The sequence below is a fragment of the Corynebacterium glaucum genome, from assembly GCF_002287505.1.
In the GTDB taxonomy this organism is placed as follows: Bacteria; Actinomycetota; Actinomycetes; order Mycobacteriales; family Mycobacteriaceae; genus Corynebacterium; species Corynebacterium glaucum.
Genome location: NZ_CP019688.1, coordinates 622289 through 679479 on the forward strand (window position 1 = coordinate 622289; position 57191 = coordinate 679479).

Annotated in this window: 48 protein-coding genes, 3 rRNA genes and 1 other RNA gene (2 of these 52 running past the window's edge); 31 read left to right on the forward strand and 21 right to left on the reverse strand. The window is 61.9% G+C overall.

The window, feature by feature from the left end; all coding sequences use genetic code 11:
* Window positions 1-513: the 5' portion of an ABC transporter permease gene (locus tag CGLAU_RS03045; protein WP_095659426.1), read on the reverse strand. Its footprint begins 252 nt before the window's first position; 513 of the gene's 765 nt are visible here — the first part of the coding sequence; it begins with the start codon at window positions 511-513; the stop codon falls past the left edge of the window.
* The gene (locus tag CGLAU_RS03050) at window positions 500-1324 is read right to left on the reverse strand and encodes an ABC transporter ATP-binding protein (RefSeq protein WP_095659427.1); all 825 of its coding nucleotides are present in this window, start codon (window positions 1322-1324) and stop codon (window positions 500-502) included. Before CGLAU_RS03050 ends, CGLAU_RS03045 begins: the two co-directional genes overlap by 14 nt.
* 155 nt (window positions 1325-1479) lie before the next feature.
* Between CGLAU_RS03050 and CGLAU_RS03055 the strand changes: the two genes are divergently transcribed.
* Entirely contained in the window at window positions 1480-1854 is a 375-nt protein-coding gene (locus CGLAU_RS03055; protein ID WP_095659428.1) for an ectoine synthase, read from the forward strand.
* Here the strand turns inward: CGLAU_RS03055 and CGLAU_RS03060 are convergent.
* The 5 genes from CGLAU_RS03060 to CGLAU_RS03080 are packed head-to-tail and all read right to left on the reverse strand — an operon-like array spanning window position 1851 to window position 6171.
* Complete coding sequence (locus tag CGLAU_RS03060; protein WP_095659429.1) at window positions 1851-2516, reverse strand: thiamine phosphate synthase; 666 nt, start codon at window positions 2514-2516, stop codon at window positions 1851-1853. The two genes, CGLAU_RS03055 and CGLAU_RS03060, sit on opposite strands and share 4 nt — an antisense overlap.
* Complete coding sequence (locus tag CGLAU_RS03065) at window positions 2506-2793, reverse strand: DUF7218 family protein (protein ID WP_095659430.1); 288 nt, start codon at window positions 2791-2793, stop codon at window positions 2506-2508. Before CGLAU_RS03065 ends, CGLAU_RS03060 begins: the two co-directional genes overlap by 11 nt.
* Window positions 2794-2825: 32 nt before the next feature.
* A complete protein-coding gene (locus tag CGLAU_RS03070; protein ID WP_232507173.1) occupies window positions 2826-4064 on the reverse strand; it encodes a DUF418 domain-containing protein in 1239 nt (412 codons plus the stop codon).
* Between the two features lie 13 nt (window positions 4065-4077).
* On the reverse strand, window positions 4078-5280 hold the full coding sequence (locus tag CGLAU_RS03075; RefSeq protein WP_095659431.1) for an amidohydrolase: 1203 nt from the start codon (window positions 5278-5280) through the stop codon (window positions 4078-4080).
* Window positions 5281-5301: 21 nt separating this feature from the next.
* Window positions 5302-6171: a cation diffusion facilitator family transporter gene (locus CGLAU_RS03080; protein ID WP_095661004.1), complete on the reverse strand. Its 870-nt coding sequence runs from the start codon at window positions 6169-6171 to the stop codon at window positions 5302-5304.
* Window positions 6172-6379: 208 nt separating this feature from the next.
* Here CGLAU_RS03080 and CGLAU_RS03085 point away from each other — a divergent pair, with 208 nt between their 5' ends.
* Entirely contained in the window at window positions 6380-6544 is a 165-nt protein-coding gene (locus CGLAU_RS03085; protein WP_095659432.1) for a glycerol dehydrogenase, read from the forward strand.
* Between the two features lie 10 nt (window positions 6545-6554).
* On the opposite strand, the gene CGLAU_RS03090 is transcribed toward CGLAU_RS03085, so the two are convergent.
* On the reverse strand, window positions 6555-7016 hold the full coding sequence (locus tag CGLAU_RS03090; RefSeq protein WP_232507174.1) for a GNAT family N-acetyltransferase: 462 nt from the start codon (window positions 7014-7016) through the stop codon (window positions 6555-6557).
* 95 nt (window positions 7017-7111) lie between these two features.
* Here CGLAU_RS03090 and CGLAU_RS03095 point away from each other — a divergent pair, with 95 nt between their 5' ends.
* A complete protein-coding gene (locus tag CGLAU_RS03095; RefSeq protein ID WP_095659433.1) occupies window positions 7112-7930 on the forward strand; it encodes a S1 family peptidase in 819 nt (272 codons plus the stop codon).
* A gap of 13 nt (window positions 7931-7943) precedes the next feature.
* Here the strand turns inward: CGLAU_RS03095 and hisN are convergent, their stop codons facing one another.
* Genes hisN through thiC form a run of 3 tightly spaced genes read right to left on the reverse strand, consistent with a single transcriptional unit; the run spans window position 7944 to window position 11417 of the window.
* A complete protein-coding gene (gene hisN, locus CGLAU_RS03100) occupies window positions 7944-8744 on the reverse strand; it encodes a histidinol-phosphatase (RefSeq protein WP_095659434.1) in 801 nt (266 codons plus the stop codon).
* Window positions 8737-9546: an inositol monophosphatase family protein gene (locus tag CGLAU_RS03105; protein ID WP_095659435.1), complete on the reverse strand. Its 810-nt coding sequence runs from the start codon at window positions 9544-9546 to the stop codon at window positions 8737-8739. The genes hisN and CGLAU_RS03105 overlap by 8 nt, the downstream gene beginning before the upstream one ends.
* 47 nt (window positions 9547-9593) lie before the next feature.
* Window positions 9594-11417 carry a phosphomethylpyrimidine synthase ThiC gene (gene thiC, locus CGLAU_RS03110; RefSeq protein WP_095659436.1) on the reverse strand — a complete coding sequence of 608 codons (1824 nt, stop codon included), beginning with the start codon at window positions 11415-11417 and terminating at the stop codon, window positions 9594-9596.
* 186 nt (window positions 11418-11603) lie between these two features.
* Here thiC and prfB point away from each other — a divergent pair, with 186 nt between their 5' ends.
* Entirely contained in the window at window positions 11604-12710 is a 1107-nt protein-coding gene (gene prfB / locus CGLAU_RS03115) for a peptide chain release factor 2 (RefSeq protein ID WP_095659437.1), read from the forward strand.
* On the opposite strand, the gene CGLAU_RS03120 is transcribed toward prfB, so the two are convergent.
* Both CGLAU_RS03120 and CGLAU_RS03125 read right to left on the reverse strand, forming a co-directional pair.
* Window positions 12707-13918: an acetyl-CoA C-acetyltransferase gene (locus CGLAU_RS03120; protein ID WP_095659438.1), complete on the reverse strand. Its 1212-nt coding sequence runs from the start codon at window positions 13916-13918 to the stop codon at window positions 12707-12709. The two genes, prfB and CGLAU_RS03120, sit on opposite strands and share 4 nt — an antisense overlap.
* A gap of 8 nt (window positions 13919-13926) precedes the next feature.
* A complete protein-coding gene (locus tag CGLAU_RS03125) occupies window positions 13927-14751 on the reverse strand; it encodes an IclR family transcriptional regulator (RefSeq protein ID WP_095661006.1) in 825 nt (274 codons plus the stop codon).
* A gap of 24 nt (window positions 14752-14775) precedes the next feature.
* Here CGLAU_RS03125 and CGLAU_RS03130 point away from each other — a divergent pair, with 24 nt between their 5' ends.
* Together CGLAU_RS03130 and CGLAU_RS03135 are read left to right on the forward strand one after the other, a co-directional pair.
* A complete protein-coding gene (locus tag CGLAU_RS03130; protein ID WP_095659439.1) occupies window positions 14776-15519 on the forward strand; it encodes a CoA transferase subunit A in 744 nt (247 codons plus the stop codon).
* Entirely contained in the window at window positions 15519-16157 is a 639-nt protein-coding gene (locus CGLAU_RS03135) for a 3-oxoacid CoA-transferase subunit B (RefSeq protein ID WP_095659440.1), read from the forward strand. The genes CGLAU_RS03130 and CGLAU_RS03135 overlap by 1 nt, the downstream gene beginning before the upstream one ends.
* Window positions 16158-16260: 103 nt before the next feature.
* Here the strand turns inward: CGLAU_RS03135 and CGLAU_RS03140 are convergent, their stop codons facing one another.
* Window positions 16261-17565, reverse strand: coding sequence for an MFS transporter (locus CGLAU_RS03140; protein ID WP_095659441.1), 1305 nt, complete (start codon window positions 17563-17565; stop codon window positions 16261-16263).
* A gap of 359 nt (window positions 17566-17924) precedes the next feature.
* Here CGLAU_RS03140 and CGLAU_RS03145 point away from each other — a divergent pair, with 359 nt between their 5' ends.
* Genes CGLAU_RS03145 through CGLAU_RS03160 form a run of 4 tightly spaced genes read left to right on the forward strand, consistent with a single transcriptional unit; the run spans window position 17925 to window position 22351 of the window.
* Window positions 17925-19478 (forward strand): pyruvate carboxylase, encoded by a 1554-nt coding sequence (locus CGLAU_RS03145; protein ID WP_095659442.1) that lies wholly within the window; start codon window positions 17925-17927, stop codon window positions 19476-19478.
* Window positions 19478-20020: an acetyl-CoA carboxylase biotin carboxyl carrier protein gene (accB, locus tag CGLAU_RS03150; protein WP_095659443.1), complete on the forward strand. Its 543-nt coding sequence runs from the start codon at window positions 19478-19480 to the stop codon at window positions 20018-20020. Before CGLAU_RS03145 ends, accB begins: the two co-directional genes overlap by 1 nt.
* Before the next feature lie 7 nt (window positions 20021-20027).
* Window positions 20028-21416, forward strand: coding sequence for an acetyl-CoA carboxylase biotin carboxylase subunit (gene accC / locus CGLAU_RS03155; RefSeq protein WP_095659444.1), 1389 nt, complete (start codon window positions 20028-20030; stop codon window positions 21414-21416).
* 11 nt (window positions 21417-21427) lie between these two features.
* Window positions 21428-22351, forward strand: a complete 924-nt coding sequence (locus tag CGLAU_RS03160) for a DMT family transporter (protein ID WP_095659445.1) — start codon at window positions 21428-21430, stop codon at window positions 22349-22351.
* On the opposite strand, the gene CGLAU_RS03165 is transcribed toward CGLAU_RS03160, so the two are convergent.
* Window positions 22348-23544 carry a PDR/VanB family oxidoreductase gene (locus CGLAU_RS03165; RefSeq protein WP_095659446.1) on the reverse strand — a complete coding sequence of 399 codons (1197 nt, stop codon included), beginning with the start codon at window positions 23542-23544 and terminating at the stop codon, window positions 22348-22350. The two genes, CGLAU_RS03160 and CGLAU_RS03165, sit on opposite strands and share 4 nt — an antisense overlap.
* A 201-nt stretch (window positions 23545-23745) precedes the next feature.
* Between CGLAU_RS03165 and CGLAU_RS03170 the strand changes: the two genes are divergently transcribed.
* From CGLAU_RS03170 to CGLAU_RS03180, 3 genes are read left to right on the forward strand one after another with little or no spacing between them, the layout of a single operon-like run.
* A complete protein-coding gene (locus CGLAU_RS03170; protein WP_232507176.1) occupies window positions 23746-25125 on the forward strand; it encodes an oxygenase MpaB family protein in 1380 nt (459 codons plus the stop codon).
* Between the two features lie 51 nt (window positions 25126-25176).
* Window positions 25177-26403 carry an oxygenase MpaB family protein gene (locus CGLAU_RS03175; protein ID WP_095659448.1) on the forward strand — a complete coding sequence of 409 codons (1227 nt, stop codon included), beginning with the start codon at window positions 25177-25179 and terminating at the stop codon, window positions 26401-26403.
* A 57-nt stretch (window positions 26404-26460) separates the two neighbouring features.
* Window positions 26461-27834, forward strand: a complete 1374-nt coding sequence (locus tag CGLAU_RS03180) for an NAD-dependent succinate-semialdehyde dehydrogenase (RefSeq protein ID WP_095659449.1) — start codon at window positions 26461-26463, stop codon at window positions 27832-27834.
* Window positions 27835-27913: 79 nt separating this feature from the next.
* On the opposite strand, the gene CGLAU_RS03185 is transcribed toward CGLAU_RS03180, so the two are convergent.
* Window positions 27914-28186, reverse strand: a complete 273-nt coding sequence (locus tag CGLAU_RS03185) for a hypothetical protein (protein ID WP_157731247.1) — start codon at window positions 28184-28186, stop codon at window positions 27914-27916.
* 94 nt (window positions 28187-28280) lie between these two features.
* Here CGLAU_RS03185 and ftsE point away from each other — a divergent pair, with 94 nt between their 5' ends.
* The 6 genes from ftsE (at window position 28281) to CGLAU_RS03215 (ending at window position 34518) form a co-directional block, all read left to right on the forward strand.
* Complete coding sequence (gene ftsE, locus CGLAU_RS03190; RefSeq protein WP_095659451.1) at window positions 28281-28967, forward strand: cell division ATP-binding protein FtsE; 687 nt, start codon at window positions 28281-28283, stop codon at window positions 28965-28967.
* Window positions 28968-29870, forward strand: coding sequence for a permease-like cell division protein FtsX (gene ftsX, locus CGLAU_RS03195; RefSeq protein ID WP_095659452.1), 903 nt, complete (start codon window positions 28968-28970; stop codon window positions 29868-29870). It abuts the gene before it with no gap.
* A 37-nt stretch (window positions 29871-29907) separates the two neighbouring features.
* Window positions 29908-30399, forward strand: coding sequence for an SsrA-binding protein SmpB (smpB, locus tag CGLAU_RS03200; protein ID WP_095659453.1), 492 nt, complete (start codon window positions 29908-29910; stop codon window positions 30397-30399).
* Between the two features lie 15 nt (window positions 30400-30414).
* Entirely contained in the window at window positions 30415-31071 is a 657-nt protein-coding gene (locus tag CGLAU_RS03205) for an SDR family oxidoreductase (RefSeq protein WP_095659454.1), read from the forward strand.
* 163 nt (window positions 31072-31234) lie between these two features.
* Window positions 31235-31963 carry an ABC transporter ATP-binding protein gene (locus tag CGLAU_RS03210; RefSeq protein ID WP_095659455.1) on the forward strand — a complete coding sequence of 243 codons (729 nt, stop codon included), beginning with the start codon at window positions 31235-31237 and terminating at the stop codon, window positions 31961-31963.
* Window positions 31960-34518 (forward strand): ABC transporter permease, encoded by a 2559-nt coding sequence (locus tag CGLAU_RS03215; protein WP_095659456.1) that lies wholly within the window; start codon window positions 31960-31962, stop codon window positions 34516-34518. Before CGLAU_RS03210 ends, CGLAU_RS03215 begins: the two co-directional genes overlap by 4 nt.
* Window positions 34519-34575: 57 nt before the next feature.
* Here CGLAU_RS03215 and CGLAU_RS03220 read toward each other — a convergent pair whose 3' ends face one another.
* Complete coding sequence (locus CGLAU_RS03220; protein ID WP_095659457.1) at window positions 34576-35643, reverse strand: LLM class flavin-dependent oxidoreductase; 1068 nt, start codon at window positions 35641-35643, stop codon at window positions 34576-34578.
* A gap of 315 nt (window positions 35644-35958) precedes the next feature.
* Between CGLAU_RS03220 and ssrA the strand changes: the two genes are divergently transcribed.
* Window positions 35959-36349, forward strand: a transfer-messenger RNA (tmRNA) gene (gene ssrA / locus CGLAU_RS03225).
* Between the two features lie 62 nt (window positions 36350-36411).
* Here the strand turns inward: ssrA and CGLAU_RS12465 are convergent.
* Window positions 36412-38958: a mannosyltransferase family protein gene (locus CGLAU_RS12465; protein ID WP_232507177.1), complete on the reverse strand. Its 2547-nt coding sequence runs from the start codon at window positions 38956-38958 to the stop codon at window positions 36412-36414.
* Window positions 38959-39074: 116 nt separating this feature from the next.
* Between CGLAU_RS12465 and CGLAU_RS03235 the strand changes: the two genes are divergently transcribed.
* The 8 genes from CGLAU_RS03235 (at window position 39075) to CGLAU_RS03270 (ending at window position 50167) form a co-directional block, all read left to right on the forward strand.
* Window positions 39075-40121: a siderophore ABC transporter substrate-binding protein gene (locus CGLAU_RS03235; RefSeq protein WP_095659458.1), complete on the forward strand. Its 1047-nt coding sequence runs from the start codon at window positions 39075-39077 to the stop codon at window positions 40119-40121.
* A 27-nt stretch (window positions 40122-40148) separates the two neighbouring features.
* Window positions 40149-41138 (forward strand): ABC transporter permease, encoded by a 990-nt coding sequence (locus CGLAU_RS03240; protein ID WP_095659459.1) that lies wholly within the window; start codon window positions 40149-40151, stop codon window positions 41136-41138.
* A complete protein-coding gene (locus tag CGLAU_RS03245) occupies window positions 41131-42162 on the forward strand; it encodes an iron chelate uptake ABC transporter family permease subunit (RefSeq protein ID WP_095659460.1) in 1032 nt (343 codons plus the stop codon). The genes CGLAU_RS03240 and CGLAU_RS03245 overlap by 8 nt, the downstream gene beginning before the upstream one ends.
* Window positions 42159-42914 carry an iron ABC transporter ATP-binding protein gene (locus CGLAU_RS03250; protein WP_095659461.1) on the forward strand — a complete coding sequence of 252 codons (756 nt, stop codon included), beginning with the start codon at window positions 42159-42161 and terminating at the stop codon, window positions 42912-42914. The genes CGLAU_RS03245 and CGLAU_RS03250 overlap by 4 nt, the downstream gene beginning before the upstream one ends.
* Window positions 42915-43583: 669 nt before the next feature.
* Window positions 43584-45095 (forward strand): 16S ribosomal RNA (locus tag CGLAU_RS03255).
* Between the two features lie 503 nt (window positions 45096-45598).
* A 23S ribosomal RNA gene (locus CGLAU_RS03260) occupies window positions 45599-48674 on the forward strand.
* 122 nt (window positions 48675-48796) lie between these two features.
* A 5S ribosomal RNA gene (gene rrf, locus CGLAU_RS03265) occupies window positions 48797-48914 on the forward strand.
* The 16S, 23S and 5S rRNA genes sit together here, the layout of an rRNA operon.
* 128 nt (window positions 48915-49042) lie before the next feature.
* On the forward strand, window positions 49043-50167 hold the full coding sequence (locus CGLAU_RS03270) for an MFS transporter (RefSeq protein ID WP_095659462.1): 1125 nt from the start codon (window positions 49043-49045) through the stop codon (window positions 50165-50167).
* 13 nt (window positions 50168-50180) lie between these two features.
* Here the strand turns inward: CGLAU_RS03270 and CGLAU_RS03275 are convergent, their stop codons facing one another.
* Together CGLAU_RS03275 and CGLAU_RS03280 are read right to left on the reverse strand one after the other, a co-directional pair.
* Entirely contained in the window at window positions 50181-50834 is a 654-nt protein-coding gene (locus CGLAU_RS03275) for a DUF3239 domain-containing protein (RefSeq protein WP_332461822.1), read from the reverse strand.
* Between the two features lie 24 nt (window positions 50835-50858).
* Window positions 50859-52502 carry a DNA repair helicase XPB gene (locus CGLAU_RS03280; protein ID WP_095659463.1) on the reverse strand — a complete coding sequence of 548 codons (1644 nt, stop codon included), beginning with the start codon at window positions 52500-52502 and terminating at the stop codon, window positions 50859-50861.
* A 172-nt stretch (window positions 52503-52674) separates the two neighbouring features.
* On the opposite strand from CGLAU_RS03280, the gene CGLAU_RS03285 reads away from it, so the two are divergent.
* From CGLAU_RS03285 to CGLAU_RS03295, 3 genes are all read left to right on the forward strand, one after another.
* Window positions 52675-54354, forward strand: coding sequence for a purple acid phosphatase family protein (locus CGLAU_RS03285; protein WP_198304994.1), 1680 nt, complete (start codon window positions 52675-52677; stop codon window positions 54352-54354).
* 119 nt (window positions 54355-54473) lie between these two features.
* Entirely contained in the window at window positions 54474-55352 is an 879-nt protein-coding gene (locus CGLAU_RS03290) for an ABC transporter ATP-binding protein (protein ID WP_095659465.1), read from the forward strand.
* Window positions 55352-56569: an ABC transporter permease gene (locus tag CGLAU_RS03295; protein WP_095659466.1), complete on the forward strand. Its 1218-nt coding sequence runs from the start codon at window positions 55352-55354 to the stop codon at window positions 56567-56569. Before CGLAU_RS03290 ends, CGLAU_RS03295 begins: the two co-directional genes overlap by 1 nt.
* On the opposite strand, the gene CGLAU_RS03300 is transcribed toward CGLAU_RS03295, so the two are convergent.
* A protein-coding gene (locus CGLAU_RS03300; protein ID WP_095659467.1) for a helicase-associated domain-containing protein crosses the window boundary here: on the reverse strand, window positions 56556-57191 show its final stretch. It continues 1428 nt past the right edge of the window; the window shows 636 of its 2064 coding nt (coding positions 1429-2064); the start codon falls outside the window, past its right edge; the stop codon is at window positions 56556-56558. The two genes, CGLAU_RS03295 and CGLAU_RS03300, sit on opposite strands and share 14 nt — an antisense overlap.

Genomic DNA, 57191 nt, shown 5'->3' on the forward strand with positions numbered 1-57191 from the left:
CACTACCGATGTCGCGGCGATGGACACAGCGGTATAGGACCTCATCGCCTGCGCCCAGATCCTGCCGTAAAACCCGAACGGCAGCGCCACCGCGACCGTGATCAGGTACGTCCACAGCCAGGTCCAAGGCTCCATCTGGGCCTTGGTCACCGCGCCGGCGAGAAACACTGCGGCCACGGGCAGCGCGACGTGAATGAGCACCACCAGAAATCGAGCGGCAGTCAGCTGGGTGTCGCTCAGCGGTGTGAGTGCGAGTTGGCGGCCCCACCCGGTCGATTGCTCAACGACTACGGTGGACGCTTGCGACACCGCTCCGGATACTCCGGCGTAGAGCGCCATGGCTAGCATCACGTAGGCGGCCATGTTGCCGTTCGCGATTTCCGCCTCACCGTCGGGCTGGCTGGCTCCGAAGATGAGGTAGAGCACCACTGGCAGGGCGATGTTGAAGAACAGGGACGCGAAGTCCGACTTGAGCCGCTTCAGATTGTGTAGGGCGAAATTAAGCGTGGTCACGATCGGTCTCCTCGGTCAGTCGCACGAATACGTCTTCAAGTGATGTGGGCGTAATGGTCAGGTCGTGCGCGTCGGTTTCGGTGAGCAATTCGCGCGCCACGCCATCAGCGTCAGCGGTAGTGACATCGATCGGCCCCTTTGACGATGCCGCCTGTACCCGCTTCTCGTTGGCTTGCAGCTTGTCCATCGGCGCGTCCGCAATCACCTCGCCTCGATCGAGCACGATGATTCGTTGCGCAAATTGTTCGGCCTCTTCGAGGTAGTGGGTGGAGAATACAATGGTTCGCCCCTGCTGCGTCTGGGTACGCAGCGAATCCCAGAATTCGTGGCGGGTGGCGGCGTCCATGCCGGTGGTCGGTTCATCGAGGATGAGGATGTCAGGCCGGCCGAGCAGCGCGATGGCGAATCGCAACCGCTGTTGCTCGCCGCCGGAGCATTTGCCCACCTTGCGGTTCTTGATGTCGGTCAGGCGCGCAGCATCTAGTGCGGCTTCCACACCAATGGAATCGGAATGCGTTGCGTTGATCATCGCTAAGGTGTCGCGCACGCTCACATCCGGAAGCAGCCCGCCTGTCTGCATCACCGCGCCGATGCGCGCGTTGCGCACTGCCTGTTTCGGCGTGCCCCCACCAACTGTGACGGTCCCGCTTGAGGGGGTGGTCAGGCCCAAGATGAGGTCGATCAGCGTGGTCTTGCCAGCGCCATTGCGTCCAAGTAGGCCAACAATCTCGCCGGGCCCGATGCGGATGTCCACGCCGTCGAGTGCGGTGACCTGCCCAAATCTCTTGGTCAAGCTGTGTGTTTCAATCATGCCTTCCATTGGACCAGCCGAGACCAGCGGCGGCCTAGCCGCGCAGTCACGTTTCACCCGTGACTCCAGTCATGGGTTCCAACCCTCAGGTCACAGCCGGCCGTTTTTCCGTACCGTGGTTACCGGACACGATTCCTACAGATACAAGGAGCGACATGTTTATTCGATCCCGCGAAGATGTAGAAACCGTTGAGTGGGGCGGCGGCACCAGCGAACGCCTGCTCACTGCAAAAGACAACATGGGCTTTGCCGTGGCGCACACCGTCGTTCGCGCCGGCACCGAGTCGAAGCTGCAGTACCGAAACCACCTCGAGGCCTGCTACTGCATCGCCGGCTCCGGCGAGGTGGAGGACACCGAGGGAAACATCTACCCGATCACCCCGGGCACCATCTACGTGCTGGACAACCACGACGCTCACTACCTGCGCGGCGGCAAGGACGAAGACCTCATCCTGGTCAGTGTCTTCAACCCCGCAATTACCGGCGACGAGGTCCACGAACTCACCGAGGACGGCTTCAGCTCGTACTAGAGCTTTTCGCTTATCGACGCCTCGTTGCCAGCGTCGAACTCAGCCACCACGCGCTGCACATACGTCCGCGGGTCGTCGGCGTGCATGATGCCGCGCACGATGGCAACCCCGTCGACTCCGGTGCGGGCGAGGTCGCGCGCATCGTCTGCGGTGACGTCGCCGATCGCGACCATCGGCACCTGCGATGCAGCGACGAGCTCTGGGTAACCCTCTAACCCGATCAGCGCGCGCCCGGAATCCTTCGTCGGCGTTGCCCGGAACGGGCCGCACCCGATGTAATCCAGCACATCGGCGTTCTCGTTCGCAGCCTCCACAAGCTCGAGAGTGCCGGTGGTCAACCCGATGATCGCGTCGGGCCCGAGGAGGCGCCGAGCTACGCGGACATCAATATCGTCTTGTCCGAGGTGCACGCCGGCGATGCCTTCCGTTTGAAGGGCCAGGGCCACGTCCAACCGATCGTCGATAAGCACGCGTGTTGATGGCGGCACTGCCCGCACGATTGCTGCCGAGAGTGCGTACAAATCGCGGGCTGAAATCGGCTTCGAGCGAACCTGGATGACCCCGGCGCCGCCGTGCGCGGCCTCGACGCAGCGCTCGACTAGGTCGGGGCTCTGCCCGGTGACAAAGTAACACCGCAGGTCAAGGCTTGGTTTAGTGCTCACGCAGCGCCTCGATTAGCTCGTCTTTGGACATGCTGGAGCGGCCCTCGATCTCAAGTTCCTGGGCGCGCTCGTAGAGCTCGTCTTTCGTCCAATCCTCGTAGGAGCCGGACTTGCCGCCGCGCTTACCGACGGTTTCGCGGCCTTCCTTTGCCGCAGCATTGGCGATCGCCGCCGCTTTCGACTTGGAGTTTCCCTCCTCGCGCAGGCGCTCGTAGAGTTCGCCGTCTTTGACGCTCGGCCCGCCAGGGGTTTTCTCGGGGTGGGTGTCTTCGGCCATGCGCCCCAGCGTAGCCCAGGGCCGGTGCGGCGTTACTGGGACTTGGGAAGCTCGTAGGGCTCGAGGCGGCCGGTTTTGCCGTAGGAGAGGCGGCGGTGCACCTGCTCGAACGGGCCGGGGATGCCGGCTTTCTCCATCACGGTCGCTAGGAGCAGGGTGATCAGCCAGATGCCGAGGCCGGTCAGGAGCTTGCCGCTTATCGACGCCTCTAAGCCGACGCCGAGCCCAAACGGCATGGCGATGGCGATGAACAGGAATGACTGGGCCAGGTATCCGGACATCGAGCGCTTGCCGAGTGCGACGAAGGGGTACGTCCACGCTGGCGCGATGCCGCCGTTGGCGTGCATCTGCTCTTGGATGCGGTTGGTGGCCAGTGCTATCGCGGCGAGAATCGCCGGGCCGGTGAACAGACCCCAGCTCTGGCTCAGCACAGCCCACGCAGGCTCAGTGAACGGGTTGATGACACCGATGGCAGAAAGCCCCCACGGCAGGCCGGTACCTACAGCAACCACCGATCCGAAGATGACCCAACGCCACAGCATCCCACGGTGCGCGTCGACGTTGACAAGGTAACCCTCGCGCGCCCAGATGTAACCGATGATGGCGAGGCTGCCCAGTTGAATCACCGAGACAGGTGCAGCTATCAAAGTAAAGAGGCCGGCAAACGCGTTGGCGGAGAAGTAGTCAATGATATTGGTCAGCTCGGGATTGCTGGGGCGGAGCGCCTCGTCAATCGGGAGTTCGAAGAAGTAGACCGCCACGGCGAGCACGGTGCCCAGGAGCGTGAACAGGCTCAGCACGCCGTAGGCGATCATCCGCAACGACGTATTGCTGAGTGTGAACATCGTGGCGAGCAACATGCCGATCAGCCCATAGAAGAACATGATGTCGCCGAAGAACAGCCCGAACATGTGGATCAAGCCGAACAGTGCGAGGAAACCGTAGCGGCGCACGATGACGCGCCGGGCGTCGCGAAGCGGGTACTGCTTGCGAAACAGGCTTGCCGCGATCAACCCGATGCCGAACCCCAGCAAGGTGCTGAACATGGGCAGACCGCGCACGTGGACGAACAGCGCGGAAAAGACCGCAGCGAACTGGTCAGTGGCGCTGCCCTCGCGTAGGCCACCGAGCGAACTGCCGGGCACGTCAGGATCGTCGAAGCCGTTGTACATCCAGGCCTGCGTAGCGTTGGCCATCGCGATGCCCGCAAGGGCGAGACCTCTGGCGAGGTCGGGGACGATCAAACGAGGTTGGCTACCTGGGCGCTGCACGCCCCCGAAAATATCACTTCATTAACCAGGGCGCGGCGGCCACCAAGATCGATTGGGTGCCGCGCTCGAGTGCGTTGGGAAGCTCTGGCGCGAACTTGTCAGTATGGTTGCCTGGCGCATCGGAACCTGCGGCGAAGCCGGACCACCCCCACATCACGCTGGGCACGCCCCAGGCGTTCGGAATGAATGGGTAGTCCTCGCTGCCGGATAGGGGCGGGATCGCCACGGCTTGATCCTCGCCGAAGAAGTCTTTGAACTGTGTCATGAGCTTATCCGTGAGGTCTTCGTCGTTAATCACGGCTGGAACGGAGTCCAGGTACTCAAACTCCGGCTCCTGCTCAATGCCCGCCGCCTGGCATTCCGCGATGACGATGCGCTTGACTGCGTTCTGAACGTATTCGGAGAGCTCGTCGTTGGAAGCTCGGGTGTTCACGCCGAGGGTGACGGTGTACGGGATCGAGTTGGTGGACTTGCCGCCCTCGATAGAACCGACGGTGACCACCGCTACCTCGTTCGGGTCGACTTCGCGGGAGACAATTGTCTGCAGCTTGGTAATGATCGAGGCTGCCACGACAATCGGATCTTTGGTCAAATGAGGCTGCGAACCGTGTCCGCCTTCACCGTGAATGTGGATCTTCCAGTTCGAAGCAGCGGTCAAGAACCGGCCGGGAGTGAACACGAAGCCGAAGGCGGGGTCTTCGTTGAATACATGCTGGGCAAAGCACACGTCTGGCGCAGCGATCTTCTCCGCAAGCCCATCATCCACCATGTGGCGGGCTCCGCCGCCGCCTTCCTCACCGGGTTGGTGGATAGCAATGAACGTGCCGGACCACAGGTCCTTGTTCTCCACCAGCGCGCGCACCGCACCGAGTAGGGCAGTGGTGTGCAAGTCGTGGCCGCAGGCATGCATCATGCCCAGCTCGGGATCAGCGGAGTAGTCCAGCCCGGTGTTCTCGGTGATGGGCAGGGCATCGAAGTCGGCCCGAAACGCCACGCGCGGTCCTTCACCGTTCTCGATCACGGCGACCTGCCCGGTCACGCCGATGTTCTGCGGCTCGAGATCGAGCTTCTCCAACTCCTCGACGATGCGCTTGGAGGTTTCGTGCTCCTGCATCGACATTTCCGGGTGCTGATGGAACCACTTGTAGAGTGCTTCGCGTTCCACGCGGGAGGATTCGAGACTATCTACGATCTTCTGCAATTTTTCCTGTGGCATGACCCGATTCTACGGCGGCCGCTACACCGCCCTTGGACCTGTTTTGGTGTGATGTCCAAGCGGTTCGATGTGCACGATGGTTTCTGCGTGACCCAGCGCGGCGGCGATGCCCACCTCGACTTCGTCCGCGTAGTCGTGGGAGGCGTCCACGGTCCATTCGCCTGGCACCTGCATGACCACGTTGACCAAGCGGTCACGACCAAACGCCGAGGTGCGCAGCGAGGTGAACGCCACGCCGTGCTCCGCCGCGAAGCCGTCCAAAAACGCCTGTACAGTCTCGACCTCGTCTTTCGGCAGTGCCTCGGAGAGCAGCCCCATCATCGCTTGACGCAGCAGCTGGTATCCCGTGAACAAAATGTTGGCTCCGACTATGAGCGCCACGATCGGGTCGAGGACTTCCCACCCCGTCAACCACACCAACGCCATGCCTACGATGACTCCCACGGTGGTCCAGACGTCGGTAAGCAAATGCTTTCCATCGGCCTCGAGCGTGCTGGAGCGGTGGGTGCGACCCGCCCGCACCAGCGCCACACCGACACCGAGGTTGATCACGGTGGCAACAACGGAGAAAACCAGGCCGATCCCGAGCTGGTTAAGCGGAGCCGGGTCGATGATGCGCTGCACGGCGGTGACGATGATGACCACGGAGGCCACCAGAATCATCGTGCCTTCCACCTGCGCCGCGAAGTATTCCGCCTTGGCGTGGCCGAAATTGTGGTTCGCGTCGGCGGGCTTAGCAGAGAGTTTCAGCGCCCAAAGCCCCACTACCGCAGCGGCCAGGTTGGCGGAGGACTCGATCGCGTCGGAGAAGAAGCCGACCGAACCCGTCACCCACGCCGCGTACAGCTTCAGCGCAATGGCAAAGATGGAGGCGATGATTGAAAGCCACATGAAGCGCTCGAGCAGGCGCTGTTCTTCGCGGAGAGCTTCGCTCACGGGGGTTCCTTTCGGTGCGGTAATCGGCCGAAGGTCTCGCTCGCTCACGCCACGTGAGCCGGCTGCCCGGGCCCCATGTAAAGGCCAGTATGTCGAGCATGCTGTTGGTGAGCTACTCCCCTTCAACAGCCAGGCAGTTTAACACACTGCTACGGTTGGCCCCATGGAACGCTGGATTGTTGCGATCGCAGGCGCCGTGGTTGGCGCCCTTTTCTTCGGCTGGCTGCTGCAGATGCTGGGTATCAGCGGCATCACTTATACCGTGCTGGTCCTCATAGGCTCGGCAGTCACTTCATCGGCCGCCGGCGCGCTGTTCCGCCCCCGCTAGAGCTTTTCGCTTATCGACGGATACGCATCACCCGATGCGGTATCCCCGTGTCCAAGAACTCGTCTCCCTCTTCAACGAATCCGAACTGGTTGTAGTAGGGGACGAGCCCTGCCTGCGCCTCAATTACGAGATCGCCGGGCCAACGCTCGGTGAACTTAATCCCAGCCTCGACGATGCGCGGACCGAGTCCGGTGCCGCGGGCGAACGGGGCGACAATGAACCGGCCGAAGCGCGAGCCCGGAGTCTCGGTCATTTCGGTATCGGCGGTGGGGAATACCCGGGCGCACCCAGCGAGCCTGCCGTCAGCGTCGTACGCGAGAATGTGGGAGGTGTCGGGCGCCGCATCCGTCTCATCGATCTCTGCGAACGGGCATTGCTGCTCGGCCACGAAAACGTCTACCCGGAGTTTGAACAGGTCATAGGCCTCGCGGGAGGTCATCTCATCCAGGCGCTTGAACTCGAGGTGTGTCACGCAGTGCAGTGTAGCCCCCACATCGCGTATGGTTTCGTTGTTATTACTGTGACAAGTGTTGTCGAAGTGCAGAGCCACAACTGAAAGAGGTCAGCATGATCCGCCGTTTCGTCGCCGCCGCCGCGACTGCCTTGCTCGCCGTTACCGCGATGCCTATCGCGCACGCGCAGCAGGACCCGAACTACGTGTGGCGCAACGATCCGGTTTCTAAGACGCTGGCCGGTAAACCGCTAGCTCAGAGCGTTCTTCACCGCGTTCCTGGTTCTTTACATGACGCGCCGCGAATCCCGCAGGAAGCGTTGGATGCGCAAGCGCGGGGCAACGCGCTCTACGGCCCGGGTACCCCAGTCTTCGTGGGTACGGGGGAGAACGAAGTGATCTGCACCGTCGCCGTCGCGGGATACGACAATGCGGGCCGCAAAGTCGCCGTCACTGCTGGGCACTGTGCTGAAGTCGGTGCTCCCGTCGTCTCCGCCGACGCGCGCGGCCTCGGGCAGACCGGCCGTGTGGTCCACGTGGACTCGCGTTTGGACTACGCCCTCATCCACCTCGCCCCGAACACCGAGGTCACCCGCTCCTACGACGGGCTGACCATCAACCACCTCGGTTCCGCGCCGATCCAGCCGGGCGGGCAGGTGTGCAAGAAGGGAGTCGCTTCCGGAGTCACCTGTGGCGTGACCTGGCGCGACTGGGACTTGATGAACATCAACCAGGTCTGCGCGATGCAGGGCGATTCAGGCGCGCCGCTCTACGTTGGTGACCGCCTTGTCGGCCTGATCAACGGCGGTATGTTCCCGCAGCCGTTTGCGGTCGCGTGCCACAGCCCGCTGCAGGGGCCGATTCATGCCCCAACCGGTTCCGCTCGCGCAGATGCGATCTTCCCGCACATTCCGGGCGGGTTCCGCCTGCCATAGGCTACGCGCGCAGCTAAGCGCCCGGCGCCGCGATCTGCGCCAGCGCAGCCTCGTGCAGCAACCCGTTCGTCGCGAGTGCATCGCCGCCGTGCGGGCCGTCCTCGCCGGTCAATGAGGTGAACTTGCCGCCGGCTTCCTCAACCAACAGCACGAGCGGCGCGAGATCCCACAGGGAAACCTCCGGCTCCGCTGCGATGTCCACCGCACCCTCAGCGACAAGGCAGTAGCTGAAGAAGTCGCCGTAACCGCGCAGCCGCCAGGTCTGCTCAGCCAGCCCGAGGAAGTTGTCCCGCAGGCCGCGATCGGTCCACCCGGACAGCGAGGACATGGACAACGACGCATCCTCGACTTCGGCCACCCCGGAAACGCTCAGCCGCTTGAGCCCTTGGCCGCCGAACGTGCGCCACGCCCCGGCGCCGCTGGAGGCGTACCAGCGCCTCGCGAGAGCCGGGGCGCTGACGACGCCGACGACGGGGGAGCCGTCGATAAGCAATGCGACGAGCGTGGCCCAGACCGGCACCCCGCGCACGAAGTTCTTGGTGCCGTCGATGGGATCGATGACCCACTGGCGGCCCTCGAACGCAGCTTCGCCGCCGAACTCTTCGCCCAACACCGCGTCCGCCGGACGAGCCTCAGTCAGGCGTGCGCGCAGCGCTTCTTCGACGGCCAAATCCGCGTCGGAGACGGGGGTCAAATCCGGCTTCGACTCGATCTTCAGATCGGCGGCTTCGAACCGGTCGAGGGTGATGGAATCCGCCAGGTCCGTGAGCTCCAGCGCAAGCGCGAGGTCGTCTGAGTAATTCGGGCTAGTCATGGTCGCCAAGTCTAGCCACCACGTCTTCGACCAGCTTCGCGTTTCCAGCAACGCACCAGGTCACCCCACCCGCGTCGACTTTCACCGCGCGCCCGCCAACGGCTTCGACCAGCGCCTTGCCCGGCAGCCAATCCCAGTCCGCCACCGAGTGCTGCAGCCAGCCGCCCATTTGTCCTGCGGCGATGTTCGCTAGATCGACCGACCCCGCGCCCCACATCCGCACGGTCGCCGCGTCCACGCTCGCCCGCATCCAAGCCGCCACAATCTCCGGGTTGCGCATGCAGGTCGGGTGCAGGTAGGTCACCAGGGCTTGATTGCTTATCGACGACTCTGCCAAACGCCCCAGCTCAACCCCATCTCGAGTTGCCACACCATCCGCGGCAAGCCACGTGGTGGAAGTCGCCGGGCGGTGCACTGCGCCAATGAGCGCGTTGCCGTCTGCAGGGTCGCCCTCCGCCAGCGCGATCGCCGAGCAGAAATAGTCCGAACCCTGCGAGAAGTTGTAGGTACCGTCAACCGGGTCGATGACCCAAGTACGCCCGGTCGACGAGGGGCGCGAGGCGCCCTCTTCGCCGAGCAGCCCGTCGCTCCCGCGCAGCGCCTCGAGCGCCTCGGCGACGAACGCCTCCGCGGTGCGATCCGCTTCCGTCACCACATCGGACACGGACGTCTTCTGATCGGCGGCGATGCCTTCGCCGCGCATCCGCAGGGCGAGCTGGCCTGCGTGCTCAACGAGGGCTGCGGCGAGCTCGGCGTCGGAAGAATCTCGGTGGGCGTGGATGAAGTCAGCGGTACTAGCCATGCGGCTCAGTATCGCAGCTTCCACGCCAGCCGGCTTAACGAGGGGAGTTAGCGCTCCGGCAGGTACACGTTGGAGCCGAGCTCGCGGAACTCGCGAGCCATCTCCTGTTCGCCTTCAACGGCGACAGCGGGGGAGACCTCGCCCTCGATGGTCTCCTCGCGGTCGGTGTTGAACGTCGGGATGCCCAGGTCAGCGATTAACGCGCGGTTCTCGTCGTTGAGTGCCTCGTCAATCTTGTCGCCAAACTCGTCGCGAATGTCCTGGCTAATGCGCATGGAGCAGAACTTCGGGCCGCACATGGAGCAGAAGTGGGCGGTCTTCGCAGGCTCGGCCGGCAGCGTCTCGTCGTGGAAGGACTGCGCTGTCTCCGGATCGAGCGAGAGCGCGAACTGGTCGTGCCAGCGGAACTCGAAACGCGCCTTGCTCATCGCGTCGTCCCACTCGCGTGCACCCGGGTGGCCCTTGGCCACGTCAGCGGCGTGCGCAGCGACCTTGTAGGTGATCACACCGGTCTTCACATCGTCCTTGTTCGGCAAGCCGAGGTGCTCCTTCGGGGTGACGTAGCAGAGCATCGCGGTGCCACCCATGGCGATGTGGGCGGCGCCGATAGCGGAGGTGATGTGGTCGTAGCCCGGCGCAATGTCGGTGACCAGCGGGCCAAGGGTGTAGAACGGTGCGCCGCCGCACCATTCCTCTTCCTTCTCGTTGTTGATCTGGATCATGTTCAGCGGTACGTGGCCCGGACCCTCGATCATCACCTGCACGTCGTAGTCCCAAGCGCGCTTGCACAGCTCGCCGATGGTCTTCAGTTCGGCGAACTGGGCGGCGTCGTTGGCATCGGCGACCGAGCCGGGGCGCAGGCCGTCGCCAAGTGAGAAGGCGACGTCGTAGGCGGCGAAGATCTCGCAGAGCTCGTCGAAGTTCTCGTAAAGGAAGGACTCCTTGTGGTGCGCGAGGCACCAGCCAGCCATGATCGAGCCGCCGCGGGAGACGATGCCGGTGACGCGCTTGGAGGTCAGCGGCACGTACGGCAGGCGCACGCCTGCATGCACGGTCATGTAGTCGACGCCCTGCTCAGCCTGCTCGATGACGGTGTCGCGGAAGATCTCCCAAGTCAGGTCTTCGGCGATGCCATTGACCTTCTCCAGTGCCTGGTAGATGGGCACGGTGCCGATCGGCACCGGCGAGTTGCGCAGGATCCACTCGCGGGTGGTGTGAATGTCGTTACCGGTGGACAGATCCATCACGGTGTCCGCACCCCAGCGGGTTGCCCAGCGCAGCTTGTCCACCTCTTCGCGGATCGAGCTGGTGACCGCAGAGTTGCCGATGTTGGCGTTGATCTTGGTCAAAAAGGCGTTGCCGATGATCATCGGCTCGCTCTCCGGGTGGTTGATGTTGTTCGGGATGATGGCGCGGCCGGATGCGACTGCCTCGCGGACCTTCTCCGGCTCGCAGTGCTCGCGCAGTGCCACGAATCGCATTTCTTCAGTGATCTCACCGCGGCGGGCATAGTGCATCTGGGTGACGCGCTTGCCATCCTTGGCACGGAGCACAGGGCGCGTGGTGCCACGCCACTCCTCACTCGCTGCGCCGCGCTTGGCTGCCCGCGAGCCGTCGTCAAGCAAATTGCGCCTGCGGCCCTCGATCTCCTCAACGTCTGCGCGACCTGCGATCCACTGTCCTCGCAGATCCGGCAAACCGACCTCCGGCTCGGCGTACGGGCCGCGTGTGCGGTAGATGCGGAACGGCTCGTTCGGGCCGGTGGGGGAATCGTCGAGCGCGATGGCGGTTTCGGGAACCTCGAGACCATCCTGGCGAATCGGTGCGTAGCTGTGCTTCGGGTGAATTTCTTGGGCGTAGAGGTCAGCCATGACCGCTCCTTAGCTTCCTTCGCTGGTGCTAACCAGACAGGTTCGGACGGTGCTCGCGCGGCTGTTAGCGCGATCTCAGCCCGCTGCCGCGGGCGCCCGTGTGGGGGTGTGCCACCACTGTAGCGTAACGACCCACGTAGGTACGGAGAATTGGGTGGCCAGGCATCTCAACTAAGATGCCTACGTATGCAATCGGAGACCCAAGCGAGAATCAAGGACCTCGACGCCACCTTGACCACCATCGAGCAGGTGATGGATCTGGATCAAATGGCCGAAAAGGTCCGCGAGCTGGAGCAACAAGCTGGTGACCCCAGCTTGTGGGACGACCCCGCCCACGCGCAGCAGGTCACTTCCGAACTTTCCGGTGTGCAAGGGCGCCTGAAGAAGGTCACCAGCCTGCGTGAGCGGCTCACTGACCTGCCGGTGATGTACGAGTTGGCCGAAGAAGAGGGCGAGCCTTCAATGGCCGACGAGGAACTGGAGGATATCGGCTCCGCCATTGAGTCGTTGGAAGTGCAGACCATGCTCTCCGGCGAGTACGACGAGCGCGAGGCCGTGGTGAGCATCCGTTCCGGTGCAGGTGGCGTGGACGCCGCAGACTGGGCCGAGATGCTCATGCGCATGTACACCCGCTGGGCGGAAAAGAACGACCACAAGGTCGATGTGTACGACATCTCCTACGCGGAGGAAGCGGGCATTAAGTCCGCGACGTTCGTCGTGCACGGCGAGTACATGTACGGCCAGCTTTCGGTGGAGCAGGGTGCGCACCGCCTGGTGCGCATCTCGCCGTTTGACAATCAGGGACGCCGCCAGACCTCGTTCGCTGAGGTGGAGGTGCTGCCAGTGGTGGAGCAGACCGACCACATCGACATCCCGGATTCAGACATCCGCGTCGACGTCTACCGCTCCTCGGGCCCGGGCGGGCAGTCGGTGAACACCACTGACTCCGCGGTGCGCATCACGCACCTCCCGACCGGCATTGTGGTGACCTGCCAGAACGAGAAGTCGCAGATCCAAAATAAGGCGTCCGCGCTGAACGTGCTGCAGTCGCGCCTGCTGGAGAAGAAGCGCCAAGAGGAAAAGGCCGAGATGGATGCGCTTGGCGCAGGCGGCAACGCCAGCTGGGGCAACCAGATGCGCTCCTACGTGCTGCACCCATACCAGATGGTGAAAGACCTGCGCACCGAGTACGAAGTGGGTGACCCCCAGAAAGTCCTCGACGGAGACATCGACGGCTTCCTGGAGGCCGGCATCCGCTGGCGCATGGCCGAGCAGCAGCAGGGCGAAGCCTAAGGGCGCTCGATCACTGCGGCGAGGCCCTGGCCGCCACCGATGCACATAGTCACCAACGCGCGGTTGGCGCCGGTGCGCTGCATGCGGTGCGCGGCGGTGACCAGCATGCGCGCGCCCGTGGCGCCGACTGGGTGGCCGAGCGAGATGCCGGAGCCCATCGGGTTGAGGCGCTCGTCGTCTTCAGAGATGCACCATGCATCCAGCACGGCCAACGCCTGCGCGGCGAACGCCTCGTTGAGCTCGATCAGGTCGATGTCGTCGAAGTTCAGATCCAAGCGCTTGAACAGCTTGTCCGTCGCTGCGACAGGGCCGATGCCCATGGTCTCCGGAGCGACACCTGCAACCGACCAGCCGCGCAGCGTCGCCATCGGGGTGAGTCCGAGTACCTCAGCCTTTTCGCGGGTAGTCACGATCATGGCTGCGGCGCCGTCATTTTGACCGGAAGCGTTGCCGGCCGTGACCGTGGCGTCGTCAAGCTGGCGACCCATGACCGGCTTGAGCTTGGCCAGCGACTCTGCCGTGGTGCCTGGGCGGACATGCTCGTCTTTGTCCACGATGATCGGGTCGCCCTTGCGCTGCGGGACCTCGACCGGCACGATCTCGTCGGAGAAATCGCCGTTTTCCTGCGCGGCTGCGGCGCGGGCGTGGGACATCTCCGCCATTTTGTCCTGGCGCTCGCGGGAAATGTTGTACTCCTCGCGCAGATTCTCGGCAGTCTCGATCATCCCGCCGGGGATCGGGTGGTTCTTGCCGCCGGCCTTCTCGCGGCCTTCCTGCAGGCGGTCCTGGAGTTCCATCGTGCCGCCCTTGACGCCCCAGCGGATGCCGCCGTCGACGGTGTACTCCGTATTCGACATCGACTCCGCACCACCAGCGATGATCAGCTCGGCGGCGCCGGAAGCGATGTGGGACGCAGCGGTCACCACTGCCTGCAGACCCGAACCACAGCGGCGGTCGAGCTGCATGCCGGGCACGTCAATGCCTAGCTCAGCGTCGAGCGCAACAACGCGTCCAAGGGCAGGGGCTGCACCGTTGGGGGAGGCTTGGCCGAGGATGATGTCGTCAATATCGGAGCCGGTGATACCGGCCTCCTCGATCACGGCCTTGACCACCGTCGCCGCGAGAGTCTGCACTGGCACGCCGACGAAGGCGCCGCCGTAGCGGCCGACGGGGGTGCGCTTGGGGTTACAAATAACGATGTCAGACATGGTGCTCCTTAGAGATTTGTGGTTGTGACGTCACGGGTGATCGCGAGCGCGGTGTCGTTGAGCTGAGGCAGAAGCTTCCGCACCAGCTCTTCTGCTGTGTACGCCGCGGCTCGGGTGGAGACGTTGATCGCGGCGATCGTCTGGTCCTCGGCGTTGCGAATTGGGCAAGCCACAGAACGCAACCCCGCCTCGAGTTCCTGGTCAACGATGCAGTACCCCTGCTTTGCGACGTGGGCGAGCTCCTGCCGCAGCGCCGCAGGGTCCGTGATCGTTTGATCGGTGATCGGTTCCAGCGGCACTGCGGCCAGATATGTGTCGAGTTCATTCGCAGGAAGGCCCGCGAGAAGGACCCGGCCCATTGATGTGGCGTAGGCAGGGAAGCGGGTACCGATGGTGATGTTGACGCTCATGATGCGGTTTGCGGCCGCGCGGGCGACGTAAATGACATCTGGACCGTCTAACACCGATACTGAGCACGACTCGTTGAGCGCGTGCGACAGCGCTTCAAGGTGCGGTTGCGCGATGTCCGGCAGGCCGAGGCTGGAAAGGTACGAGAAACCGAGGTTGAGGGTGTGGGGTGTGAGCCAGAAAAGGGACCCGTCCGATTGGGCATAGCCCTCTGCAATCAGCGTGTGCAAGAACCGGCGGGTGGTCGCACGTGGAAGCCCTGTAGCCTCCGCAACCTGGGCGAGGGTTTGGCGGGGGTGTTGCGCATCGAAGGCGCGGATCACCGCCAACCCCCGGCTGAGGCTCTGCACGAGCTGCACGTTACTTTCGCTCACGGTTGTGATCTTAGACGAACCATGTTCGCTTTGTGAACCCTTGTGCAGCATGCGAACAGCGGTTACCATGGCCACATGATTAATAAAGTGCTTGATTCAGTTGAGGAGGCGGTCGCCGACATTCACGACGGCGCCTCTATCGCTGTTGGCGGATTCGGACTTGTGGGCATTCCCGCTCGGCTTATCGACGCCCTGCGTGAGCAGGGTGCCGGCGACCTCACCATCATTTCCAACAACCTGGGAACTGACGGCTTCGGTCTGGGTTTGCTGCTGGCGGACAAGCGCATCGCGCGCTCCATCGGTTCCTACCTGGGTACGAACAAGGAATACGCGCGCCAGTACCTCGAGGGTGAACTCACCGTCGAGTTCACCCCGCAGGGCACCCTTGCTGAGCGCATGCGCGCCGGCGGTGCCGGCATTCCGGCCTTCTACACCAAGGCTGGCGTTGGCACTCCACTGGCAAGTGGTGAGATCCCGACCCGCTACAACCCGGACGGGACGATTGCGGAGTACTCGAAGCCGAAGGAGCTGCGCGAGTTCGGGGGAGAGCAGTACGTCATGGAAGAAGCACTGACCCCGGACTTCTCCTTCGTGCACGCGAAGAAGGCGGACCGCTACGGCAACCTGGTGTTTTCCAAGACCGCGCAGAACTTCAATCCGGACGCTGCGGTGTGCGGAAAGATCACCATCGTCCAAGCCGAAGAGGTTGTGGATGAAATCCCCGCAGCTGAGGTCAACCTGCCGGGTATCTACGTCGACCGTGTCGTCGAGGTTGGACCGCAAGAAACCGGAATCGAATTTAGGACGGTGAGCAACTAATGGCTTGGACTAGGGAGCAAATGGCGGCCCGCGCTGCCAAGGAGCTGGAAAACGGTCAGTACGTCAACCTGGGCATCGGCATGCCCACCCTGATTCCGGGGTTCCTCCCGGAGGGGATTGAGGTGGTGCTGCACTCCGAGAACGGCATTCTCGGTGTCGGTCCTTACCCGAAGGACCACGCAGTCGATCCGGAACTGATCAACGCAGGCAAGGAAACCATTACCGTTGCCCCGGGTGGCTCTTTCTTCAGCTCGTCCGCGTCGTTCGGCATGATCCGCTCCCGCGCGATCGACGTTGCTGTCCTCGGTGCAATGGAGGTCTCTCAGCACGGTGACCTCGCCAACTGGATGATCCCGGGCAAAATGGTCAAGGGCATGGGCGGCGCAATGGACCTCGTCCACGGCGCGAAGAAGGTCATCTTGCTGATGGAGCACACCACCAAAAACGGTGACTCGAAGGTGCTGCCGGAATGCCGCCTGCCGCTGACGGGCGCGAAGTGTGTCGACCTCATCATCACCAACCTCGCCGTCTTCGAGGTGGATGAGAAAGAAGGCCTCACCCTCGTTGAGGTTGCCGAAGGTGAGACCGTGGACTCAGTTGAAGAGCACACCGAAGCGCCATTTCGCTCCAACGTGTGACGCCTAGGCCTTGTGTCTAGGCGGGGCGGTCAACGGATCGTCGCAAAGCAAAAGCTCCCCGAGGGGAGCTCTTTTCATGCTGGGGACTTTGATACCTGGGGCCTTAGACCTCGCGGAGGTCGATGCCTTTGGTCTCAGGCAAGATCCGCATGCTCACGAGTGTCAGGACGCAGAGCACGACGACGTAGATACCGGAGATGTGGGTGAGGTCCTTGGAGGTGAACCACTGGAAGATGTACGGAGCGGTGCCGCCGAAGACTGCCACTGACAGGGAGTAGGCGAAGCCGATACTGCTGGTGCGCTGCGAGGTGGGGAAGACCTCCGCCATGATCGGTGCGAGAAGGGCACCGCCGGCGGCAACCACGACGACTGAGAGGGTGGCCGCGACGAGCATCGTCCACGGGCGGGCGTCGATGAAGTTCATGAGCGGGATCTGCAACAGCGCCATCGCGATGGCGAACGTGTACATGACCGGCTTGCGGCCGATGCGGTCGGAAAGTGCGCCCCACAGTGGCAGTGCGATCAGGCCGCAGGTCTGGGCGAACACGGAGACCCAGTATGCACCCTGGGTGGACATGCCCTCGTGGCTGATGGCGTAGGTGGAGATGTAGGAGGTCCAGGTGTAGTGCGCGGAGGTCACGCCGGAGACCATGCCGATGACCAGTAGAACGTTGACCCAGTTCGGGCGCTGCGGGGTCTGGGAACGGGTATCGGAAAGGTTGTCGTAGGTTGGTGCGCCGCCGTCCCCGAGCTCCTCGAAGTGGTCAGACTCCTTCATGTGGCGGCGCAAGTAGAGTGCGATGAGCGCGGCAACCGCACCGAGCCAGAACGGGATGCGCCAGCCCCAGGCGGCGATCTGCTCATCGGTCAGGGCGAGGGAAATGACGCCGCCGAGGGTGTACGCGATCACGGAACCGCCGAAGATGGACATGTAGACCAGAGACCCCCACTTGCCGCGACGGGCGGCCGGCGCGATTTCAGGGATGTAGCTGTTCGCCGTCGCAGACTCGCCGCCGTGCGCGAAGCCCTGGAGCACGCGGACCACGAGCAGGATGACGGATGCCCAGATGCCGATCTGCTCGTAAGTTGGCATGAGACCGATCAGCACGGCGGTCAGCGCCATGATGATGATCGTGGTCATTAGGACGTTCTTGCGGCCGATTCGGTCTGCGATGCGGCCGAAGACAATGCCGCCGAGCGGGCGGACGAGGAACCCGACAGCGAACACGCCGAACGTGGACAACAGTGCCGAGGTGGGATCCGACTTATCGAAGAATGCCGCAGCGATAAACGGTGCGAAGACGGCATAGGAGCTCCACTCGAACCATTCGAGTAGCTGGCCGATCAGGCTGGCGCCGAGCGACTTACGGTCGGCTGGGCGCTCTGCCTCAATGTGGGTAGAACCCATGCGTTGGCGTGTGGTCACGTTTCCTCCTCCGGAAGCTTGGACGTATGAGCGAAAACTATAACCGCCGTCACATCTACGCGGATCGAGACTTGGATCGCATTTGTGGCGTTAGGTGTCTGCGCCTACTTTTCCGAGATCGCACCAGCTCAAAAGGTATTTTCAATCGACCGACACTCCGAAAAGTGTTCGCTATACGAACGGCGGTACGCAGAGCGCACCCTATTTCGGGGGAGGGGCAGAGTGGGGTTTACCGCGTGAAACGTTGAAATCGGAAAAATGGGCGCAATTTTCCCCGCCGAATTTCAGTGCCGGATGCGTACAGTGAGCGCAGCATCTACTGCGCAAACTAGGAGGTACACATGGCTCTGAACCCTGAGGAACTGAGCACAGAAACCCTCGCTGAAGTACTGGCTGCCGGCGGTCGACCGGCGGATAGCGAGCGTGAAATTAAAATCGTCGACACCACGTTTCGTGACGCGCACCAGTCCATCTGGGCGACTCGTATGCGCACGGAGCACATTCTTTCGCTTATCGACGATGTGACCAACGCCGGATTCGAACACGTCGACCTCGTCGCGCCGATCGAGTTCGATGTCCCGGTGCGCTACATCCGAGAAGATCCGTGGGAGCGCGTGCGTCTCGTCCACGAGGCGGCACCGGACACGAAGTTCCGCGCCATGGTTCGTTCGCGCAACCTCGCGTCGTTCGACTTCCTGCCGGACGATGTCATCCACACCTGGGTCGAGCGCCTGCGTGCGAACGGCTTCGCCGTCATCGGTGCTTTTGATGGGCTCAACGACATCGACAACATTGCCGATACCCTGGTTTTGGCCAAGGAGCTCGGCGCTGAGACCTATGGCTGCTTGTCCTATTGCCTCTCACCGGTGCACACCGACCAGCTCTACATCGACAAGGCCAAGGAGCTGCTGGACCGCACGGACTGCGACCGCATCATGCTCAAGGACGCCCCAGGGTTGCTCACCCCGGACCGCATGAAGACCATCATTCCTGCGATCCGTTCCGTGATTGGAGACAGGACGCTTGAGGTGCACACGCACTCGCTGACCGGCCTTTCTCCGCTGACGTACCTGTTTGCTGCGGAGCTGGGTGTGGATGCGATCCACACCTCTATCGCTCCGTTGGCAAATGGCCAGGGTCAGCCCGCCACCCAGGCGCTTGCCCGCGATCTGCGTGCGTTGGGCTACACCGTCAACATCGACGACGAGCGCGTGGACAACGCTTCCAAGCGCATCCAGGAGATTGCGGACAACGAAGGCAAACCGGTTGGCGTGCCGCGCGCCTACGATGGCGTGCACTACATGCACCAGCTGCCGGGCGGCATGCTCACCAACTTCGAGTCCCAGCTCGCGACCGCCGGCCTCTCGGACCGCTTCGAGGACCTGCTCTACGAAACTGCCCGCGTTCGCGAAGAGTTGGCATACCCGATCATGATCACCCCGTTTGCCCAGTTCGTGGGTACCCAGGCTGTCATGAACGTGATCTCCGGCGAGCGCTACTCCGTTGTGCCTAACGAGATTAAGAAGTACGCGCTCGGATACTACGGTGAACCGCTTGCACCGATCGACCCGGACGTGCTGGAGAAGATCATCGCCAACGGTTCCTCCGAGATCAAGGAAGAGCGCCCCGAGCTGCAGCCGGCACTGCCGGCGCTGCAGGAGCAGTACCCAGACGATGACATCGACACGATCCTGCTGCGCGCAACCATCTCGGGCAACAACGTCGACGAAATGAAGCGCTACGTCGCCGAGGGGCGCTCCGGCCAGGGTGAGGGCATTGCTGGCGGCACCCTCACCGCGCTGGTCAAGCAGATCGCGGACATCGCCGAGACCGGACAGTTCCGTCTCAAAGCCGAAGACCTCGAAATCAACCTCACCAAAGGAGAAAACAAGTAATGTCCAACACCCCTAACATCAACGAGATCAAGTCCCTCCTTGAGTGGGTCAACCAGTCTGGTGACATCCAGGAGCTCAACATCAAGTACGGCGACGTCGAGCTGGCGATGTCGCGCACCCCGGGTGGTCTGAACGTTGCTGCTCCGGTCGCCGCGCCAGCGGCTCCGGTTGCTCCCGCCCCAGCTCAGGCTGAGGCTCCGGCGGCGCCGAAGGCCGAGGAAGCGCCAGCACCGGCAGAGGCTGAGGCTCCGGCACCGGCTGCAGCCGACGAGAAGCCAGCTGCTCCGGCATCCTCCGGCAACGGCGCCGAGGTCAAGTCCCCGATGGTGGGCACCTTCTACGCTGCGCCGAAGCCGGGTGCAGACCCGTTCGTCAAGGTTGGCGACACCGTTGAGGTTGGCCAGGTGCTTTGCATCGTCGAGGTGATGAAGCTGATGAACAACATTGAGGCCAAGGTTGCCGGTACCGTCACCGAGATCCTTGTGGAGAACGAGGACGCAGTTGAGCACGGTCAGGTCCTTATGGTCATCGAAGAAAAGTAGGCACCCAATGGCAGACAACGAACAGTTGCTCGGCAGCGTCCTCATCGCCAACCGCGGCGAGATTGCGCTGCGCGTCATCCGCGCCTGCAAGGAGCTCGGCATCAAGTCGATCCTGGCGTACTCGGAGGGCGACAAGGATTCCCTCGGTGTGAAGGAAGCGGACCAGGCCGTTTGCATTGGTCCAGCCAACGCCGCGAAGAGCTACAACTCTCCGGAGCTCATCGTCTCCGCCGCCATGGCGTTCAAGGCCGACGCGATCCACCCTGGCTACGGCTTTCTGTCCGAGAAGTCCAACTTCGTCAAGATGGTCGAGGACGAGGGCATCGGCTTTGTCGGCCCGTCCTCGGAGCACATCCGCCGCATGGGCGACAAGATCGAGGCGAAGAAGATCGCCCAGGCCGCCGGCGTGCCCACCGTTCCGGGCTCGGACGGCGTGGTCACCGAGTTCGACGAAGCCCTCGCAGTTGCCAAGGAGACCGGTTTCCCGCTGCTGATCAAGGCCGCCGCCGGCGGTGGCGGTCGCGGCATGCGCGTGGTCGAGTCCGAGGACACGCTGGAGCGCGACCTGAACGAGATCATGAACGAGGCCCAGTCCGCGTTCAACGACTCGTCCGTGTACATCGAGCGCTACCTCACCGACATCCGCCACATCGAGATCCAGGTGCTTGCAGACGGCGAGAACGCGATCGCGCTCGGCGAGCGTGACTGCACCTCGCAGCGCCGCAACCAGAAACTCATCGAGGAGGGCCCGTCGCCCGCCATTGATGAGGAGCTGCGCGCGGGCCTGCAGGAAGCCGCCATCAACCTCTGTAAGGAGGTCGGGTACAAGAATGCCGGCACGGTGGAGTTCGTCTTCGACAACATCGAGCGCAAGTACTACTTTATCGAGATGAACACCCGTATTCAGGTGGAGCACCCGGTCACCGAGATGATCACCGGCGTCGACCTGATTAAGGAGCAGCTGCGCATCGCCTCCGGGCAGAAGCTGCGCCTGACGCAGGACGACATCCAGATTCGCGGTCACGCGATCGAGTGCCGCATCAACGCCGAGGACCCGAACGAGAACTTCGCTCCGCGCCCCGGCAAGATCGAGCACTACCGCGCCCCGGGCGGCTTCGGCGTGCGCATGGATACCCACATCGAGACCGGCTACACCATTCCGCCGTTCTACGACTCGATGGTGGGCAAGCTGATCTGCTGGGCCGAGACCCGCGACGAGTGCATCGACCGCACTCTGCGCGCCCTCGATGAGCTCAAGGTCGACGGTGTCGTCACCACCGGCCCGTTCCAGGCCATGCTGCTTAACTCGGAGCAGTTCCGCAGCGGCGACATCAATACCGGTTACGTCGCAAAGATGCTCGAGAACATGGACGAGCTGCCGTCTGACGCGGAGTAGCATCTGCGGACATGCTTGTTCTGTTGGCCATGCTGGTGGGGGCGATTGTCCCCGTCCAGACCGCCGTCAACACCCGGTTGCGGGTGAGTGTTGGGTCGCCCATTGCGGCGACCTTCCTCTCTTTCGCCATCGCCGTTGCCGTCGCTACAGCTATCTCAGGCTTAGCGACGGCCGCTGTCATCCCCGAGCTCTCACTTCCCGCGGCAGAACCGTGGTGGATTTGGCTCGGCGGGTTCATGGGCGTGATGTTCATCGCCGGCAACATCGTGCTGTTTCCGCAGCTCGGCCCGGTGCAGACCGTCATCTTGCCCATCTTGGGCCAAGTCATCATGGGCTTGATTGTCGACGCCTTGGGGCTGTTCGAGTCACCCAGAGTCTCCGTTGGGGCCTTACGCCTTCTCGGCGCGGTCGTAGTTGTCTCCGGTATCGCTATGGTGCTGGAGCTCGGGCGCGACGCCCGAACTGCCGCGAACGCGAGTGGTGCCCGCCTTTGGGGGCTGCGCGCCTTGGGCGTGGTGATGGGCATGGGTTCCGCCACCCAAACTGCGGTCAACGGCCATCTCGGTAGAGTGCTGGGCAGCCCGCTCCAAGCAGGGCAAGTATCCCTCGCCGTGGGGCTCCTAATCCTGTTGGTCTTGGTGCTGGTACTGCCGATGGACCGCCGCGCAATCGCCACCGGAGTAACCCCGGGGCCGTGGTGGATGTGGCTCGGCGGCGTGCTCGGTGCATTCTTCGTTTTCGGCGGTGCCGCGCTGGTGCCGAAGTTGGGGACCGGCACGACGGTGATCGGATCCCTAACCGGCACCATCATCTGCGGTCAGGTGCTTGAGTCGCTCGGCGTCGGCACCGGCAAACGCCGCGGTCTACCAACGCCGTATCGCCTCTTTGGACTTGTGCTTGTGATTATGGGTGTGGCGATGGTGCGCCTGCTCTAGAGGTTCTTCCACCGCTCCAGCGTGAGCGAGGGGGACAGCGCGCGCGAGACGCAGGTGGTGAATGCCCCGTTCTCGTGCTGTTCTTCGGTGAAGAAGCTGTCGCGGTGGTCGGGCACTCCTTCGATGACTTTCACTACGCAGGTACCGCAGGTGCCGTCTTGGCAGCGCGACATGATCGGTACGTCTTCGTCCTCGAAGACATCGAGTACCGATTCGCCTTCGGGGATCTGATACGTCTCACCCAGGAACGTCACCTCGAATGGGCCGTCAGCCCGGTGGTCACCCGCCAGCGTCTCCTCGCTAGAGCGAAATGCCTCCCAGTGAATGTTCTGCTGAGGCAGGGCGTGGCTTGCAACTTCGATCACGCCGTCCATGAACCCTTGGGGTCCGCACACGTAAAGGTGGGTGTCTGCTGCGGCCACGTCGGGGGCGGCGAGCGCTTCGTTGATGTAGCCCGCTTGTTTGTCCCGCTCACCGGTGGCAAAAATACTCTTGGTCTGGCCGTGGAGGTATTCGTCGATCAGGTGGCTCATCGCTGCGCGCTCTTTGCTTGAAGCGAAGTAGAGCACGGTGTAATCCTCGCCCTGGCGCTTGAGCTCGCGGGCAAGTGAATAGATCGGGGAGATGCCGACTCCGGCGCCAACCAGAATCGAGCGCTTGGCTTCAGTTGCGAGGCCGAAGTTGTTTCGCGGGGTGCTGATCGCGACCGTGTCGCCCTCCGAGAGGTTGTGCACAGCGATAGACCCTCCACGCGAGTCGTCCTCAAGCTTGACCGAGATGCCGTAGGTGCCCTGTTCCTCGCCTTGGCCCTCCGCGTCGGCGTGAGACATGGGGAAGAGGGAGTATTGGCGGATGAGCTCTTCGCCGGTGGGGGATTCGAGGTAGAAATCAGCGTGACAGCCGGGCTCGTATCCTTCCAACGGTGCTTCATTGGGCGTTTGGAGTGTCACGAGGGAGAGGCCGTGTGCGTTGTTGACCTCAGTGACGGTCAAAACGATGCGGCCGTTGGCGTCGCCGCCTTGGGGGCTATCGGTGCTAGCGCGTTCGGCGCTCTTAGAGGCCTCATTTTGTGAGCGCGCCGCCAGCGCTGCTGCTCGATCTTCGGCGGTGGGATCTTGCGATTTGCCCTTCCCCCTAAACAGGGCCCCGAAACCGCTCATACCTTTGCCGCGCGCGCTCACGAATTCCTCCATCTACCTGCGGATATGCAAGAACTATAGTGTGACTAATTACTTTCGCAAACCGTCAGGAAAACACAATCTAAAAACGGTTGCCGCTCCATTTTGTAATAGTTACGATAGATTCACGCAAACGTGATCGACACCACAATCGCATCGATGTGGGTCTCACGCCATTGGGTTTGCGCTGAATTCCTGAAAAAGGAAAGGACTTTCATGACCGCGACAATTGATCCACGTCGTGAGAATCAGCATCAAGACACGTTGAGGCCTGAGATTCTCCCGATGTCGGACAACCCGTATGAGGATTTCCGCTATTTCTATCGCGACGGCATGCCGCTGCGGCCGGCGCCGAAGCGCCGCACCAAGACGCCGGGTTGGTCCACACTGCGCCACAACCTCTTCGATAGGTGGCACACCGTCGCCGACAGCTGGGACGGATACGACTCGTTCCAGACCAAGCTGCTCGACGACCACATGTGGCAAACCGACGAGACCGGGGCGAAGCTGGCCGAGGCATTCAAGCGCGACGGGGCCAAGAAATCCCGTGCGGACTTCGAAACCGCGCTGAACGAGGGCATCGACAAGGTTGCAGACCCGTCGCCGGAGCTCGTCGAGTTCTTCGCAGAGGTGGACAACATCCCGGAATGGATCGACCTCGAAGCTGCGGAGCGCGGCCGCGTCGCGTACTACAACGTCACCCCGTCCGCTGAGCTGCTGTCCATCGGCTTCGCGTACTGGGCAACGACGATGGAGGACCGCACATCCGCTGCCACGGGTGAGACCCAGATGTTCGAGCTTGAGGCCTTTACCCGAGTGATGGAGACGGTGAAGTTCTTCGTCGACCTGGGCAAGAAGGGCGTGTTCGACCGCTACTCGGACGGTCTCAAGGCTGCGGTGCGCGTGCGTCTCCTCCACGCCCAGGCGAACCGCGGCTTGGAAAAGTTGTGGGGTCCGGAGCACTACAACGAGTTCGGCCGTCCGATCGGCTCGTCCTTCCTCGTATCCGGCGAGGGCTGGTTCGCCCTCATGCCGATCGGCGTCGACGAGTTCTTCGGCCGCTACCACTCCGGCGAGGAGTGGGATGACGTCGCCATGTACTGGGCGTGGGTGCTGCACCTCATGGGTGCGGAGGAGCGCCTGATCCCCAAGACCGGCGACGAGATGCGCAAGATGACCGACTTCATCTACGCCAACGGTGGCTACTCCTCGACGTACCACGTCCAGGTCGCCACCGCCCTGATGGACATTCTGGAAAAGCTCGATCCACAGATGCCGGGCCAGGTGCTGGGCGCGCTGTCGCTGGTCATCGGTGACGCAGACACCAAGTTCATGGTCAAGGGCTCCCGCTTCGAGGGCACCCCCTACCTGCACTGGAAGCTCGCGTTCGCGGCGAAAGCCAAGGCTGAAGCTGTGATCTGGAGCCTGCGCGACAAGCTGCCGGGGGCTGAGGCCGCCAAGATCAAGATGGCCGCCGACGGCAAGCCGCCGTGGTCCGATGTGTTCAAGCAGATCGAGGATTACGTGGCGGAGAACGCGCCCGGCGTCAAGGCCGAGTACAAGCTGCACGACGATTCCAAGGAAGCGCTGCGTTAAGCGGCGGCAACCACCCCGACACCTAGCCCAACACACTTAGGAGCAAGACCAATGACTCAGACTTTTACCGAGAACCCCTTGGCCGCCGACCACTACGATCGCACCGGCTGGCCGGTGAGCCGCGGTAGCCGCGAAGAGTTCGTCGCAAAGTTCGGCGAAGATCGCGCGCAGCGTTTCGAGCAGGCGTACTGGGCGATGGATCCGATCGCGGACGCGCTGTACACCAGCGGCAACAAGAGCAAGGACGTTATGCCGAACCTGCGTGACGCGCTGGCGCGCGGCAAGGCAGACGAGAACACCCTGCCAGAGGTCGCTGCGCTTATCGACGACATGAATGCCGCGCTCGAGAACGTCGACTGGGAGCGCTTGGAGCGCGGCCAGAAGGCTGCGCTTTCCGTCCCGGTCCTTGCGCAGAACCTCTCTCTCGGCCCGGGCGCGCTAATCCACACCTACTCCGCCCCGTCGATCGCGGACATCCTGGTCAACACCGGTGAGCTGACCGAGGGCGCCGTACACCGCCTCGCCTACACCACCAACTGGATCTACTCCGTCTACCTCAAGGATGAGCTGAAGCCGGGCGGGACCAGCTACATCCACACCGGCATGGTGCGCGCCATGCACGCGCACGTGCGCCGCGTCCAGACCAAGCTGGGCCTGGATTACTCCGAATGGGGCGCGCCGATCAGCGAGTTCGACATGTTCCGCACTTGGTTCGACTTCACCTACATCGCGTTCACCTACTGCCGCAACCTCGGTTACCGCATGTCGGTGGAGGAGGAGCAGGACCTGTTCTACCTGTGGCAGGTCGTTGGTCTGATGCTGGGCATTCCGGGCGATCTCCTCGCACCGGAGACCGACATCGACGCCTCCCAGGAAACCATCGACGCAATCCACTTCGTCGACGGTGAGCCGAACGATGCGTCGCGCGCGCTTGTCGACGCCCTGTTCAGCGGCTTCGTCACCAACGTCAAGGCACTGCTGCCGTTCCCGGACGAGTCCATTTACGACTGGATGTACGCCGCGACCCGCATCATGCACGGCGACGAGGTGGCGGACAAGTACAACGTGCCGCACGCCGTCTCCCGCCCCTTCACTGAACTGGCGGTGCCGCAGGTGCAGGCAGGCTACGATCTGCTTCGCGCCAACCCTGAGGCGCTGGAAAAGGAAGTTCAGCAGAACCACCAGATCCTGCTCGACGCGCTGACCCACGAGACCTCCTACATGGGGCAGGACGAGGGCATCAAGATGAACGACGGCGAGTTCCGCCCGGGTGCGTAACGCACACCCAACCACTGACTACGTTTCCCACACATTCCTGAAAGGAACCCACACCAAATGAGCAACCAGTACCGCGTGCAGAACCCGGTTACCAACGAGATCGTCGAGACCTTCGACTTCGCCACCGATGAGGAGATCCAGGATGTTCTGAACCGCTCCGAGAAGGCCTTCAAGTCGTGGCGCAACACCACCTACGAAGAGCGCGCCGTCATCGTGAGCAAGGCAGCCGATCTGCTGAAGGAGCGCGCGAATGAGCTGGCCCAGATTGCCGCAGAGGAGATGGGCAAGCCCATCCCGGAGGGCGAGTGGGAGATGAACTTCTCCGGCGACATCATGCAGTTCTACGCCGACAACGCCCCGGAGCACTGCGCACCGAAGGATGTTGACGTCCCGGGCGGCAAGGCCGTTGTGCGCCGTCTGCCGCTGGGCACCATCCTGGGCATCATGCCGTGGAACTACCCGATCTACCAGATCGCCCGTTTCGCCGGCCCGAACCTGATGAACGGCAACTGCATCATCTTGAAGCACGCCGAGATCACCCCGAAGTCCGCCGCTGCTTTCGAGCAGATCCTGAAGGACGCTGGCCTGCCGGACGGCGTGTACATCAACGTCTACGCCACCCACGACCAGATCGAGACCATCATCGCCGACCCGCGCGTCCAGGGTGTTTCCCTCACCGGTTCCGAGCGCGCTGGCGCCAAGGTCGCTGAAACCGCGGGTAAGAACCTGAAGAAGGTTGTCCTCGAGCTCGGCGGCACCGACCCGTACATCGTCCTCGACGCCGCCGACATCCGCGCGGCAGCACAGGAGGCATGGGACAAGCGCGTCCACAACGCCGGCCAGGCCTGCACCTCCAACAAGCGCATCATCGTGATGGAGGACATCTACGACCAGTTCGTCGACGAGATGGTCAGCATCGCAGAGGGCTACAAGAAGGGCGACCCGTCCAACCCGGGCGAGAACGAGTACTTCCCGATGTCCTCGCGCCGCGCAGCCGAGATCCTCAAGGATCAGATCGACCGCTCCGTTGCAGCTGGTGCGAACCTGCGCACCGGCGCCGAGATCGACGACACCACCGCGTACTTCTCCCCGGCGGTTCTGACCGACCTGCCGGTTGGCTCTGAGCCGTACTACGAGGAGTTCTTCGGGCCGGTGGCGGAGATCTACAAGGTTTCCTCCGAGGAAGAGGCCGTGGAGCTGGCGAACAACTCCTACCAGGGCCTCGGCGGCGCCGTCTTCTCCGACGACGTTGAGAAGGCCACCAAGGTTGCGGACCAGATCGACACCGGCATGATCCACGTCAACCTCGGCCAGTACTTCTCTGCGATCCTGCCGTTCGGTGGCGTGAAGCGCTCCGGCTTCGGCCGCGAGCTCTCCGTGTTCGCACTCGATGAGTTTGTGAACAAGCAGTACCGCTACATCAACGACTAATCGGGAACTGTCCTGAAGGCGGCCGGCCCGTTTGGTGACTACCACCGAACGGGCCGGCCGCTTTTTGAGCTTGTTCTGCTTAACCCGTCGGGATCACCGGTGCCGGTTGCCAGATCTCGCGGGCCGGACTCGATGTCGAACTCTGCGTGGAAGTCACCGGGGTGGACGGCACCTGCGCAGAAGTCATTGGTGCCGAAGTCATCGGTGCCGTCGTCGGCGCGCCCGCTGTGGGAGTTGCATCCTTGTCGCGGTCCCAGGGTGCCTGGAAGTCAGGTCGCGTATCCATCGCCACAGCGATGCCCACCAGCGCGACCAGGATCAACACCAGCAGCCGAGTTCCGCCTTTCTTCATGCGCCCCATTGTCCCACCCAGATAGGGTAAGCACCGCGTAACCGACGAGTGTCGGTAATTTCGGGGACGTATCACCCATGGCTACTCTTATCGCATGATCCAATTCGACCGCGTCAGCAAGGTCTATCCCACATCGACTAGGCCCGCGTTGGATGATGTCTCGTTCACCATTGAAGACGGCGAGTTCGTTTTCCTGATCGGCCCGTCAGGCTCCGGAAAATCCACGTTCCTGCAGCTGATGATCCGCGAAGAAAACGTCACCTCCGGCGACATCCAGTTCAACGATTTCCACGTCAACACACTCAAGGGCAAAGACGTGAATAAGCTGCGTCAAGCGATTGGGTACGTCTTCCAAGACTTCCGCCTGCTGCCCGCGCTCAACGTCTACGACAACGTGGCATTCGCCCTTGAAGTCATCGGGATGCGAAAGACACGCATCAATAAGCTCGTCCCCGATGCTCTGGAGCTGGTCGGCCTGGCGTCGAAAAGCAAGCGAATGCCCAACGAGCTTTCCGGCGGCGAGCAACAGCGAGTGGCAATTGCCCGCGCCTTTGTGAACAAACCTCCGCTCATGCTTGCCGACGAACCGACGGGCAACCTAGATCCTGCTACGGCCGACGAGATCATGGCGTTGCTCGCACGTATCAACCGACTTGGTACGACGGTGGTGATGTCCACCCACAACGCGCGTGCCGTCAACGACATGCGCCGACGCGTAATGGAGCTGGACTTGGGCAGGCTCGTGCGCGACGACAGTCACGGCGTTTACGGGAGGGCATAGATGAACTGGGCTTTTATTTTCCGCGAGGGCTACAAAGGCCTCGGGCGCAACATCACGATGACGATCGCGCTCGTGATTACCACCATGCTCTCACTCGTGCTCGTGGGTGCCGGCATTTTGCTGTCGCAGGCGACCGCGCAGACCAAGGACCTGTACCTGGACCGCGTGGAAGTGATGGTGGAGCTGAACGAGGAGATCTCCGCGAGCGACGAAGACTGTTCGTCGCAAGCCTGCCGCGAGGTGCGCGACACCCTGCAGGCTGACAGCGGGGTAGAGCAGGTCACCTTCCGCTCGCGCGCGCAGTCCTACGAGCGCTTCGTTGAGCTGTTCGAGGCCAGCGAACCGGACCTCGTTCGCGAGACCAGTCCGGAGGCGCTGCCGGCGGCTTTGCACGTGCGACTCAGCGACCCGTCGGACACCTCGCCGATTGACGAGATCCGGGATCTGCCGCAGGTCGCGGTGATCACCGACCAGGCCGACACCGTGCGCGACGCGGCGAGTACGATGGACACGTTCCGCAACATGACCTGGTTCTTCGCCGGTGCACAGGCGCTGGCCGCGATCTTCCTCATTGTGAACATGGTTCAGCTCGCAGCGTTCAACCGCCGTGAGCAGATCGGCATCATGCGCATGGTGGGTGCGTCGCGCTGGTTCACGCAGGCGCCGTTCGTGCTCGAGGCGGTGATGGCGGTGGCCATCGGTGCCGTGCTGGCGACGGTGCTGGTGTTCGTCGGCAAGCGGACGATCGTCGATACGATCCTTTCGGAGCTGTACTCCTCCCAGCTCATCGCCTACGTACCTACCTCGGCGGTGTGGACGGTCATGCCCCTGATCGGGCTCGCAGCGATGCTCATCGGCGGTCTCGCGGCGCAGATTGCACTGCGCTCCTACGTGCGCAAATAGCTTCGCGCTCAGGTGGGGTAGTAGCATTAGCCACCTTATGGCCAAGAAGAAAAAGCAGTCGAGCAACTCCGGGGTGCTAGCCACCAACCGGAAGGCTCGGCATGACTACACCATCTTGGACACCTGGGAGACCGGGATCGTGCTCCAGGGCACCGAGATCAAGGCGCTGCGCGAAGGCAAGGTCTCACTCGTCGAGGCATTCGCCACCATCGATAACGGCGAGGTGTGGCTGCGCAACATGCACATCCCCGAGTACTCGAAGGGACACTGGACCAACCACCCGCCGCGCCGCACCCGCAAACTGCTCATGCACCGCCGCGAGATCGACTCGCTGGAGGGCAAGCTTCGCGACGGCAACCGCACCCTGATTCCGCTGTCGATCTACCTCAAGGACGGCCGCGCGAAGGTCGAGTTGGGCCTCGGACAGGGTAAACAGGATTACGACAAGCGCCAGTCCATTAAGCGCCGCACCGAAGACCGCGAGATCGCCCGCGATTTGGGACGCAAATTCAAGGGCATCAAAGCCTAGCTACGCTTGGGTGGCATGAAACCCAAAAAGACTGCACTGATCACTGGCGCCTCCCGTGGCATCGGCCGCTCTATCGCGGAAGAACTCGGCCAGGATCACCACATCTACGCGGGAGCGTCGAAGGACGCTTCCCAGATCGTCGATAAGCTTCCGAGCGCTGAGCCGTTCGAGGCTGACCTCACTGACACCGACGCGATCCTCCGCGCGGCCGAACAGATCGAGGAGCTGGATGTTCTCGTTCTCGCCGCGGGCGTGATGGAGCACGGCCCGCTCGAGGAGCTCACCGACGACAAGTGGCGCACGATGATGGAGGTCAACCTCTTCGCGCCCGTGACGCTCACCCGCGCGTTGTTGCCTGCGTTGCGGCGCTCTAACGGCTTGATCATCGCCATCAACTCGGGCGCCGGCTTCCAGGGCATCGCCGAGAACTCCGCCTACTGCGCGTCGAAGTTCGCGCTGCGCGGCTTCACCGAAGCGCTGCAGGAGGAAGAGGCTGGCAAGGTGCGGGTGACATCGCTGCACCCGGGACGCACTGACACCGATATGCTCGCCGGCGACGACGGGCGGCCGAAGATGGATGCGGTGAACGTGGCCAAGGCTGCGCGCCTCGCTGTTGACGCTGGCCCGGACGCGGTCGTGGAGTTCATGCGCGTGCGCCCAGCGCGTACCTAAGGGCCCCAAACGCGCCCAAGCCGCCTGCCGTACGGGTTGACCCCGATGCGGTTTTCAGGGTGGAAATCGGGGCGACACCCCACGCGGTCGGGCGCCTTTTGCAGGAATAATCGGAACCTAGCGAATCAGCGCTTTCCAAGCTCCCGACACAAAGGAACCTCCGATGACCACCGCCGCTTACGCGCGCAACCTCCGCAAAACCTACGGGCGGGGCAACACCGCCGTCAACGCTCTAGACGGCGTCGACGTTGACCTTGCAGCGGGCCAATTCACCGCGATCATGGGCCCGTCGGGCTCCGGCAAATCCACGCTCATGCACTGCATGGCCGGGCTCGACGAACCGACCGAGGGCGACGTGTTCCTCGGCGACACCAACATTTCCAACCTCAATGACGCCGAGCTGACCGCGATGCGGCGCGACCGCATCGGGTTTATCTTCCAATCTTTCAACCTCGTGCCCACGCTGACGGCGGAGGAGAACATCACCCTGCCTGCCCGAATCGCGGGCAAGAGCATCGACGAGCAGTGGCTTGCGGACGTCACCCGCCGCTTCGGCATCCAGGAACGCCTGAATCACCGCCCCGCGGAGCTCTCCGGCGGGCAGCAGCAGCGCGTCGCCTGCGCTCGGGCCATCGCGTCGAAGCCGGAGGTCATCTTCGGCGACGAGCCTACCGGCAACCTGGACTCCAATTCCGCCACGGAAGTGCTGAACCTGCTTCGTACCTCGGTCGATGAGATGGGCCAGACCGTGGTCGTGGTCACCCACGACGCGAAGGCGGCAAGCTATGCGGATCGCGTCATTTTCCTGGTTGACGGGAAGCTCGTGAACGAGATCCACTCGCCGACCACCGACCAGATCCTGGCAACCATGGCGGGAGTCGAGCGTTCATGAATGCCGCAATCGCCCAATTGAGCTGGCGAAACATCCGCGCCAACACCACCAGGTTGCTCCTCTCGCTGATCGCAGTCGTGCTCGGCACCGGCTTCGTCGCCGGCGGGTTCATCCTCACTGCGACCCTCAACAAAGCGTTCGAGGACATCATCTCCAACAACTACGAGGGCGTCGATGTCGTCGTCAAAGGCTCAATGGAGCACCCACTCGACCGCATCACCACCAAAGAAACCCTCGAGAAACTCCCGGAGGTCGAGCTCGCCGAACCCAGCGGGACACAGGCCGTTGCATTGCTTATCGACGACACCCCCGTCCAGGCCCGCGGCGGTGGTACCTGGATTCTTCCGTTCACCCCTGATGGTGAACGCATCGGCTTCAGCGAGCTGACCATGGTCGAAGGCGATGCCCCGGATGAGTCCGGCCACGGTGTCATCAACGCCTCCACCGCCGAGCAATACGACGTGCAGGTAGGCGACACCGTCGCCGTTGTCGACCGCACCGGCCGACACGAATTCACCATCGACGGGATCTATGACCCCGGCTTCGACGCAGGCAACTGGGCGGGATTGCAGATCCCGCAGGACCAGTACTGGGACGAATACTCGGTGGACAACATCGCCAACGTAGTCAGCGTGCGCGCCGCAGAAGGCACCTCGCCCGAGGCTGCCGTCGACGCGATCAGCACGGCGTTGCCCGACGCTGAGGTCAAGACCGGCGAGCAGGCCACCGAAGATGAATCCGCTGCCGTGAGGGAGCAACTCGCCTTCATCAGCTACATCCTGGCGGCGTTCGGCCTCATCGCTCTGCTCGTTGGTTCCTTCATCATTTCCAACACGTTCTCCATGATCGTCGCCCAGCGACAGAAAGAATACGCGCTGCTGCGTGCACTTGGTATGTCGCAGCACCAGCTCACCGGATCGGTGGCGGTGGAAGCGTTCATCATCGGGCTGATCGGGTCGGTGCTCGGCATCGGTGTGGGGTTCGGTCTGATCGCGCTGATCGTCTGGGGCATGGAACGAGCCGAAGTCGGTTTCCCCAATGCCGGCATCGGTTTGAACTGGCAGGCGGTGGTTATCTCGCTTGTCGTGGGTCTGCTGGTCACCCTGTGGGGTGCGTGGGCTCCCGCCCGCCGCGCCGGGGCCGTGCGCCCCGTGGAGGCAATGCGCTCGGGCGAGACTTCGACTGCACAGCCCCTGCGGGCACGCACGGTCATCGGAGCGGTGTTGATGCTCGCCGGGATTGGCGCGACGGCCGCCGGTGCGTTCGTCGATGCGTCGACCGCTAACAGAGCCATGCTGGTAGGCGTCGGCGCGCTCGCGATGGTTGCGGGTTGGCTCCTGCTATCCGCTGCGATCGTTCGCGTGATCTCAGGCGCAACCCCGCGTTCGTGGCCGCCGGTGGGCGTTCTGGCCGGCACCAACCTCGCACGAAATCCGCGCCGCACCGCGTCGACCGCTTTCGCGCTCATGCTCGGGGTGACCCTGGTCTCTGCCGTGGGCATCCTCGGTGCCTCTATGAAGAACTCGGTGTTTGGTGTCGTCGACGAGCAACTGCGTGCGGACGCCGTGATCACCAAGTCGGCGCCATCTCTCGAATTCCCGGCCAACGCTATGGAAGAAATCAGGGCGATGCCCGAGGTCACCGGGTCGTTCGACTCGTTAGCCGCTCCGGTTGCCGTCATCCGGCCGGGGAGCACTCCAGAGCAGACCGCGGAGGCCGCATCGGGCAACGGCTTCGATGCCATCATCTCGAGCGATCCAACCGACGTCATCAACCTCGAGGTTGCAGAAGGCGACTTCGCCGATCTGGTCAACGGGCCGGGGGTGGGCATGAGCCGCTCCGAAGCGGACAAGTTCGGGGTATCACTCGGCGACACAGTGCAGGTAGTCTCGCCGGTTTCGCCAGAGCTTATCGACGAACCATTGGCAGTGATCTGGGAGGATTCCGACGTATTCATGGGGGTGGGAATCTCCGCGCACACGGCGAGGAAGCTCGTGCCCAATGAGGACCAGTGGATGCGCGTCAACGCCATGGTGACATTCCGCGAGGATATGGACGAACAGGAAGGAATTGCAAAGCTCGAAGAAACCGTCAAGCCGTTTGCCGTGCTACAGGTCCAGGATCGCTACGAGTTCCGCGACCAGAGTGCAGGCCAGATTGATGGGCTGCTGTCGGTGGTCTACGGTCTGCTGGCGCTGTCCGTGGTCATCGCCATCTTCGGCATCATCAACACTTTGGCGCTTTCGATCACCGAGCGCAGGCGAGAGTTCGGCACCCTGAGGGCCGTTGGTATGCAGCGGGCTCAGGTGCGCCGCATGATCGCAATGGAGTCGGTTGTCATCGCGGTGCTCGGTGCGCTCGCTGGCATTGTGCTCGGAACCTGGGTTGGCTACGCCTTCGTACAGACGCTCTCGGACACAGGCTTAGACCGGACGCTCATTCCCTGGGCGCAGCTCGGTGGTGTGCTCGCGGTCGCCGTGGTGGTGGGGATCGTGGCCGCGCTGGTCCCTTCCCGGCAAGCGGCTCGTACACATCCGCTGGCAGCGACCGGATAACGGGAACCGCCTGCACCGGCACGCTTCCCCTGGGACACTCGCGGCGACCGGCAGGGATTAGTCGATGGGGTAGCCGGTGGCCGGGCCCTCGGTGTTCGGCTTCCAACCCAGCGCGGGAGCTACGTGGGTGGCGAAGTTCTCCAAAATCCTCACGTTGACGTCCACGCCCATGCCGGTGGGGATAGTGATCAACAGAGTGTCGGCTGCCATGACGGCGGGGTCGGCCTTGAGCTGCTCAATGAGCTTGTCCGGCTCGGCGGCGTAGGTGCGGCCGAAGGTGGAAGCGCCCACGTCAGGAAGCATCCCCACCTGGTCGGAGCCGGAGGCCTGCATGCCAAAGAGCTGCATGTCGGCTCCGTCCACGATGGGGAAGATGGATCGGGAGACGGACACGCGCGGGGTCCAATCGTGGCCAGCTTCCTTCCACGCGGCGCGGTAGCGGCTGATCTGGTCCGCCTGGATTTCGCCAAGAGTAGCGGCGGTGGTCTCGGAGACCAGGGTGGACGACATCAGGTTCAGCCCGTCCTTGGCGGTTTGTTCCGCGGAAGCGTGGGTGCCGGAGCCGTAGAAAATGTGCTTGCGCAGTTCAGGCGCGAGCGGGAAGACCGGAAGGGCTGAGCCGGGCTGGAACATGTTGGGGTACTGCCGGTCCAAGGGGGCGGCGGTGGCAAACCCATTGCCGTCGACAGCGGCCATGAATTTCTCCAGGTGGCGGCGTGCCACGTCCGCCCCGTTGGGGGCGTCGCCCTTGTAACCGAAGGCTTCCCAGCCGCGGTCGGCTACCTCGGGGGCACCGCGCGAAACGCCGAGGGCCACGCGGCCGCCGGAGAGCTGGTACAGGGAGGCCGCTTCTTCCGCCAGGTAGAGCGGGTTTTCGTAGCGCAGGTCGATCACGCCGGTGCCCACCTCAATGAGTTTGGTGGTCGCGGCGACGGCACCGAGCAGCGGCATCGGGGCGGATGCCTGTGGCACGAAGTGGTGGACGCGGAAGGAGGCGTTGTTCACGCCGATCTCGTCGGCGGCCTGGGCCACCTCAAGGTGGATCTTGGCCACCTTCTCCGCAGACGGGCCGCGCTGGCCGCCGAAAGCGTAATGTCCGAAGCTCAAAAACCCAAAAGCTTTCATTGTTTCGCACTCCCTTTTTGGTGTCGTATCGACAACCGAGATGACGTCCACCTTATTCCGTGTCGTTCCCGTGGCGGTGGCCCCTGCGGAATACCCCAGGTCGCTAGGGTGGTGCGCCTCCGTCGCTGGGGGTGGAATCACGGGGCGGTTTGTATGTGCATGTTTGGAATGCGGTGGTGGAGTTTCTCCGGGAGCGCTCAGGGCGTACTGCGGAACAGACTCGGGAATAACCCCCGGGAATACTCGGGCCGGCTCTTGCGCTTGGAAACGGTGTGGACTAACGTTCACACTCCTACGTTTTCCGCGTAGTTGTGAGGGGTCGATTTTGGTTTCGACTTCATCGACTAAGCCAGGGGAAGCGTGCCGGTGCAGGCAGGAGACCACCGTGAGCGTCGCTGCAACTAATAAACGCAGAGAAGAACTCTCAGCGTGACTACGCCCTCGCTGCCTAAGTATTAGAGCAAGCGACCTGCGTGTCCGTCAGGCCGGGATCGTCCCCGTCTCGGTACCTGGCGTCGACTTAGGGGACTTGCCCTCCGGCCGTGTTGGTGCGGCCTCGGAGGGGACTCCTTTCACCAACTGGGCCCGTCATCCGGACATGTTCGCCTGATCCGGAGGGCCGATGAGAGATTCCGCGCGAACTGCGCACGGAGAAGCCCTGGCGCGGTGGTGAAGGACCCGGGTTCAATTCCCGGCGGCTCCACTAACCGAAGAAAGGCCCGCGGACTGCAACGGCCCACGGGCCTTTCGTCTTCTGTGGGTTGAGAGTCAGATTGCGTGCGGGAACACCGCGAGCATGTGCGCGGAGTACCACGCGCTGAATAACACCCATCCGCCCGAGAGCAGCATGGCCGGGCGCGCCCCGAGCCTGCGGGCGCACCAGATCACCACTGGCAGGAGCAAGATTGTCGTCGGAAGGAGCAAACGCGGTCGCGAGCTCATAATTCCGTCTGACAGCAAGACATTGGCGGCGATGGCGCCGCCGAAGAACCACACCGGCCACGGAACGCGCTTCCAGGTCACCGCCACTAGTAGCGGCACGACAACCATGCTTGTTGCGGCGAACATGGAGGCGAGATCCTCCCCGGTGAGCATCCGCTCGATCACCCAGGTCACCGAGCGCACGCCGTAGTCGAACTGCGAGTTCCAAAACTCCGCCTGGATGCCGAAGTACCCGCCCATGTCTGCGAGATGCCGGTTCGCCCAACCGAGATAACCGGCGATGGGCAGCGCAGAAACCGCGACGGCAACCCATGCCTTCCAATCCTTGCGCGCTTGGAGCAACACCATCAGCCCGAAGACAACGATCAGGTCGACTGCTGTCAGCCTGACGAATCCGGTGAGCGTGACAAAAATCCCGGCGACGATCCAGCGTTTATCCACCATGGCCACTAATGCCCAGAACGACAACGCCATGAACAGCGCTTCCGTGTACGGCATGTGAAACACGATGGTCAGCGGCGCGCAGGTTACCACCATCGCACCGACGAAGGCCTCGAAACGCGACGCCTTCATGCGGTGCGCCAGCGCGAACACTGCCGCGGTGGCGATGAAGAGGAACACGAAGTTCAAAACGAATCCGGCGACAGCTGGGGGCATCATCGTGACCGAATGAACAGCCCTGAGCATCATCGGAATGGCGGGGAAGAAGGCCAGAGTGTGGTGATGCGGCGGCCCTTCGGGGTGGATGTCGGCGTCGAAGTAGCCGTCTTTCGCAATCGCGAGGTAGTACTCCGTATCCCACGCTCCGAGCTCGTCTGCCAGGGTCGTTTGGTTTGCATGAGCCATCACTGAGAGGAAGAGCAACCGGATTGCGGATCCCGCGAAGGTGATCAGCGCAACCGCAGCCCAGTCGACACCGCGCGTCAAGCCTGGCTTGGCCGGCTTGGCCGGCTTGGCTGGCTTTTCCATGTCCGATTTACGCCAAGCAGAGAGGTGACGGGCGAGGCGAGTGGGCTCCCGCTTGTCAGGCGTAGCGGGAGGAGAGGCTGGTTCTTCTGTTTCCTCCGGATTATGGGTTGACGCCCTGCGCTCGGCGCGTTCGTCAGCGATAAGAAGCGCGAAAGCTCCGAGCGCGGCAGCAAGGATCAATGCGTTTCGGATCGTCAACGCTGCGACCGGCGCCCATTCGCCTCCGAGCCTGTACGCGATCTCGTCGTAGGCGAATGGGTAGACGTAGGTGGTCAATCCCATCGCCACCATCACCGCCGCAGCGATCAGGCGCATCCCGCGCACCGAGCGGTACCGCTGTGCCGGCGTGCCGACCGGCTTCTCGCTTTGCTGGACGGTCCACGGTTGAAGCAACGCGACTGCGATCGCAGGCCCAAGCCACACCATGTACTGCGGTGAAAACACCTTGTTGGTGACCAGCAACAGCAGCAAAATCGCGATGGAGAAGTGCGTGGTGGAGCGTGCTGTCCAGCGCCCAGCGAAAAGCCGGTAAAAGGCCCACGCCACTGCAAGAAGCAGCGTAAGGGCGGTGCCAATGGAAGTGTAAGCGAGCGCCGTATCGATGCCGGGGCCTTCGATTTCGTAGCTCTTCGAGACTGCGAGCCCCACGTAGTAGTGCTCTGGATGCTGGAAGCCGTTGATCACCAGCGGAGTAGCGGCAATCGATTCGAGTTGGAGCCCGCGGTCTCCTTGGTAACCGAGCGGGCTGATCAAGCGCTCAGGACCGTTGATCACGGCAACCAGGCCGGCCATCCCAAAGAGAGCGGCGGCGAACGAAGTTAGCCGATGCCACGTCATCCGGTCCGACCAGCGGCCCACCAGTCCTGCGGCGAGGATTCCGGGCCACAGTTTGAGGGAGGTGGCAAGGCCCAGGAGCGCCGAGGCTGATCGGGGGTGCTGCGCCATCAGCGCGATCGCGCCACCCACGAGCACCGCCGGGAAGATGTCCAACCGCATATACATCGACGGCCCTGCGGATAGCCCGAAGAGGATCCAGAAACCGACGGCCCACAACCGCCGACTATGGCTTTCGGCGGCGTTCGCGCGTGGATTGCGGAAGTGGATCAGGTAGGCGGTGATCAGGCCGTCGATAATGAGCACCAGGTACACAAAAGCCCTGCCGAACTCGGGCTGGGTGCCTGGTCCGAGCGCGTAGATCCACGACAGTGGGACTAAAAGCGGCACCGGGTACTCGGGGGCCTCGTTGCCTGCGACGATGTCTAGGTAGTAGTCGAGCTCAGGGTGCGCCCCGGTACCTTGGATCACGATTGCCAGGCCGATCAGCCTTGATGCTGCCCATGCGATCCACAGAGTCAGGGGGGAGGCGAGTGCGGATCGGGGAGAGACCGGGACGGCTGTCGACATGGGTAGTGAGGGTACCGCGTGATTGGGGGAGGGGCACCCCGTGTTTGTCGCTTTGCATAGCCTCGGCTAATCTTGGTTAGGCAATGCTTAATTAACTCGAGAAGGAGTCGAATTCAATGTCCCGTCACACCATTGCGAAGAACCTGGTCACCTTCGCCGCAGCGGGTTCGCTGCTGCTCGCTGGTTGCTCGAACGCTGAGCCGGCACTGGATTCCAACACCCCGACCAGCGCTGCGGGTGATTCGGCGAGCGACTCCGCCACCGATGCCGCGGGTGCGGAGGCGGGAACGGTCACCGTCACTGACAACTACGGTGAGAAGACGGTCCCGAGCCCGCCGGAGCGTGTGGTTGCGCTGGACAACCGAACCTTCGAGCTCCTGGACGAGTGGGGCATAAAGCCGGTCGCTGCCGCACGCGCACTTGTGCCGGTAACCATTCCGGGCATCGCCGACGACGACTCCATCGTGGACATTGGCAATCACCGTGAGCCAAACCTCGAGGCGATTGTGGCTGCTGACCCGGACGTGATCATCTCGGGTCAGCGATTCACCTCGCACGACGAGGACATCATGAAGCTCGTGCCGGACGCGGTGCTGCTCGAATTTGAGCCTCGTGAAGGCGAAGATTTTGACAAGGAGCTCATTCGCCAGACGCTCGAGCTTGGCGAGATTTTTGGCAAGCAGAAGGAAGCGGAGAAGGTCGTCGAGGACTTCACCAAGGCCGTTCAGCGCGTTCGTGGTGCTTATGACCCAGAGCAGACGGTCATGGCGGTGATCGTCTCCGGTGGTGAAATTGGCTACTCCGCGCCGGGCAGCGGCCGCACCTGGGGTCCGTTGTTTGACCTCGTCGGGTTCACCCCGGCACTCGAGATTGACGGTGCGTCCACCGACCACCAGGGCGACGACATCTCTGTCGAGGCAATCGCCGATTCCAACCCGGACATCATGCTGGTTCTTGACCGCGACGCGGGCACGAAGACTGATGCCGCGGGCTCACCGGAAGCGTTGTCCGTGATCAACGATTCCGCTCCGCTGCAGAACGTCACTGCAGTGCAAAAGGGCAACGTTTACGTTGCGCCGAAGGACACTTACACCAACGAGTCCATCCTCACCTACACTGAGATCCTTAACGGCATTGCCGACCAGCTCGAAGCCTCGAAGTAACTCGTAACCTCCTCCCGCAAACCCTTGATGACAGCAGCGCCACCGGCACACCCAACACCGACCACGAGACCCACCCTTCTCAACTGGAAGTTCGGGCTCGCTGTAAGCGCGGTGATCGCACTGCTGGTGGCATCGCTGGCGGTGGGGCAGTACGACATTCTCGGCTCTGACGACGGCTGGGCCATGTTCCGCACCACCCGCGTGCCGCGCACGATTGCGCTGGTGCTCGCGGGCGCCGCGATGGCCATGTGCGGGCTGATCATGCAGATGCTGACGCAGAACCGCTTCGTCGAACCGACTACCACCGGAACGACCGAATGGGCGGGCTTGGGCCTCCTGGCGTCGTTCGTGCTGTTTCCCAACGGCACAGTCCTGTCCCGGATGCTCATGGCCGTTGGTTTCGCCTTCGTGGGAACCATGATCTTCTTCGCCTTCCTGCGCCGGGTCACACTGCGCTCCAGCCTCATCGTGCCCATCGTGGGCATCATGCTCGGCGCGGTGGTGAGCTCCATCTCCACCTTCGTCGCCTTGCAGTACGACCTGCTGCAGTCGCTCGGTATCTGGTTTGCCGGCTCATTCACTTCCGTAATCGCAGGCCAGTACGAAATCCTGTGGGTGGTGCTAGTGATCGTGATCGCGGTGTTCTTCTATGCCGATCACCTCACCGCAGCTGGCCTCGGGGAGGACATCGCCACCAACATCGGCCTGAACTACAACCGCATCGTGCTGGTAGGCACCGCAATGGTGGCCATTGCAGCTGGTGTGGTCACCGTGGTGGTGGGCAACCTGCCGTTTCTCGGCCTGATCGTGCCCAACATCGTGTCCATGCTGCGTGGCGACGACTTGCGGTCCAACCTCCCATGGGTGTGCCTGCTGGGCATCGCGATCGTGACCGTCTGCGACATCCTCGGGCGCACCATCATTGCGCCCTTCGAGATGCCGGTCTCCGTCATTCTCGGAGTGATCGGCGCCGTGGTGTTCATCGCGTTGATCGTGAGGCAGACGCGTAATGGCTAAGACATTGGTAGCTGGGAGGGACGATCGCTCGGTAGGCGCGTTTGAGTCGTCGACAAGCAAAAGGCGATATTGGCTGCTGCTTGCTTTCCTTGCTGTGCTTGCTGTGCTGAGCACTGCGGGCTTGCTTGCGTACGGCAACCCGATGGACTTTGGCACGCGCGGCTACTGGTTGATTGCGGAACGCCGTATGAATTCGGTCATCGCTATGGCCATTGTCGCAGTGTGCCAAGCAGTGGCGACGGTTGCGTTTCAGACAGTCACGAACAACCGGATCCTGACGCCGTCAATCATGGGTTTTGAATCGCTGTACGTGGCAATTCACACCGCGACGGTGTACTTCTTCGGTGCTTCTGGGCTGCTGGCCGCGCGGACGCTGGAGATGTTCCTGCTGCAGGTCGCGGTGATGGTGGGGCTGAGCCTGCTGCTGTATTCGTGGCTGCTCACGGATAATCAGGCGAACCTGCACGCGATGCTCCTGGTGGGCATCGTGATCGGCGGGGGACTGGCAAGCCTGTCCACGTTCATGCAGCGCATGCTCACGCCGAGCGACTTCGATGTGCTCACCGCGCGGCTGTTCGGCTCGGTGAACAACGCGGATCCGGAGTATTACCCACTGGCCATCCCGCTGGTGGTGCTCGCGGTGGTGTTGATGCTGCTGAACGCGCAGCGGTTGAACGTGATGGGTCTGGGTCGCGATGCTGCGGTCAACCTCGGCGTGGACTTCCGCTGGCACGCGATCTACACGCTTGTGCTGGTCTCAATCCTGATGGCGGTCTCGACGGCGCTCGTTGGGCCTATGACATTCCTGGGCTTTTTGGTGGCGACGCTGGCGTACCAGTTCACGGACACCTACGATCACCGCTACATCTTCCCGATGGCCGCGCTCTTGGGGTTCTGCGTGCTCACCAGCGCGTACTTCGTTATGAACCACATCTTCTACGCGCAGGGCGTGGTCTCAATCATCATCGAACTTGTCGGAGGTGCCACGTTCCTCGTGGTCATCTTGAGAAAGGGGCGGCTGTGATTACGCTCGAGGGCGTACAGAAGCAGTACAGCGATGACGTGGCAATTGGCCCGGTCAACGTGCAAATCCCTACCGGGGGCATTACGGCACTTGTCGGCCCGAACGGCGCCGGCAAGTCGACGCTGCTGACCATGATCGGGCGGCTGCTGGCCATCGACTCCGGCACGGTGAAGATCGGTCAGATGGACGTGAGCAACGCCAAGTCGAAGGATCTGGCGAAGATCATCTCGACCCTGCGCCAGGAGAACCACTTTGTCACCCGCCTCACCGTGCGGCAGCTGGTGGGCTTCGGCCGCTTCCCGTACTCGGGTGGCCGGCTCACCGCCGAGGATGAGGAGATCATCTCGAAGTACATCGACTTCCTCGGGTTGCGGCCCCTGGAGGGGAGGTTTCTGGATCAGCTCTCCGGTGGTCAGCGTCAGCGAGCGTACGTCGCCATGGTCCTTTGCCAGGAAACGGAGCATGTGCTTCTCGACGAGCCCCTGAACAACCTCGACATCGCGCATAGTGTGGAAATGATGCAACACTTGCACAACGCCGCACGAGAACTGGGTCGGACAATTGTGATCGTGTTGCACGACATCAACTTCGCTGCCCGCTACGCCGACTACATCTGCGCCGCGAAGGATGGGCAGATCGTCGCGTTCGGTACGGCTGAGGAGATTATGCGAGATGATCTGCTGACCGAGATCTTCAATACGCCGGTCAAGGTAATCGAGGGGCCAAACGGACCGCTTGCGACCTATCACTAACCGCGCTGAGCTGGGTGTTTGCCAAACGCTTCAGAGCGTGGTTAAGTAACAGCCCGTTGCCCTGCAGCGTCAAGCGCTGATAGGGGAACGGATAACTAAATCGCACGGTTACAGCAAAGTGAACTGGTCGAGAACAGGTTATGAACCTGAGGTTGACACAAGATGTTCCTCTCTGTAACGTGAGTTGAGCCGCTTACGGAGGCTGGATGAGAATCTGGCTGAAGGGTGTGCGTGTGTTGTTTGAGAACTCGATAGTGTGCCAATGCATTTTTTGTTTGTGAACATCTGCGTTGTGTGGTGTGTTTGTGGTTGATACTTGCTGCCTCTAGCTTTTTGTGTGGGGTGGTTGGTGTGTGCCGGTCGCTGTAGGTCTTGAACCAATGATTTGGGCCTTGGTGTGCTGGTGAAAAACTTGCAAGCATGTTCATGCGTGTGATGGTTTCACGAGTAGTTTTTTAAAACAGTGTGTTGTTTGTTGGTTTTTCCTCGTCGGATACAACAACAACACGAAGTAATTTTTGGATAGCCAGTCCAACACTGTTGATCACGTTGGTGGTTCATGCACGTTTTTTGTGTGTGGGTGTTGGGTGGTTTGTTTTGGTTGGGTTTTGGGCTTTTCACGGCCTGTTTCTTGACGAAACAAGCACTGAGCAGTTGTTGTTCGGTGTTTTTGTGGAGAGTTTGATCCTGGCTCAGGATGAACGCTGGCGGCGTGCTTAACACATGCAAGTCGAACGGAAAGGCTCAAGCTTGCTTGGGTACTCGAGTGGCGAACGGGTGAGTAACACGTGGGTGATCTGCCCTGCACTTTGGGATAAGCCTGGGAAACTGGGTCTAATACCAGATAGGACCACGGTGTGGTGATCGTGGTGGAAAGTTTTTTCGGTGTGGGATGAGCTCGCGGCCTATCAGCTTGTTGGTGGGGTAATGGCCTACCAAGGCGTCGACGGGTAGCCGGCCTGAGAGGGTGTACGGCCACATTGGGACTGAGATACGGCCCAGACTCCTACGGGAGGCAGCAGTGGGGAATATTGCACAATGGGCGCAAGCCTGATGCAGCGACGCCGCGTGGGGGATGACGGCCTTCGGGTTGTAAACTCCTTTCGCCAAAGACGAATTTTTGACGGTATTTGGAGAAGAAGCACCGGCTAACTACGTGCCAGCAGCCGCGGTAATACGTAGGGTGCGAGCGTTGTCCGGAATTACTGGGCGTAAAGAGCTCGTAGGTGGTTTGTCGCGTCGTTTGTGGAATACCGGGGCTTAACTTCGGGGTTGCATACGATACGGGCATAACTTGAGTGCTGTAGGGGAGACTGGAATTCCTGGTGTAGCGGTGAAATGCGCAGATATCAGGAGGAACACCGATGGCGAAGGCAGGTCTCTGGGCAGTAACTGACGCTGAGGAGCGAAAGCATGGGGAGCGAACAGGATTAGATACCCTGGTAGTCCATGCCGTAAACGGTGGGCGCTAGGTGTGAGTCCCTTCCACGGGGTTCGTGCCGTAGCTAACGCATTAAGCGCCCCGCCTGGGGAGTACGGCCGCAAGGCTAAAACTCAAAGGAATTGACGGGGGCCCGCACAAGCGGCGGAGCATGTGGATTAATTCGATGCAACGCGAAGAACCTTACCTGGGCTTGACATACACTGAATCGGGCTAGAGATGTGGTTTCCCTTGTGGTTGGTGTACAGGTGGTGCATGGTTGTCGTCAGCTCGTGTCGTGAGATGTTGGGTTAAGTCCCGCAACGAGCGCAACCCTTGTCTTATGTTGCCAGCACGTTGTGGTGGGGACTCATGAGAGACTGCCGGGGTTAACTCGGAGGAAGGTGGGGATGACGTCAAATCATCATGCCCCTTATGTCCAGGGCTTCACACATGCTACAATGGTCGGTACAACGCGCAGCTTCCCTGTGAGGGGGTGCGAATCGCTCTAAAGCCGGTCGTAGTTCGGATTGGGGTCTGCAACTCGACCCCATGAAGTCGGAGTCGCTAGTAATCGCAGATCAGCAACGCTGCGGTGAATACGTTCCCGGGCCTTGTACACACCGCCCGTCACGTCATGAAAGTTGGTAACACCCGAAGCCAGTGGCCTGTCATGGGAGCTGTCGAAGGTGGGATCGGCGATTGGGACGAAGTCGTAACAAGGTAGCCGTACCGGAAGGTGCGGCTGGATCACCTCCTTTCTAAGGAGCATTTACTAATAAAGACCCTGCAGTTGTGGGGTGTGGTGGTTGAGGTTGCCGTGGGTGCACCTGCCACCGAAGCATTATGAAATCCGGGTGGAAACATGCCGGCGGGTGGCATCAGAAACGCTACCCGCGTCGGATCAGCCCCGAACCTCCTCATCAATGCAAGGTGTGCTCCGCTTCAGACGGGGTGCAACGTTCACGAACAAGTGTTGGCATGCTGTTGGGTATCTGGAACAGCGCACTGTTTTGGTGTGGTGTTCTTGGCCCGCATGGACCTGTGCGCAACGTGTTGTTGTGTGTGGGGTGTGTGGGTGTGGTGTGTGAGAACTGGAGAGTGGACGCGAGCATAAACCAATCAATCCTTTGTCCCTGTTTTGGGTTGGGGTTGGTTGGGTAGTGTTTTTTCTTTCTTTTTTGTGTGTGCCCGCGCATGATCCTGCTGTTGCTGCATCGTTTGGTGTTGTGGCTTCTGTGGGGTGTGTGTGGGTGTTTTAGTGTGTTTTGTTTAGGGCGTACGGTGGATGCCTTGGCATGCTGGGCCGATGAAGGACGTGTGAGGCTGCGTTATGCCTCGGGGAGTTGCCAACTAAGCGTTGATCCGAGGATGTCCGAATGGGGAAACCCAGCCGTCGTTGTGGGCGGTTACCTGCAGGTGAATGCATAGCCTGTGTGGGGGTTGACGCGGGGAAGTGAAACATCTCAGTACCCGTAGGAGAAGAAAACAATGTGTGATTCCGTGTGTAGTGGCGAGCGATAGCGGATGAGGCTAAACCATGTGTGTGTGAGACTTGGCAGGGGTTGCATGCGTGGGGTTGTGGGGTATGACCGTTACCATCTGCCAGTGGTGGCGCTGCGTTGTGTGTGTTAGCGGAAGTGTCTGGGATGGCACACCGGAGTAGGTGATGAGTCCTGTACGTGAAGGCATACGTGCGTGGTGTGGTCATTTTGCCCCGAGTAGCAGCGGGCTCGTGGAATCTGCTGTGAATCTACCGGGACCACCCGGTAAGCCTAAATACTCAGTGTGACCGATAGCGGATTAGTACCGTGAGGGAATGGTGAAAAGTACCCCGGGAGGGGAGTGAAAGAGTTCCTGAAACCGTGCGCTGACAATCCGTCAGAGCATATCTTTTGTGTGATGGCGTGCCTTTTGAAGAATGAGCCTGCGAGTTAGCGGCATGTCGCGAGATTAACCAGTTATGTGGGGAGTCGTAGCGAAAGCGAATCCGAAATGGGTGTTTTTAGTGGCATGTCCTAGACCCGAAGCGGGGTGATCTACCCATGGCCAGTGTGAAGCAGCTGTAAGAGGTTGTGGAGGCGCGAACCCACTTAGGTTGAAAACTGAGGGGATGAGTTGTGGGTAGGGGTGAAAGGCCAATCAAACTCCGTGATAGCTGGTTCTCCCCGAAATGCATTTAGGTGCAGCGTCGTGTGTGTTTGCCGGAGGTAGAGCTACTGGTTGGTTGAGCGGGACTATCATCTTAGCAATGTCAGCCAAACTCCGAATGCCGGTGAAATAGAGCACGGCAGTGAGACTGTGGGGGATAAGCTTCATAGTCGAGAGGGAAACAGCCCAGATCGCCGGTTAAGGCCCCTAAGGGTGTACTAAGTGGAAAAGGATGTGGGATCGCGAAGACAGCCAGGAGGTTGGCTTAGAAGCAGCCATCCTTGAAAGAGTGCGTAATAGCTCACTGGTCGAGTGGTTCCGCGCCGACAATATAGTGGGGCTCAAGTACACCGCCGAAGCCGCGGCATAGTTTTTGCTATGGGTAGGGGAGCGTCGTGCATGGGGTGAAGCTGTACTGGAAGGGGCAGTGGACTGTGTGCGAGTGAGAATGCAGGCATGAGTAACGAATGGCAAGTGAGAATCTTGCCCGCCGAATGACGAAGGGTTCCTGGGTCAAGTTCGTCTTCCCAGGGTGAGTCGGGTCCTAAGGCGAGGCCGACAGGCGTAGTCGATGGTGAACGGGTTGATATTCCCGTACCCGTATTTCCGCGCCCAGTATCGAAGCGGTGAGACTAACCACCCAAAGCCGTACTGACAGCATCCTTTTGGGTGTCTGCGGTGTGGTGATGCGTGGGGCCTGATCCGTGGTAGGTCAGTGATGGGGTGACGCAGAGTGGTAGCCAAGCCACTTATTGGATTGTGGTGCAAGCGTGTAGCACGACGGCATGTTAAATGCGGCTGTTATTAGGTGTGAGGCGTGATGCGTAGCCCAAATGGGGTGATGTTGGTGATCCTGTGCTGCCGAGAAAAGCCTCTAGCGATGTGGTGATACGGCCCGTACCCGAAACCGACACAGGTTGTCAGGTAGAGCATACTCAGGCGAGCGGGTGAACTGTGGTTAAGGAACTCGGCAAAATGCCCCCGTAACTTCGGGAGAAGGGGGACCACAACCGGTGAGATTCACATGCGGTTTCAAGCTGGTGGTGGTCGCAGAGAAGAGAGGGGAGCGACTGTTTATCAAAAACACAGGTCCGTGCGAAGACGATGAAGTTGATGTATACGGACTGACGCCTGCCCGGTGCTGGAAGGTTAAGAGGACCTGTTAGGACATTTTTGTCCGAAGCGGAGAATTTAAGCCCCAGTAAACGGCGGTGGTAACTATAACCATCCTAAGGTAGCGAAATTCCTTGTCGGGTAAGTTCCGACCTGCACGAATGGCGTAACGACTCCCCTGCTGTCTCAACCACAGGCCCGGTGAAATTGCACTACGAGTAAAGATGCTCGTTACGCGCGGCAGGACGAAAAGACCCCGGGACCTTCACTACAGCTTGGTATTGGTGTTCGGTGCGGTTTGTGTAGGATAGGTGGGAGACTATGAAGCGCTCACGCTAGTGGGTGTGGAGTCGTTGTTGAAATACCACTCTGACCGTAGTGGATACCTCAACCTTGGCCCATGATCTGGGTTGGGGACAGTGCCTGGTGGGTAGTTTAACTGGGGCGGTTGCCTCCCAAAATGTAACGGAGGCGCCCAAAGGTTCCCTCAGCCTGGTTGGCAATCAGGTGTTGAGAGTGTAAGTGCACAAGGGAGCTTGACTGCGAGACTTACCAGTCGAGCAGGGACGAAAGTCGGGACTAGTGATCCGGCACCTACTTGTGGATGTGGTGTCGCTCAACGGATAAAAGGTACCCCGGGGATAACAGGCTGATCTTCCCCAAGAGTCCATATCGACGGGATGGTTTGGCACCTCGATGTCGGCTCGTCGCATCCTGGGGCTGGAGTAGGTCCCAAGGGTTGGGCTGTTCGCCCATTAAAGCGGCACGCGAGCTGGGTTCAGAACGTCGTGAGACAGTTCGGTCTCTATCCGCCGCGCGCGTTGAAACTTGAAGAAGGCTGTCCCTAGTACGAGAGGACCGGGACGGACGTACCTCTGGTGTGCCAGTTGTTCCGCCAGGAGCATCGCTGGTTAGCTACGTACGGAAGGGATAACCGCTGAAAGCATCTAAGCGGGAAGCCTGTTTTAAGATGAGGTTTCATAGGTTCCCCAAAGACGATGGGGTTGATAGGCCGGAACTGTACCCACAGTAATGTGGTCAGGCGACCGGTACTAATACACCAACACCAAAACACCAACAACAAACACAACAAGCAGACAAAACCTGCACCGCAACGCGTCCATTCTCCGGTATCTGACACACCACACCACCCCAACCAACACGGGGCACACACGGTGTGGCCAACAACCAAAGATGTGTCGGTAGTTGATAGCGGCGGGGAAACGCCCGGACCCATTCCGAACCCGGAAGCTAAGCCCGCCCGCGCCGATGGTACTGCACCCGGGAGGGTGTGGGAGAGTAGGTTACCGCCGACCCAACAACTTCACATTAGATGTAGCGACCGGTTACCCACCAGCCTTATGGTAGGTAACCGGTCGCTTACGTTTCTGCCCCGACGACAAGTCAGCGCCCTTGCTACGTCTCGAGGGGTATTGTGCCTTCCATGCGTCGTCATGCTCTGCAAACAAAGATGGTCTACCTCGGTGGGTTCGTCGGGCCTTTCGCAGCGCAATCGATGATTGCCGTTATCCCCGATATTGGCATCACCTTCGGAAAGACCGTGCAGGAAGCAGCGTTCGCGGTCAGTGCATACATGATCCCGTTTGCAACGACGATGCTGTTCTCAACGGCGCTAGTGCGGAAGCTGCCGCCGCACCTCGTTGTACGCGCAGCGTATGTGGCGACAGTCATCGGCTCACTCGTCTGTTTTGTTGCGGACTCGTGGCCGGTATTCATCACCGGGATTGTCATCATGTCGCTGTCTAACGCGTTCACACTCCCGGTTCTACAGGTCATACTCCGCGAGATCATCCCTCCTGACCAGCTCGGGCAGGCCCTCGGTACGTATTTCGCGATGCAATCGCTCGGCAATTGCGCGGCTCCGCTCATTGCAGGTCTCGCGTCGATTATGAACTGGCAGCTGATGTACGTAGCGGTGATGGCGATCTCGCTCGCAATGGTTCTCGTCGGCGTGCCACCTGTAGCCCCGGTGCCGAAGGAACAAACGCAGACGCGGGCCGCGATCCGCCCAATGATCGTGCACGTCCTCACCATCTTGGCGGTTGGTATGGGTATTATCGGCATGGGCGCGGTGCTGACAATCCACCTCAAAGGCGTCTTCGGCATGCCGGCATCCTCACGTGGGTTCGTCATCATGGTGGGCGGCTTGGCCGCGTTCTTCGTTGCAAGAAAGATCGGGGCGCTTGTCGACGACTACGGGGCACTGCGCATCCTCACCATTACCGCCATTGCCGCGGCGGTGAGCATCGGTGTCATTCCGATCTTGCCGTCGCCCATCATCATCGCCGCGTTCTGGGCAGTGGCCTTTGTCTCCGCCCAAGGGATGCAAACCACGGTGACTTACTCGGTGTTGCGGATGCCTGGGGGAGCGTCGTTCAACTCAACCGTCTTAGCGTTCCGCTTCTTCGGCCTCGCGCTGACTCCGATTCTCATCCTCCCCATCTACTTCCAATCCTCGGTTGCGGGGTTCGCTCTTCCTGCGGCGTGCTTGCTTGCAGCGCTTGGGCTGCAGTGGACGCAACGCCGCCAGTGGTTGCAGCTGGCGTAGGACAAAAGTAAAGCTACAGGACGGTGAGTGACTTCTTCGACGCCTCGATGAGGTCGCTGTTCTTGCGTGCGCGTTCGAGGGTGTTCCACTGATCCTGGGGGATGGACTTCCTCGCCTGAGCGATCACATCCTCATCGGGAGTCGCCCACGCGATCGGCATTGGGGTGATCGTCTGCCAGTGGGCTTTGTCGTGGTTGGAGCGCTGGGCGCCAACCGCAGTGACTGGCACCTTCGTGCCAATGGAGTCTTTGGTGTTGGGGATGGGGCGGACTACCTGGGAAGTGATGGCCCACTTCGGTGGCAACTCGGGATCCACGTTCGCGTTCACTAGTGCGGTCAGGGTGAGCGTCGTGCCGACGTTTTCGGTGATGATTGCCGGGGCGAGCGGGTGGGCGTCGTAAAGCTCTTGTGCCTTGCCGACGGAACGGGGGATGACAAGCGCAACCACCAGCATCATCACCCCGAACAGGCCCAGGCCGAGGGAGCCGAGAAGTCGCCAGGGTGAGGCGGGATCGACCAGGAACCAGATGAGGACGGCGGCGATCAAGCTAAGTACAAATAGGGCAATGCCGGAGATGACGAGGTTCTTCGTGTTGCGCAGCATCTCGTTGTGCTGCTTCGCGTACGCCTCGTCAACATCGAACTTGAACACCTTCATCGCACTCATGGGTTTGAGTGTATCGGGCGGGGGTTAGAGGTCTGCGGCGTCTACCAGCCTGTAGGCATAGCCCTGCTCCGCCAGGAAGCGCTGCCGGCGCTGCGCGTACTCGGCGTCGAGGGTGTCGCGGGCGACGATCGTGTAGAACAGCGCCTCCGAGCCGTCCGCCTTCGGGCGCAGCAGCCGGCCGAGCCGCTGCGCCTCCTCCTGGCGCGAGCCGAACGTGCCGGAGACCTGGATGCCCACAGCAGCTTCAGGCAGGTCGATAGAAAAGTTCGCCACTTTGCTGACGACGAGCGTGGACAACTCCCCGCTGCGAAAGGCATCGAACGTCCGCTCTCGGGATTTCGTCGTGGAAGAGCCGTCGATAAGCGGGGCCCCGATGTGTGCGGCGATCTCCTCGAGCTGCTCGACGTACGCACCGATGATGAGGGTCTGCTTGCCCGCGTGCTGGCGGAGGATGCTCTCGAGCGCGCTGAGTTTGGATTGGCTGCAGGCGGCGATGCGGTAGCGCTCGCGGGTTTCGGCGGTGGCGTAGAGCATGCGTTCTTCGGCAGTGAGGGACGTGCGAACCTCGACGCACTCGGCGGTGGCGATAAAGCCGGCGGCCTCGAGCTCCTTCCAGGGCGCGTCGTAGCGCTTCGGCCCGATGAGGGAGAAGACGTCGTCTTCGCGGCCGTCCTCACGCACGAGCGTGGCGGTGAGGCCGAGGCGGCGGCGCGATTGCAGGTCCGCGGCCATCCGGAAGACGGGAGCGGGGAGGAGGTGGACTTCGTCGTAGATGATGAGGCCCCAGTCGCGCGAATCGAACAGCTCGAGCGCCTTGTACTCACCCTTGGTCTTGCGCGTGACCACCTGGTACGTCGCGATGGTGACGGGGCGGATCTCCTTTCGCTCGCCGGAGTATTCGCCGATCTCGTCTGGTGTGAGCGAGGTGCGGCGCAGCAGTTCGTCGCGCCACTGGCGCCCGGCGACGGTGTTGGTCACCAGAATCAGCGTGGTGGTTTGCGCCTGCGCCATCGACGCCGCGCCCACGATGGTCTTGCCGGCGCCGCAGGGCAGAACGACAACGCCGGAACCGCCCTCCCAGAACGACTGGGTGGCGTACTCCTGGTAGTCGCGCAGGTGCCAGTTGCCGCCGGCGGTGAGCTCGATCGGGTGGTGCTCACCGTCGACGTAGCCGGCGAGATCCTCGACCGGCCACGCGAGTTTGGTCAGCTCCTGCTTGATACGTCCGCGCTCAGACGGGTGGACGGGCACCGTGACTTCGTCGATCGGGGTACCGGTGAGCGGGGTGATCTTCTTGCTACGCAGGACCTCGGTGACGATCTCCGGCTCCTCGGCTTCGAGGATCAGTCCGTGAGCTGGGTGCTTCACCAGCTTCAACCGCCCGTAGCGCGCCATGGTCTCTGCCACATCGATCAGCAAGGATTGCGGCACCGGGAATCGGGAGTAGCGCTCGAGCGTATCGACGGCCTGTTCAGCGTCGAACCCAGCCGCTCGCGCGTTCCACAGCGCGAGCGGCGTGACGCGGTATGTGTGCACGTGCTCCGGGGCGCGTTCCAGTTCCGCGAACGGTGCCAGGGCAGCGCGTGCCTCATCAGCCTTTGGGTGGGCGACCTCCAGGAGCACCGTTTTGTCGGACTGGACGATCAGAGGGCCGTCGCCAAGCGCCATGCATTTGCTCCTTTTTGCTGGTGATTTGCGATGTGAGCTTACGCTGCGGGGGCGTGCTTCCCCGAATCGCGCGAGCTGTTGCAGGGTGCTGAGAGCGGGCTTAGCATGGCGTTTAGGCAGGCTGAAGAACAACTGTCATCCGCACACCCCACCTCCCAGGAGTTTCTTCGTCATGCGCACCCGTTTCCTTACCGTCTCCCTCGCGGCCGCCGTCGCCGTGTCCGGTCTCACCGTCCCTGTTGCTTCCGGCCAGGAGCAGCAGCAGGGGGCTCCAATCACCGCCACGAACGAGTACATCCAGAACAACTACATCAATAAGTTCTTGCTGCCGACGAAGAAGCCGGAGAATGTCATCCTCCAGGCTGGTGCGTCCGAGTCCACCGTAATGCTGAACTGGGTCACCGAGGCTGGTGTTGAGGGCCAGGTCGTTCGCATCCGTGAGGCTGGCCAGGCAAACGATGCAGCTCGTACTGTTTCCGCTACGGCCACGAACGAGACGGTTTCGGTTACCGAGGGCGACCCGCGCAAGATCACCCCGGTGCTGACCGAGGTCACTGCCCACAAGGTCACCGTTGACAACCTCAAGGAGAACACCGAGTACACCTACTCGGTTGGTTCTGAGGCTGACGGCTGGTCTGAGGAATTCACCTTCAACACCGGCACCTACGGCGACAGCTGGAACTTCCTGCACTTCGGCGACGTGCAGGTTTACTCCAACAAGGAAGAGTTCCAGGACCAGGTCGCTGGCTGGACCAACACCGTCGACCAGGCCACCACCAAGTTCCCGCAGACCTCTTTCCTGCTTTCCGCAGGCGACCAGGCCAACCACTCCTCGCTGCAGGAGCACGCGGGCTTTATGTCTCCCGATGCAGTGCGTGAGTACCGCACCGTGGTCAACATGGGTAACCACGACCGCTACCACGCGCCCACGTACGAAGCCGTCTACAACCGTCCGAACATCGAGGACGAGAACTACTGGTTCACGTACAACAACGCGCTGTTCGTTTCGCTGGACTCCAACGACTGGAAGGACTTCGACGACGACGTTGCGTTCCTGCGCAAGGTGGTCAAGGAGCAGGGCGCTGACAAGGACTGGGTCATTCTGACCTACCACCACGCGACCTTCTCACAGGCCTACCACCAGGAAGACCGCAGCATCATGTACTGGCGTGAGCGCATGACCCCGGTGTTCTCTGAGCTCGATGTGGATTTGGTCCTGGGCGGCCACGACCACATCTACACCCGTTCCTACCTCATGGAGGGCCACAACCCAGTCGACACCGGTCGCGAAGCCAAGATCGGCGAGACCGTGGCTAAGCAGCCGGGTCAGGTGCAGTACGTCACCTCGAACTCTGCTTCCGGTTCGAAGTACTACCAGTTCTTCGACTTCAAGAAGGGTGAGCGTGACGAGGATACGAAGCACGAGTTCGGCCAGACGGTCAACGACAAGACCATCCGCACCTACACCGCGTTCTGGGAGCAGAAGGAGAACCCGAACTACTCCAACGTTGCGGTGACCAAGGACGGTCTGAAGGTTTCCACCTTTGACACCGTAACCGGCGAGACGGTGGATGAATTCACTCTGACCCGCGCGGGTGTGGGCCAGCCGCAGGATCCGAAACCGGCCGACCCGAAGCCGCAGGACCCGAAGCCGGCCGACCCGAAGCAGGACGGCAGCGCTTCCTCCTCCGACAAGAACACAGACAAGAACAAGGATGACAACGGTTCGTCGCGCAACGCTGGCATTGCCGTCGGCGTGATCGCAGCGATCGCTGCAGTGCTCGGCGGCATCTTCTTCGCCGCTCAGCAGAACCTCTTCGCGGCGCTGAACCAGTTCCTGCCGAAGATGTAGCACCTCTTTCCGCCAAGCGTTCACCGCACCTTCAGCGTCGGCACGTCCGAGCCCGGAGGTGCGGTTGCGTTGTTCAGGTACCCGCCTCCTGTACCGTAACTGCGAAGGAGGTCATACCTATGGCAACAATCGAGATCCGCGACCTGCACAAACGCTTCGGCGAAGTCCAAGCCCTGGACGGCATGAGCTTCAGCGTCGCCGATGGAGAGATGTACGGCTTCGTCGGCTCGAACGGCGCCGGCAAGTCCACCACCATGCGCATTGCACTCGGGGTGCTCACAGCAGACTCCGGCGAGGTGCTTCTCGACGGCCACCCGCTCGACCAGAGCTCCCGCCGCCGGATCGGCTACATGCCGGAGGAGCGCGGACTCTACGGCAAGGAGAGAATCCTCGAGCAGCTGGTCTTCCTGGCCAAGCTCCACGGTGTCGACGGCGCCGCCGCGAAGCAGCGGGGAAGTGAGCTCCTCGAAGAACTGGGCCTCGCCGAGCGTCAAAACGACAAGCTCGACGACCTCTCGCTCGGCAACCAGCAGCGCGTCCAGCTCGCAGCCAGCCTCATTCACGACCCGGACATCCTCATCCTCGACGAGCCATTCTCCGGCCTTGACCCCGTCGCAGTCGACGTGATGAGCACGATGCTCACCAACCGCGCTCGCGCGGGAGTGCCCGTGATCTTCTCCTCGCACCAGCTCGACCTGGTTCAGCGTCTCTGCGACCGCGTCGGCATCGTCGCGCGAGGCAGCATGGTCGCAGAAGGCACCGTCGCCGAGCTCCGCGCCCGCGGCCCGGTTCGATTTCGGGTCGGCACCTCAGCAAGCGGTTGGCTGCCCGAGGGCACATTGCTTATCGACGGCTCCGCTGCCCACGCCATCGTAGAAACATCAACCCCCGACGATGACCAACGCATCCTCCACGCCGCACTTGCTGCCGGCCCTGTCCATGAGTTCACCCGTGTCGTGCCTGATCTCGCCGACCTGTTCAAGGAGGTTGTGCAGTAATGCCTGCGAACACCAACGTTGTCAAGCCGTACTCGCCGATGCACACGGTGCTGACCACCGCGATGCGGGAGATCCAGTTTCTGACGCGCTCCAAGGGCGTCATTTTCACGCTCGCGATCACGCTGATTGCGATTGTGGCGCTCACGGGTTTCGGCACGTGGCAGAAAAACAAGAACGACGACGCCGAGGCACCTGCAATTGCCGCGGTCAATATGGACACACAGCTGCTCGCCGACGCCGGCTACGACGGCCGCGCGGCAGCCGACCTGGATGAGGCCGTGCAGATGGTGCGAGACGGCGATGTCGAGGCCGCCGTGGTGGTCGACGATTCGCAGTGGCAGGTCATCTCAGACGGATTTCCCCCTGCTGACATCATGGCCGGCATCGATGGGCTTGCCGACACCTATGCGCGCACCGCGGCGCTGACTGAGCTCGGGGTGTCGCCAGCCGAATACGAGGCCGCCGCGCCGCAGATCGATGTCGTTGCCGTTGACGTCGATGAAGCCGCGGGCGACGAAACCGACTCGGAGGATTCCTTAGCCCGCTTGTTCACTACCTTGATCGCGCTTTCAGTGGTCGTGCTCTCCGTGATCACCTTCGCAGCGCAGGTAGGTAGCCGTGTCACCGAAGAGAAGTCGTCTCGTGTCATCGAGCTGATCTTGTCCTCTGTCCGCCCGCTCGATTTCCTCGCCGGAAAGCTCCTGGGCGCGCTGGCCTACGGATTCCTTGCCACCTCATTCCTTATTCTCGTTGGTGCCGTCAGCATGCGGGCCACCGGACTATTAGACGGCGTCGACTTTGACTGGTCGGTCTTCCCGATCCTGCTGGTCGCGTGGCTACTCGGAATGCTGTTCTTCGGCGGCCTCTACGCCGCTGCCGGCGCGATGGTGCAACGCACGGAGGACCTGCAATCAACCCAGATGCCGATCCTGCTGCTCCTGATGGCAAGTGCCTATGTCCCGGCGTTCGGATGGTCGGCAACCGACACGACGTGGATGCAGGTCATGAGCTGGATCCCGCCGTTTTCCATCTTCGCCGCGCCGCTGTCCTACGCGGCCGGAGATTTCACTGCAACGCAGCTGCTGGGGTCGTTCGCCCTCGCCACCGTGGTTACGGTGATCGTCGTGTGGCTTGCCGCGCGGGTGTACCAGCGCACCATCCTCAACAACGGGCGCGTGACCAAGTGGTCGGAGGCACTGCGGATCAAGCAAGCGTGACGCGCGTGATCCTGGGCAAGGCGATGCGCACTACTCGCTCCGTCGCTTCGTCTAGCGCGTCGACCTGTCCCGCGTTCACCGACAGCGGCAGGACCGTCAGCGTGCGTCCTCGCCCGCTCTTGTCCACGTAGCCGAGGGTGACGTGTCGCCGGCCCCGCGCCGCTGCTCGCAGGGTCTCCAGCGTGTCGCTTTGCTCCGCGGGTGCTGAATCCTCGGTCGCGCCGGAGCGGAGGGTTTCAACGATGCGGTCCCGCTGCGCCGGATCGACGGTTCGCGGACGGGGGAGCGTGGACGGGGTGGCCGGCACCAGCGATGGCTCGGGGGCCACGTTGAGCTCGATGCCCTGAGCGTCTTCCGCAATCGGCTGCAGGCCCGCTTCTCGCAGCGCAGCAATCAGCTGCCCGAGCGGGAGTTCGGAAACCGCGACAGTCGGGGCAAGCACACGCAAGCCGCACTGCTGCGCGGCGGTAGCGATCAGCGCCTCGTCGTCGCTGCGCACATAACTCAGCGCACTGCCCGCACGGATCGAGCCGTGGGTGCGCGCGACATCGTCAATCAGGAAGCTAATCCCTTGCGGAACCTCGCCGACCACGTGCTCAGCCAGCCAATCATGCATCTGGGC

Coding starts and splice junctions, on each gene's coding strand:
- CGLAU_RS03050 (WP_095659427.1), bottom strand. CDS start 1,324: ATGATTGAAACACACAGCTTGACCAAGAGATTTGGGCAGGTCACCGCA.
- CGLAU_RS03055 (WP_095659428.1), top strand. CDS start 1,480: ATGTTTATTCGATCCCGCGAAGATGTAGAAACCGTTGAGTGGGGCGGC.
- CGLAU_RS03065 (WP_095659430.1), bottom strand. CDS start 2,793: ATGGCCGAAGACACCCACCCCGAGAAAACCCCTGGCGGGCCGAGCGTC.
- CGLAU_RS03075 (WP_095659431.1), bottom strand. CDS start 5,280: ATGCCACAGGAAAAATTGCAGAAGATCGTAGATAGTCTCGAATCCTCC.
- CGLAU_RS03080 (WP_095661004.1), bottom strand. CDS start 6,171: ATGTGGCTTTCAATCATCGCCTCCATCTTTGCCATTGCGCTGAAGCTG.
- CGLAU_RS03085 (WP_095659432.1), top strand. CDS start 6,380: ATGGAACGCTGGATTGTTGCGATCGCAGGCGCCGTGGTTGGCGCCCTT.
- CGLAU_RS03095 (WP_095659433.1), top strand. CDS start 7,112: ATGATCCGCCGTTTCGTCGCCGCCGCCGCGACTGCCTTGCTCGCCGTT.
- hisN (WP_095659434.1), bottom strand. CDS start 8,744: ATGACTAGCCCGAATTACTCAGACGACCTCGCGCTTGCGCTGGAGCTC.
- CGLAU_RS03105 (WP_095659435.1), bottom strand. CDS start 9,546: ATGGCTAGTACCGCTGACTTCATCCACGCCCACCGAGATTCTTCCGAC.
- thiC (WP_095659436.1), bottom strand. CDS start 11,417: ATGGCTGACCTCTACGCCCAAGAAATTCACCCGAAGCACAGCTACGCA.
- prfB (WP_095659437.1), top strand. CDS start 11,604: ATGCAATCGGAGACCCAAGCGAGAATCAAGGACCTCGACGCCACCTTG.
- CGLAU_RS03120 (WP_095659438.1), bottom strand. CDS start 13,918: ATGTCTGACATCGTTATTTGTAACCCCAAGCGCACCCCCGTCGGCCGC.
- CGLAU_RS03125 (WP_095661006.1), bottom strand. CDS start 14,751: ATGCTGCACAAGGGTTCACAAAGCGAACATGGTTCGTCTAAGATCACA.
- CGLAU_RS03130 (WP_095659439.1), top strand. CDS start 14,776: ATGATTAATAAAGTGCTTGATTCAGTTGAGGAGGCGGTCGCCGACATT.
- CGLAU_RS03135 (WP_095659440.1), top strand. CDS start 15,519: ATGGCTTGGACTAGGGAGCAAATGGCGGCCCGCGCTGCCAAGGAGCTG.
- CGLAU_RS03140 (WP_095659441.1), bottom strand. CDS start 17,565: ATGGGTTCTACCCACATTGAGGCAGAGCGCCCAGCCGACCGTAAGTCG.
- CGLAU_RS03145 (WP_095659442.1), top strand. CDS start 17,925: ATGGCTCTGAACCCTGAGGAACTGAGCACAGAAACCCTCGCTGAAGTA.
- accB (WP_095659443.1), top strand. CDS start 19,478: ATGTCCAACACCCCTAACATCAACGAGATCAAGTCCCTCCTTGAGTGG.
- accC (WP_095659444.1), top strand. CDS start 20,028: ATGGCAGACAACGAACAGTTGCTCGGCAGCGTCCTCATCGCCAACCGC.
- CGLAU_RS03160 (WP_095659445.1), top strand. CDS start 21,428: ATGCTTGTTCTGTTGGCCATGCTGGTGGGGGCGATTGTCCCCGTCCAG.
- CGLAU_RS03165 (WP_095659446.1), bottom strand. CDS start 23,544: ATGGAGGAATTCGTGAGCGCGCGCGGCAAAGGTATGAGCGGTTTCGGG.
- CGLAU_RS03170 (WP_232507176.1), top strand. CDS start 23,746: ATGACCGCGACAATTGATCCACGTCGTGAGAATCAGCATCAAGACACG.
- CGLAU_RS03175 (WP_095659448.1), top strand. CDS start 25,177: ATGACTCAGACTTTTACCGAGAACCCCTTGGCCGCCGACCACTACGAT.
- CGLAU_RS03180 (WP_095659449.1), top strand. CDS start 26,461: ATGAGCAACCAGTACCGCGTGCAGAACCCGGTTACCAACGAGATCGTC.
- CGLAU_RS03185 (WP_157731247.1), bottom strand. CDS start 28,186: ATGAAGAAAGGCGGAACTCGGCTGCTGGTGTTGATCCTGGTCGCGCTG.
- ftsE (WP_095659451.1), top strand. CDS start 28,281: ATGATCCAATTCGACCGCGTCAGCAAGGTCTATCCCACATCGACTAGG.
- ftsX (WP_095659452.1), top strand. CDS start 28,968: ATGAACTGGGCTTTTATTTTCCGCGAGGGCTACAAAGGCCTCGGGCGC.
- smpB (WP_095659453.1), top strand. CDS start 29,908: ATGGCCAAGAAGAAAAAGCAGTCGAGCAACTCCGGGGTGCTAGCCACC.
- CGLAU_RS03205 (WP_095659454.1), top strand. CDS start 30,415: ATGAAACCCAAAAAGACTGCACTGATCACTGGCGCCTCCCGTGGCATC.
- CGLAU_RS03210 (WP_095659455.1), top strand. CDS start 31,235: ATGACCACCGCCGCTTACGCGCGCAACCTCCGCAAAACCTACGGGCGG.
- CGLAU_RS03215 (WP_095659456.1), top strand. CDS start 31,960: ATGAATGCCGCAATCGCCCAATTGAGCTGGCGAAACATCCGCGCCAAC.
- CGLAU_RS03220 (WP_095659457.1), bottom strand. CDS start 35,643: ATGAAAGCTTTTGGGTTTTTGAGCTTCGGACATTACGCTTTCGGCGGC.
- CGLAU_RS12465 (WP_232507177.1), bottom strand. CDS start 38,958: ATGTCGACAGCCGTCCCGGTCTCTCCCCGATCCGCACTCGCCTCCCCC.
- CGLAU_RS03235 (WP_095659458.1), top strand. CDS start 39,075: ATGTCCCGTCACACCATTGCGAAGAACCTGGTCACCTTCGCCGCAGCG.
- CGLAU_RS03240 (WP_095659459.1), top strand. CDS start 40,149: ATGACAGCAGCGCCACCGGCACACCCAACACCGACCACGAGACCCACC.
- CGLAU_RS03245 (WP_095659460.1), top strand. CDS start 41,131: ATGGCTAAGACATTGGTAGCTGGGAGGGACGATCGCTCGGTAGGCGCG.
- CGLAU_RS03270 (WP_095659462.1), top strand. CDS start 49,043: ATGCGTCGTCATGCTCTGCAAACAAAGATGGTCTACCTCGGTGGGTTC.
- CGLAU_RS03275 (WP_332461822.1), bottom strand. CDS start 50,834: ATGAGTGCGATGAAGGTGTTCAAGTTCGATGTTGACGAGGCGTACGCG.
- CGLAU_RS03280 (WP_095659463.1), bottom strand. CDS start 52,502: ATGGCGCTTGGCGACGGCCCTCTGATCGTCCAGTCCGACAAAACGGTG.
- CGLAU_RS03285 (WP_198304994.1), top strand. CDS start 52,675: ATGCGCACCCGTTTCCTTACCGTCTCCCTCGCGGCCGCCGTCGCCGTG.
- CGLAU_RS03290 (WP_095659465.1), top strand. CDS start 54,474: ATGGCAACAATCGAGATCCGCGACCTGCACAAACGCTTCGGCGAAGTC.
- CGLAU_RS03295 (WP_095659466.1), top strand. CDS start 55,352: ATGCCTGCGAACACCAACGTTGTCAAGCCGTACTCGCCGATGCACACG.